Below are 57,671 nucleotides of genomic sequence, written 5' to 3'. Positions count from 1 at the left end.
AAATTCGACTAGCAATGTTTTGGCATTGATTCGCATTACCGCCGATCCATACGATCACAGACCAAGCATTCGTGCTATAGGTCGAGTTGATGGTTAGATCACGTCGTGCCAGCACACGATGCAGATATAGCAACTCTTCACCAATTTCCATACGACCTCCAAGCTCTGAAGGTACATAAAAACGGTTCATGCCGACGGCATTCAGAAAATCAACAGCACGCTGAGGGTATTGCTCCTTCTCATCACGCTCAATGGCAGCGGACCAAGAAAAATCGTTGTTAGTATCATGTACGGAGCCTAAAATTTGCTCCAGACGAGCAGCAGATTGAAACTGCCGCAAATTAGATGTAAGTGACATGAGTTTTTGCTCAAATGATTAAAGGGTAAGGATTAAAACAAAGCACTTTTCAATCGATTAAAAATAAGCGCGCGCACTTCTCGTTCCTTGACCATTGAGTTGAGTAGATTGGAGCTATAACGAATCAGTTGTCCCCTCTGCTCACGATCACGGATGATGTCTAAGCCATTTTTGACATAGTTTCGAGCCATCACCGTTCTACGGTTTGGATGGGTTAAACAGATTAGTTGACCGCGCTCGATCTGCTCTTTAATTTTTCTTCTTCTAATTTTTCCGCTAGTGGTCTTGTTTATCCGACCTTGATGCAGCAAATAAACACCTTCTACAGGCAAACCGATATCAGCCGCGACTTGTTCTTTAACCTGAGTTCTGATGGTTTCAAAATTAAGTGTCTTGTCTATCGACTTCTTTTTGATCTCAAGCACAACCGTGACACCGTCAGAATTATCGAAATTCACTGCTGCGACACAGCCTTTACGGACAGCAGGATGTGCTGTTTCAACAGAACACTCGATATCTTGTGGGTAATAGTTTTTGCCACGGATGATGATCACATCCTTAAGGCGACCAGTCACATACAGGTCTCCGTTTTTAACAAAGCCCATATCACCAGTTCTCAAGTAGTGCACTTGACTAGGCTTATCTGCCTTATCGAGGATGGTTGCAGCAAAGGTTTCCTGATTGACCTCTGGCTTCTGCCAGTAACCCGCAGTGACACTCTCACCTGCTAGCCAGATTTCACCGACTTCATCAGCCCCTACCTCTTTGCGGGTATGTGGATTAACAATACGACAATCAATATGTGCGGAAATCTTGCCACAGCTTACTATTTGTACGGCTGCCTGATCTTGACTGGTCTGCACCAAATTGGCATTCAACTTTTCACGATCAATTGAAATAGCATTGAGTGGACCAGTCACACCACTGACTAAGAGCGTAACTTCTGCCAAGCCATAGCACGGCAAGAAAGTATCCATTCTCAATTTCGACTGAGTATTGAACTTCTCCATAAAGCGTTGCATAACATGAGCTTTGATTGGCTCGGCACCGTTAAACATCACACGCACACGGCTCAGATCAAGCGCTGCTGCGTCCTCATCCGAAATGCGATGCAGACACAATTCATAGGCAAAGTTTGGTCCGCCACTAATCGTGACACCTTTTTCACTAATGAATTGCAGCCACTTAAGAGGTTTACGAATAAAATCCAGCGGTGACATTACATAGCAGGTCAGACCTACATACACGGTCTGCAAAACTGAGCCGATCAATCCCATGTCATGATAAACAGGTAGCCATGTAAGACCGATATCATCCGCTTGTGTGCCAAAAGCTTCAGCAATCATGACTTCATTTGCCATGATGTTTTTATGGGTGACGATTACCCCTTTAGGCCAACCAGTTGACCCTGAGGTGTATTGAAGGAAGCAGATATCGTCTTCAGCAATATGTGGAAAATCCTTTTCCACTAAGTCACGCTGCAATTGGGCATCAACAGCATGCAATATTAAACTTTCGTTTTGGGCTTTTAATGTGATAAGACCCGATAGCTCAAGAATCTTTTTGGTTGTGAGTACTATCTTTGGCTCACAGTCATTCATAATATTCAAAATATTAGAAAAACCATTGCGGTTAAAAGGCAAGCTGACAGGTACTGCGATAATTTTAGCTTTTAAACAGGCAAAGAACGATACGATAAAGTCCAATCCTGGCTCAAACAGCAACACGGCGCGATCACCGCTATCTACAAGATTCATTAAGATTTGGGCCTGACGTTGAACTTGCTCGTTCAGCTCTGCATACGTCAGAGATTGAATTCCACCGGATTGGCGCCCTAAATACTCGAAAGCAATCCTAGCTCCATTTGAATTTGCGTGGGATTCCAAAGTTGCAAGGATATTATCCGTACCCATTACAGCCATAACTTACTCCGATTAATTATAATTCACCCTTTAAACTCGCTAATTCAGAAATGACGCTTCTAGCTGGGGCTTTTAATAAAAAATAAATATATTTTTTGTTTAAAATATAAATTCACATTATATTTTATGTGCGAGTGTTTTTTATTACACCTGTAAGGTTTTACAGGTTGGCCTGTTTTTATTAAGAATTAAGAAATTAGATATCTTTCATAAATTAATTTTTATTCAGTTCAATATTGTGAAGGCTGGCAATTAAATTAAACCTCTAACTCAATTTTTGCCCTTATTGGGTTAATATTTAATAGTGTTACGCAAGGTTTTAGCATGCCAACTATATGGCCTGTTCGTATTCTTATTTTGTAAGTCTCTTGATTAGATATCTTGTATTTACAATCTAACGTACTGATTATTTGCTTTTCTTAAGGGCAATAAATAATTCAGGTAAGGTCTCCTCACAGCCTTTATTTATAAGGATAAAGTTCCTAAAGAAATCTGCTTTAATTTGTACTTGAATAGCATGAAGCTATGTACAGCGCCTTGACTGATATACAACTCTATAAATTAATAAATTTTATCTTCTAAGAACCGATAAAATGCCAATACCAAATTTTAAAACAATAATATTAATAAAATATTTTTAACTATAAATTTCATTTATTCTTTATTTTATCATTAAGTGAAAATATTATTAAACAACCCCATCAAATCAATTTTAAAAACTTTTATAAATAAGATTATCCATATAAATTCGACTTCAATTAAAATTTTATTAAATTAAACAATTCTCAATTAACCCCATTTTAAACAAACATCTAACAATAATTTATTTTATTAAAATTAATTATTATATTTCTATATATCTAACTTTATAAAATCCCTAACATTACAGCTCTAATCGCTGCTGAAATTTTATTATTCACATTTAACTTCTGCATTGAATTTCCGAGATGAAAATTTACTGTTCTTTCAGTTACACCGAGAATCTGAGCAATCTCTGCTGACGTTTTTCCTTCCGCAGTCCAACGTAGAACCTCTTTTTCCCGATTCGTTAAATAAAGATTAAATTGAGCAAATTCTGTTTCATTCACAATTTTAGCAATACTGGAATGTACTGTCTGAGATAGCCAAAACATATTGGTATATTGAGCTTTCTGCTCTTTTTCTGATAATTGGTCAGTGGATCTTGCGAGTGTTAGCATTCCCCTTGTACCAATAAAATCACGGCTTGACTGTGCCCAACCGACATTTAAACCATAAGAACGTGCCTCCTCCCAAAAATCTTTTTGAGATTGTGTGTTCGCAGATTGGCTCGACCAGACAAGAGGTTGAAGTGATAGCATACAATGCTGTACGGTTGGATCTACCCTCACATATTGCTGTTTAACATAACGCTTCTGCCATGCTTCGGGATAATTATTCAACATAATTGTTTTTGGTTCAGCAATAGATAATGGCGACTGCATACCATAAGCACAATAATCAAATCCAAGCTTTGAAGCTGTAGATTTGACTACCTCAAATAGCTGATATTGATTTTTTACCATCAGGGATGCTGATAGTAGATCTTCTTGCCAATTTTCCATTTACTCTCATTAAACCTCATGCATAAATCATTTTTATTTAGTTGCATATAGTGAATTCATAATCCAATTAACAACATTTTTGAGCCTGAGAGGGTGGTAAATTTTTCGGATAAACTGGTTCAGAAAGCTTTTTAAGGTTGTTATATTGCACATGCGAATTATGCTTGAAAGCCTCAAATTTACAGGATGCATTTTATTCCAAAAATGAGTATTTTTTATTTTTAAAAAGAGCCTATTATTCCTTCTTATTTGTATATTTCTATTAATTTAACTAAAGAATAACATCTACTAGTGATACTAGAAGTATAAATTTTTATTTATTATTTAATGAAACGCATAATCATGATAATGATTTCTAAAATATTATTTTAATAATAGGATAGATATTATCTACAATACATATGAAAAACTTAAACTGTTGATGGCCTTGAAACAAGCAACTCTCATATTGAAGCTATAGATGGGTCAATTTCTGCGTAAGTAAAACTTCCTGCCTGAAGTACTTTCTAAAGAACAGCTTAACGTTGTGTACCGCTGGATTAAGGCTAACCTGTAAAACTTAACAGTATTTTGTTGGCAATAATTTATGTTATTTATCTATAGAACTGTAATTCAAGTCACTTGAATAGGTAGCATGGTCACAATCCCCCCTGATTTTTCAATCTCAACAGATGGTTTTATTCGGATGAATGAAATCCAGCTTATGAATTACCCCCTCCAACACCTCATATCTATTGTTGAAACTACACAAATTGAAGACTCTCAAATTCTATATTGTGGGTTTACTGAATGGGCAACATCACGGAGCCCAGCTTTAAGTACTGGATGGGACTGGGAATTTATTGAGAACAATGGAATTGCTAGCTTAAAACGAATTGGGCTACCTCGAAGCAATATCATGATTGTTGATTTATCTGGTACAGATATTGGATTTGATGTTACTGAAACATTAATCGAAAAAAAAATAGATTCTTTATTTTGGGAACAGTTCATTTATGCTCAAATCAATACAACGCAAACAAAGACTAAATTAAGTCCAAATTTCTCTTAGAAACCTGTAAATTCTTACAGTTACCACCTTTTCAGCTGTCGAGTAAAGTCGCCTGAAAAATAAGTGGAAGCACTTGTAATGAATGTTATTGCTGGATTCCAAAATAATTTTTCAGAAGTCCTATATACCAAATTTAAAAGTTACCGCTACAAGGTATTTGTTGAACATTTGGGTTGGGAGTTGAACTGTCCAAATAATGAAGAATTAGATCAATTTGATAAAATCGATACAGCTTACGTCGTCGCTCAAGATAGAGAATCCAATATTATTGGCTGTGCCAGACTACTACCCACGACTCAACCCTATTTACTGGGTGAAATATTTCCTCAATTAATGAATGGAATGCCTATTCCTTGCTCACCAGAAATTTGGGAATTATCAAGATTTTCAGCCGTAGATTTCTCGAATCCACCGACCTCTGCTAATCAAGCAGTGTCATCCCCAGTCTCTATTGCTATTCTGCAAGAAGCGATCAACTTTGCAAGAAAACAAGGTGCAAAACAACTCATTACGACCTCACCTCTTGGGGTAGAGCGGTTATTACGTGCCGCGGGTTTTCGCGCCCATCGTGCAGGACCGCCAATGGTTATCGATGGATATGCCATGTTTGCATGCTTGATTGAAGTGTAGTTTGTTAAATCAAAGTCTTAGATATTGGTGACATAGCAAAGATGAGGATCTTAAGCCCGAATCTCGTTTCATTCGCTAAATTTCAAAAGCCCTAGTCAAAAGATTAGGGCTTTCCTTTATTTGAAGAATCAAACTTAATATTAAGACTGCTCAGTAATTTTGGTTTTCAAATTTAATTCTGATTTCTTATGGTAAGCCTCATCAGTTTTAGTCTGCCAATCACTTGGCATAAATGAAGTCGATATGATCGCAACGATAGCCATAGATCCAATATAAATCATAATTAAGTAAGGATTACCCTGCCCGATACTTAAAAGTTTGGTCGCAATTAACGGTGCTAAACCACCCCCAAGTACCCCAGCCAACTGTACCGAAATTGAGATTCCGCTATATCGAATTTCTGCCGGAAATTGACGGGCAAAAAGCTGAGCTTGTGGTGCGTACATAATTGGAAAGACCACGCCAATTGCTAAAACAATTGCTGTCCAGACTAATACTGGGTCTTTTGTGTTGAGCATGGTAAAAAATGGATAGCAGTAAAGTGCCAATATGCATAAACCAAACATGAACATATTGCGTTGACCCACTTTATCTGACAAATGCCCACATAACGGTGTCATAAATAGAATGACTATTGCACCGCAAATGGTAGCAAACAAAATGTCTTGGCGTGCGATCCCAAGTTGTGCAGTGGTATAAGCCAATGTAAAAGTTGAAGCGATATAAAACCATGCATTCTCGGCAGCGCGGGCCAAAATAATGGTGATGAGTTGCTTCGGATGGTTTTTAAAAACCTGTAAAGCAGGAACTTTAACTTCTTCGGACTGCTGTTTTATTTTTTCAAAATCTGGTGATTCAGGCACTTTCACTCGAATGTACCAACCTACTGCCAGCAAAATAATGCTGGCAAGAAATGGTAAACGCCAACCCCAGCTAAACAGTGCTTGTTCAGGTAATAACGACACCAGTCCTAATGCAATTGAGGCTAGCATTAAACCGCCACCTGTACTGGCTTGAGGCAAACTTCCCCAAAACCCTTTACCGCCTTCGGGTGCATGTTCAACGGCCATGAGCACAGCACCGCCCCATTCACCGCCCATTGCCATCCCTTGAATAAATCGCAAGACAACTAAACAAATTGCAGCCCAATAACCAATTGATTCGTAAGTTGGTAATAAGCCAATGAGTACCGTTGGGATCCCCATGAGCATCAGAGTCAGCAGCAACATCGATTTACGGCCAATCTTGTCACCAAAATGACCAAAGACTAAACCACCTAACGGTCGTCCAATAAACCCAACGGCATAGGTGGCAAATGCAGCAAGCACACCCGTTAGGGCATCCAGATTTGGGAAAAATAATTTATTAAAAATCAATGCCGCCGCCGCACCGTAAATAAAAAAGTCATACCACTCAATGGTGGTGCCGACCATGCTTGAGATACCTGCTAATCGATGAGACGACTTTTTAGTATTTGAAACGTTTCCATGTACTGTTTGCATCGTAATATCCTTTTTAGATTTTTTTGTTTTATCTTTTTATGCTTATGACCAGCCCTGACCATAAGCATTTTCAGGTCACGCTTTATCTCCTTAAGCTTTTTATGTTTTTGTAATGCGGTTTAGCTCAATTTTTCTAAAATTGGCTCAAATTTCGAATTACGTTCTTGCCACTGGGGTTGTTTGTCTTTATCGACAATGAGAGCACGGACACCTTCAATAAAGTCACCATGTTCAAACCAGATATCCTGTAAATCACGTTCAAGCTGCATACACTGCGGTAAAGAAAGCCCACGGCCTAAATGTTGCAGTTTCAAACTGGTTTGTTTGGCTATAAATGAGCGCTGCTGCAAAATACTGAGCATCTTACTTGCCCAAGCTTTTAAGCTTTCATCTTGTTCATTTTCAAGACTTTGCTCGATTTCATCTAAATGCTGATATCCGAAATGTTTACGGATGCCTTCCGTCAATTGTTTTAACTCACTTTCAGCAGGACGAGTAATAAATCGGGTAATGATCTGTTCAATTCCCTCTTTATTTAAACTTGGCGCTTCAACGAGAGCATCTTGCAAAGCTTGTAACTGCTCGCTTGGCACATGGTAGTCAATTAAATCGAGGTAAAGCGCATCACTACTGCTGATCTGCTCACCCGTAATTGCCATATAAACACCAATATCATCAAGGCGAGACAAGAAATGCGTTGCACCAACGTCTGGGAAAAAGCCAATCGCTGTTTCGGGCATAGCAAATCTAGACTTTTCGCTGCTCACCACAATATGACAAGCCTGAGCCAAGCCAAAACCACCACCTAAAACATAGCCATCAAGCACAACAATTACTGGCTTTGCATATTCACGCAGTATATCTAGCATTTTATATTCGGCACTAAAGTAGCCTTTGTAGTCAGCCGTGCCATTTTTATAACTGTCATAGAGATAGCGAATATCACCACCTGCACAGAAGGCTTTTGGACTATTTGATTTGATTAAAACGGCCTGAATAGCAGTATCATTTCGCCACAGTTCCAATTGGGCACCAATACTTTTGATCATATCTAGCGACAATGCATTGAGATGAGTCACACGGTCTAAGGTAATCACGCCAAGCTTACCTTGTCGCTCAATCATTAAGTGATTTTCTGTATTCATTTTATTGATCTCTTATTGATTTTTAAAATTTGGCTTTCGTTTTTCAACGAATGCCTGCATTCCTTCTTTTTGGTCAAATGTTGCAAATATTGAATGGAACATACGTCTTTCAAAACGCAAGCCTTCAGTAAGGTTTACTTCAAAAGCTCGGTTGATGGTTTCTTTAAGCATCATGTTTGCAGTTAAAGAGCGTGCCGCAATTTTTTCAGCTGCTTGTAAGGTTTGTTCAAGTAATTCTTCTTTGCTAAACACACGTGCGACTAAACCACTTTGCTCTGCTTCTATAGCGCCCATTTGACGAGCGGTAAAACACATTTCCATTGCTTTGGCCTTACCAATGGCATGGGTTAAGCGTTGTGTGCCACCAATACCTGGAATTACACCTAAGGTGACTTCAGGTAAGCCAAACTTGGCGTTGTCAGCACAATAAATAAAATCACACATAAGCGCCAATTCACAGCCACCACCTAACGCATAGCCACTCACCGCTGCAATTAGAGGTTTACGGCGCTGTGCAATACGGTCTGCAAGATGGAAAAAGTCATCAAAATAAATATCAGGAAATGCTAAATCAGCCATTTCTTTAATGTCTGCACCTGCGGCAAAAGCTTTTTCAGAACCTGCCAATACGATGCAACCAATTTCACGGTCTTTTTCGAGCTGATCTAATGCCTGATTAATTTCACTAATTAATTCACTGTTTAAAGCATTGAGCGCTTGAGGGCGATTTAATGTAATCAACCCAACCCCATTACGCTTTTCTAATAAAATACTTTGCCACTGCATTATTTATTCCTTGTTCTGGTTTTATAGACTACGTGCAATCACTAAACGTTGGATATCACTCGTGCCTTCGTAAATTTGACAAATACGCGCATCACGATAAATACGTTCAATTGGGAAATCTCTGAGATAGCCATAGCCACCAAACACTTGTAGCGCACTCGAGCACACACGCTCAGTCATTTCTGAAGCAAATAACTTAGCCATTGAAGCTTCGTTGAGACACGGTTGACCTGCTTCTTTTAAACGCGCAGCGTAGTGAACCAGTTGTCTCGCTGCTTCAATTTCAGTTGCCATGCTAGCAAGGCGAAAAGCGATGGTTTGATGCTCAAAAATTGGTTTTCCAAAAGTAATACGCTCTTTGGCATAACGAGTCGCTTCTTCGAGTGCCGCACGTGCTAGACCGACTGCTTGCGCCGCAATACCAATACGGCCACCTTCTAAATTGGCAAGAGCGATTTTTAAGCCTTCGCCCTCTTTGCCTAGCATGAGACTTTTGTGAATGCGTACATCGGTCAGTGCAATCTGGCAAGTATCTGAAGCATGCAGACCAAGTTTTTCTTCAACACGAATTACTTCATAACCCGGTGTCTCGCGTGGGACTAAAAATGCACTAATGCCCTTTTTGCCAGCGCTCGGATCGGTCACTGCAAACACAATAATGACCCCTGCATTATCACCCGAGGTAATAAACTGCTTGGCACCATTTAAAATGTAATCATCGCCATCTTTCACCGCTCGGGTTTTAAGAGCTGCCGCATCTGAGCCAGTATGTGGTTCGGTTAAAGCAAAAGCACCGATCATTTCACCTTGTGCCAAAGGTTTTAAAAAACGCTCTTTTTGCTCATCAGTACCAAATTTTAAAATAGGCACACAGCCAACCGAGTTGTGTACGCTCATAATGGTTGAGGTTGCGCCATCTGCTGCCGCAACTTCTTCGAGGGCTAGTACATAGGCTAAGTTACCCGTGTCAGAACCACCCCATTGCTCTGAAACAAGCATCCCCATAAAACCGAGTTGTCCCATTTGAGCTAAGGTATCTTTCGGGAATGTCCCGTCTCGATCCCAATCGCTGGCATTAGGCTTAATTTGTTCTTGGGCGAAACTTTTCGCCATATCACGAATGAGTAATTGTTCTTCGGTAAATTGCATTGTTATTTCCTTTACCCTGCTTTAGCTTGTTGTTTAGCAATTTCTTGATTACGCAATAAAAAGCGCTGAATTTTACCACTTGGAGTTTTAGGTAATTCACTCACAAATTCAACTAAACGTGGGTACGCATGTGCAGAAAGTCGTCTTTTAACAAATTGGCTGAGTTGTTCAGCAAGTGCATCTGAAGGTTGAGCATCTCCAGCTAAAATTACAAATGCCTTAACCACTTCGGTACGGTCGGGGTCAGGCACACCAATCACTGCGGCCTCAACTACTGCATCATGTTCAAGCAAAGCACTTTCTACATCGAATGGCCCAATCCGATAGCCCGATGTGGTGATCACATCATCACTGCGTCCAACAAAGCTCATGCTGCCATCAGCATGAAGCTCGGCAGTGTCGCCAGTTAAATAGTAATGACCAACAAAAGGTGATTTTCGACTTTCTTTATAGCCGCCGAACCACATCATTGGAGACTGGCTAATATCGACCGCTAAAATTCCTGGTGTGTCTGGCGGAAGCTCTTCACCTTGTTCATTGACAATGGCAACACGGTAGCCCGGACTTGGGAAACCTGCTGAACCAGCATGAATTTCATGTTTTAAACCATGATGATTACACACCACCATGCCCACTTCGGTTTGCCCATAGTGGTCATAAATCGGAGCATCAAGCACTTGTTTAAACCAGCGAATTACTTCTGGGTTGAGTGGCTCGCCTGCACTACTCACCACACGGAACTGACCTTTTAACGGCGCCATTTGTGCTGGGTCAGCTGCCATCATCATGCGGTAAGCTGTTGGCGCACCTGCCAAGTTGTTAATTTTATAATCTTTCACAATTTGGCATAGGCTATCTGTGCTGAAACCACCTTCATAGAACAAGGTAGCGTGACCCAAGAATAACGGCCCAGTAATCGCATAGTACAAACCATACGCCCAACCCGGATCGGCAATATTCCAAAACGAATCTTTTTCGGTTAAACCAATGGCATCTTGCATATATCGACCAAAGGCAATCAGTGCTTTTAAAGGCACTTCTAAGGGTTTAGCAGGACCTGTAGTGCCTGAAGTAAACATGAGCAAGAAAGGATCTTGGATGCTACGCATCACCAAATCACATTGGTCGGACTGCTGCTTCACCTCATTCCAGAAATTAAAATCACCTGCTTTAAGTGGAGTACCTTGTGCGTCGGCCACCGTCACAATTGCAGGGCAATTTTCAATTTCATCAAGCTTGCTACGGTTGCCCATGTCGGTCACTACTAGCTTACTTTGTGCAAGCTGAATACGGTGCTCAATCGCCTTTGGACCAAACGCAGTAAAGAGTGGTTGATAAACTGCACCAATTCGCCAAGCTGCAAAAATAGTCACGATCAATTCAGGTGTTCTTGGTAATAGCCCTGAAATACGGTCGCCTGCTTTTACACCTTGTGATTTTAAAAAGTTGGCAAACTGACTTGACCATTCTTTTAGTTCACGGAAGGTATATTGCTCTTTTCGTCCGTCTTTTCCTTGCCAATACAGTGCAATTTTGTCGCCATCTGCGTGTCGATCACAGCATTCATAACAAGCATTTAAGGCATCAAGTGAACCTGATAACATGTGTTTTGCAGTGCTTTCCAAATCGAAAGTCTGTGCAGCATTTTGATAATCCATCATATCTTTTCCCTCAGTCCGGATTTGTTGTTATTCACGACAGGGTTTAATGTGTTTAAAGCCATCCTTTGGCTTTACCGTTACGCCTCTTGTGGCAGGTATTGCTGAATAATGCTCGAAAAGTCGAGATTGGCATTCCCGCGCATGCACATTTGCTGATAGAGCTGCTGTACCATACCACCTAATACAACTGGCTGTTTGACTTGGCCCGCGGCCTCTACAGCGAGTCCTAAATCTTTCAGCATTAGCTGAGTCGCAAAGCCGTCTTGGTAACCTCGAGATGCTGGCGCATTTTCATTAATATGTGGCCATGGGTTACACACATCCGAGCTCCAGCAACGACCGCTTGAGGTGTTAATGACGCCTGCCAATGCTTGTGGGTCGATACCGAGTTTCACACCGAGTGCCATACCTTCAGCAACAGCAGCCATTGAAATACCTAAAATCAGGTTGTTACAGATTTTAGCAATTTGACCTGCACCGACATCACCACAGTGAACAATGTTTTTGCCCATGTGGCTAAGTACAGGTTTCACTTCGTTAAAGGTGTGCTCATCGGCACCTACCATGAAGGTTAGAGTTCCTGCTTGAGCTCCAATGGTTCCGCCAGAGACGGGCGCATCACAGATTTTAATATTTTTGCTCTCTGCAACAGCGGCAATGTCTTTAATAGTTTGTGGGTCAATGGTACTGCTATCAATGCATAAGCTACCTGCTTTTAGCACTTCCAATACACCATTTTCACCCAAGTAAACTTCTTTAACGTGCTTGGCTGCAGGCAGCATGCTAATAACCACATCAGCTTGTTTTGCTGCTGCCTGTGGGCTGTCACATACCACACCACCTGCCTCGGCAAAGTGCTGAATCGCGACTTCACTGAGGTCATATCCATAAACATTGAGTCCGGCTTTGAGTAGGTTATGGGCCATTCTGCCGCCCATATTGCCTAGACCGATAAAGGCGATATTCATCCGTGATCCCCTTAACGTAAACTAATGGTTGTATTTACACTGCCAACTTCATGGCTATCTTCAAACCAGCGACTGGTAATGGTTTTAGTTTGTGTATAGAACTGCACAGCTTGTTTGCCGTATGGTCCCAAATCACCAAGTTTTGAGCCTCTTGAACCGGTAAAACTAAAGAAAGGCACTGGCACAGGAATTGGAATGTTGATACCAACTTGACCTACATCAATTAAGTTTTGGAAAGTACGTGCAATCGCGCCACTTTGTGTGAATAGACCTACACCGTTACCAAATGGGTTGCCATTGATAAGAGCAATCGCTTCATCAAGGGTGTCTACACAAATAATGGAAAGTACAGGGCCAAAGACTTCTTCTTTATAAATACGCATGTCGGTATTTACGCCGCTAAAAATCGTTGCACCTACAAAGTTGCCCGATTCATAGCCTTGGACTTGAACATCACGGCCATCGAGTAGCAACTCTGCCCCTTGCTCAACACCGCTATTAATTAAATCAAGCACACGCGCTTTAGCACGTTTTGAAATGACTGGGCCAATGTCAGTATTTGGCTCATGGCCTGCGTTTACTTTTAAGGTTTTCGCTTTTTCAACTAACTCTTGAATCCACTGTTTACTTTCACCCACCATGACCGCAACCGACAATGCCATACAGCGTTGTCCCGCTGCACCAAATGCTGCACCGACCAAGGCATTTAAGGTTTGCTCTTTATTGGCATCTGGCATAACAGCCACATGGTTTTTTGCACCCATCATCGACTGCACACGTTTGCCATGTTGCCCTGCAAGGTTATAAACATGCGTTCCAACAGCAGTTGAACCCACAAATGAAATCGCTTTAATATCTTTATGGGTACACAAACGGTCAACCACTTCTTTACCGCCATGCACAACGTTCAGCACACCTGCCGGAATACCTGCTTGAATCGCAAGCTCAACCAGCATCATGGTTGATAACGGATCTTGTTCTGATGGTTTTAAAACAAATGTATTGCCACACACGATTGCCATTGGGAACATCCAAAGTGGAATCATGGCAGGGAAGTTAAACGGCGTAATACCCGCACAAACACCCAAAGGTTGTTGCAAGGTATAAGTGTCTACACCACGCGCAACACCTTCAACATATTCACCCATTTGCAAAGTGCCGATCGAACAAGCATGTTCAACCACTTCTAAACCACGTTGAATATCGCCTTCCGCGTCGGCCAAGGTTTTGCCTTGTTCAGCCGTTAGTACTTGTGCAATTTCTTTCATGTTGGCACGGATCAAGTCTTGTAACTTAAGCATGATGCGCATACGTGCCTGAATTGGGGTCTGACGCCAAGAAGCAAAAGCATCTTGTGCGGCTTGAATAGCAGCGTCAACTTCTTTAACCGTTGCAAATGGCACACGACCAATTACTTCCTGAGTTGCAGGGTTAACAATGTCTTGCCATTCCTGTGTTTCAGATTCGATAAAATTTCCGTTAATGAGTAATTTAGCGGTTTCCAATTCGATTTTTTGGATTGTGTTCATAACCTCTCCGTAGGCCATATTTTTATTGTGTTCAATTATTAGAAAATACTTTTTGATCGTATTTTCTTTATTCCAGTTTCAATTGAGACTAACAAAGAAAACTTTGACCACCAACGGAAATTCATGCACGATTGTTGTGCAAATATGCACAAGGATTACAACAAAAATGAAAGTGGATTGGGATCATCTACATTTTTTTCTGGTTTTAGCGCGGACTAAAACCTTGACCAACGCTGCGCGGATTATTGGTGTCGAACACAGTACAGTGGCTAGACGGATTCAAGCCCTAGAACTTGCTTTGGGTACCACGCTGTTTAAGCGTGAAGCGACTGGTTATGAGTTGACACTTGAAGGGATGGCACTTGTTCCTCGAGTTGAGCAAATGGAACAAGCTTTCTTACAAATTGAGAAACCACATCAACCTTTGCAAGGTCGTGTGCGAATTGGCACACCTGAAGGTTTTGGCACTGCATTTTTAGCCCGTTTATTGGCTGAGTTCTCTATTCAATATCCACTGCTCACCATCGACCTGATTCCAGTACCGAAAATGATTAAGCTCTCCCACCGTGAAGCAGACATTGTGGTGTCGATTGATCGTCCAACATCTGGACCCTACATCATTACGCGGTTATCAGACTACTGCTTAAAAATTTATGGCAGCCAAAACTATCTGGCGCAGAACCCACCCATTCGTGGTTTAGAAGATTTAACCCAACACCGCTTTGTGAACTATATTGATGATCTGGTTTATAGCCCGGAGTTGTACTGTTTAGAACGATTACCCTTAAAGCTTAACGCGAACTTCCGTAGCAGCAGTATTTTAGCCCAACAAATTGCTGTGAGTGCTGGTGCAGGACTTGCGATTTTGCCCAAGTTTTTAGCAGATGATAAACCAGAACTTGGGGTCGTTTTAGAGCAGCAAGTTCGCTTTACTCATACCTTCTGGATGCTGACTTTTGTTGATTTACAACATGAACCACGCATTAAGTTAGTTTGGGACTATTTGCGTAAGCAAGCCGATAAATATCAGCATTTGTTAGTTGATTAAAGAGTGTAAATAAAAAAGCCAATCACGGATGATTGGCTTTTTTGAAATTAATAATAATTAATCAAAAGTTTCTTGGCCTAGTTTTTTCATGCGTGGTTTATAAAACACATGATAGCTAACGCCTAAAACAACTAGCCATAATGGACTAACATAGAGTGCTTTTAATGTATCTGGCTCTAGTGCCAAAATCACTAAAGTGAACAAGAAAAATGCAATGACCACATACGCCATTAACACGCCACCCGGCATTTTAAAGGTCGATTTAGCATGTAACTCTGGACTCAACTTACGGTAACGTAAATAGCATGCCATGATCAAAAGCCATACACTAATAAAGAGAATCACACAGAGTGAACTTGCCAAAGTAAATGCTTCCATGGTGTTTGGAACAAAGTACTGAAGCACTGCCCCACCCATAATGAAAATACATGAGAAGATTAAACCATTTGAAGGTACGGCACGTTTTGATAAACGCCCCAAGGCACTTGGTGCCTGACCATCTTTCGATAAACCGAACAGCATACGACTGGTTGAAAACACACCGCTGTTCATTGAAGACATCACTGAAGAAAGTACGACCAAGTTCATAATGATGGCTGAAACAGGAATACCCGCATTTAAGAACAACTCAACAAATGGACTTTTGTCTGCACGAATATGATCCCAAGGTGTTACTGACATCACAATAAACAGTGCCAACACATAGAACAAAATAATACGTACAGGAATCGCGTTAATTGCCTTCGGTAGATTTTTCTCTGGATCTTTCGTTTCAGCGGCTGTTGTACCAATCAATTCAACGCCAATAAAAGCAAACACGGCAATCTGGAAACCTGCCAAAAATCCGCTTACGCCTTTTGGAAATATGCCGCCATGCGACCACACATTACTTACACTCACAGCCTCACCATGCGGAGCTTGAAAATGAGTGAGGATCATGTAACCACCGACTCCAATCAAGCCAATAATTGCCAAAATCTTAATGAGTGCAAACCAGAATTCAACTTCACCAAACAACTTCACCGTAAGCAGGTTAAGCCCTAAAATAAATAGTACACAGCCTGCACTAATCATGGCCTGTTGCATTGGTGAGAAACTGGCGCCTTCGGGCAGCCAGAAACTTAAATAGTTAATGACCGCAGACAAATCAGCAATACCGACCAGTACCCAGCCTAACCAGTAAGTCCAGCCTATATAATAACCAGCCCATGGGCCAATCAAATCATATGCCATATCGACAAATGACTTGTAATGTAAGTTAGCGAGTAGTAATTCACCTAATGCACGCATCAGAAAAAAGAACATCCCACCAATTAACATGTAAATCACGAGAATTGAAGGACCTGCGAGGGAGATGGTTTTGCCCGAGCCCATAAATAGACCGGTTCCAATTGCACCGCCAATTGCAATCATTTGTAGATGGCGATTATTTAATTTCCGTTGTAAATGATCAGGGGAGCTTGCCTCATCTGGATGATGAACCATTGTCATATTAGAAGTCCTTTTTATATTTTGCTTAAGTTAAAATCAGCAACCTATAGGGAGAAAAACGAACCGTATATCGTGGGTTGCTGAGTCTATACCTCAGGACAAGATGTTCAAGTATATTTTTTCCTTAATTGATAAATCGTTTGTCCTGTTTTTTTTAAGTCACATTATTTATGTACTGCCTTCACGGCAATTTTAATTAATCGATCTGGGTACTCCAGATTAGCCGAAGTTTAGCATGTGATCATGCTAGATGTACTTTGCCAACAGCCTCCAATTTGCACTGATGATTTAAAAATAAACAATATTATTCCGATAAAAAATCCAATAAAAATAAAAAAAGCCAATCATGATTGATTGGCTTTTTAATAAAACTTAATGATCGTTGACGAGTTCACGTCCTAGTTTTTTCATGCGTGGTTTATACAACACATGATAGGTAACACCTAAGATAACTAACCATACTGGACTGACATAGAGTGCTTTTAATGTATCTGGCTCAAGTGCCAAGATGACTAAAGTGAAAAGCATAAATGCCAAAACGATATAACTCATCCAAATGCCACCCGGCATTTTGAAAGTTGATTTTTCATGTAATTCAGGACGTAATTTACGATAGCGTAAATAGCACACCATAATGAGACTCCACACACTAATGAATAGAATCACACAGAGGGAACTTGCCAAAGTAAATGCTTCCATGGTGTTTGGAACAAAGTACTGAAGGACTGCCCCGCCCATAATGAAAATACATGAGAAAATCAAACCATTTGAAGGTACGGCACGTTTTGATAAACGACCAAATGCACCCGGAGCCTGACCGTCTTTAGATAAACCAAACAGCATACGGCTAGTTGAAAACACACCGCTGTTCATTGAAGACATCACCGAAGATAGCACCACCAAGTTCATGATGATGGCTGAAACAGGAATACCGGCATTTAAGAACAACTCAACAAACGGACTTTTGTCTGCACGAATATGGTCCCAAGGCGTTACTGACATTACAATAAAGAGTGCTAGTACATAGAACAAAATAATACGTACCGGAATCGCGTTAATTGCTTTCGGTAAATTCTTCTCTGGATCTTTGGTTTCAGCAGCCGTTGTACCAACTAGTTCAACCCCGACAAAAGCAAACACAGCTATCTGGAATCCTGCCAAGAAGCCTTCTGTACCTTTCGGGAATAAACCGCCATGCGACCAAACATTACTAATGCTTGCAACAGCGCCTTGCGGAGCTTGGAAATGGCTAAAAATCATGTAGCCCCCCACTCCGATCAGGCCAATAATTGCCAAAATCTTAATGAGTGCAAACCAGAATTCAATTTCACCAAATAGGCGTACTGTCAGTAGGTTAAGACCCATCACAAACAACACACAGCCTGCGCTAATCATGGCCTGCTGTATTGGTGAGAAGCTTGTCCCATCTGGCAACCAGAAGCTCAAATAGTTAATGACCGCTGAAAGGTCCGCAATACCCACCAGCACCCAGCCTAACCAATAGGTCCAGCCCAAATAATAACCAGCCCAAGGACCGATCAGGTCATGAGCCATATCAACAAAAGATTTGTAATGCAGATTTGCAAGAAGCAACTCGCCCATTGCACGCATTAAGAAAAAGAACATGCCTCCAATAATCATATAGATTAAAAGAATTGAAGGACCTGCGAGGGAGATAGTTTTGCCCGAACCCATAAATAGGCCGGTTCCAATTGCACCGCCAATAGCAATCAGTTGTAAATGACGGTTAGACAGTTTTCGTTGCAGATGATCAGGAGAATTTTCTGTATCTGAATGACGAGCCGTTGTCATATTAAAATTCCTTTTTGAATTCCTTTGTTAAGATCAGCAACCTACGGCGAAAATTGAACCGTATACCATAGGTCACTGAATCTGTTCACCAAAAATGACTGGTTAAACCGTATCTATCTTCCTTCTGTTAGATACATCATCATTTTTGGAGTAAAAACGAATTACTTTTGTGCTGCCGTCACGGCAATTTCAATGAGCCAGTTCGGATTGACCAAATCGGCCTGAATTGTGGCACGCGATGGAGCAACACACCCTTTTAACCAGTCAACCCAAATTGCATTTACGGTTGAAAAGTCAGAAAGATTTTTTAAATAGAGCTGTGCAGAGAGCAAGCGAGATTTATCGGTATCGGCTAATGCCAAAAGTTCATCAATCGTTGCAAGAATTTCACGAGTTTGGCCTGCCACGTCTTGCTCGGTATTTTTAGGTACCTGACCTGACAGATAAACCACTTTGTTAAAAACAGTCACGGCGCTCATGACTTCGTTAGTGTTAATCTTTTGTATATCTGAATTAGACATTCGGATTTCCTTATACCTGATTAATAAATTGAACACGGGCGGTGACAGCACACATCAGTTCATAGCCCACCGTACCGGATGAAACTGCGACATCATCAATAGGCAAAACGACGCCTGTACTAGATTGGCCCCAAAGCACGACTTCACTACCGACTTTGGCATTTTCAATATGTGTTAAATCGACTGCCAACATATCCATGCTGACTCGACCAATTGTACGAGTGCGTACCGAGTCCACTAAAACTGGCGTACCTGTCGGTGAAATACGCTGATAACCATCGGCATAGCCGCAAGCCACAATTCCAATCGTCATGGGTTGCTCTGAGACAAAGTTTGAGCCATAACCCACGCTTTCATTCGGTTCTAAATGCTGAACGGAAATAATTTCACTGCGTAAGCTCATGGTCGGTTGTAAGCCCCAGTCCGCAATACTATGCGTCGGGTAGTCTGGTGAGCTGCCATAGAGCATGATGCCGCTACGTGCATAGTCTGATTTGAGCTGGTCTTGATAGCGCAGAATTGCCGCGCTGTTACTTACAGATCTTTCACCCGGTAAATCTTTAATAATTTCTTCAAATGCAGTGATTTGATAATCAATGCCTTGCTGGCCAAAACGATCGCCATCTGCATCTGAAAAATGCATCATGTGGGTAATCTTGGACACGTTCGTCAAATTGTTTAAACGTTCCCAAGCCTGAACATAGTGCTGTGGTTTAAAACCGAGACGGTTCATACCACTGTTCATTTTTAGGCAAACATCAAATTGAGCAGGATAAGGATGCTTTTTAACCCACTCGATTTGTGCTTCACTATGAATGGTGAAACTGAGTTGATATTGCACACAATCAAATAAATCTTGAGGAGAGAAAATCCCTTCGAGCAACAAGATCGGACCTGTCCAACCTAGAGTGCGAATTCGTTTTGCTTCATCAAGATCAAGTAAGGCAAAGCCATCTGCTGCTTTAAATGCTTCATAGACACGTTCAATTCCGTGTCCATAAGCATTGGCTTTTACAACGGCAAAGACCTTACTGTTTGGCATAGCCTTGCGTACCACCGCCAAGTTATTTTGTAAGGCCTGACGGTGGATGACTGCGGTAATAGGACGAGGCATAATTACTTTCCTAACGTCCGTTATGCCGCATGCATATGTGAATAACGATGAATTGAAAGACCATCAGTGCTAATTTCAGTCTTATGATTCAATACGATGTCACTGATTAATTTTCCTGAACCACATGCCATGGTCCAGCCTAAAGTACCGTGGCCTGTATTCAAGAACAGATTTTTAAAGCGAGTCGCACCAATAATTGGGGTACTGTCTGGAGTCATTGGACGTAGACCCGTCCAGAAAGACGCCTGTGCCATATCACCGCCCGGGAATAAGTCTTGAGTGACCATTTGCAAGGTTGCACGGCGGTCTTCGTTCAGACCTAAGTTAAAACCGCTTAGCTCTGCCATTCCACCTACACGAATACGTTGGTCGAAACGAGTAATCGCAATTTTGTAGGTTTCATCAAGCACTGTAGATTGCGGAGCAAAAGCAGGGTCAACAATAGGAATCGTCAACGAGTAACCTTTCACAGGATATACAGGTAACTGTAGATCAAGTGGTTTCAAGAAATCACGTGAATAGCTACCAAACGCTAGGACATAACGATCTGCAGTTAAGACCTTACCATTGACCTGAACGCCCTTAATTTCATCGCCTTCAACAATCAATTTTTCTACGTTTTGGTTGAACTGGAAGTTAACACCCAATTCTTTGGCAATTTGAGCTAAAGCATTGGTAAATAAATAACAGTCACCTGTCTCGTCATTTGGTAAGTGTAAACCACCAACCAGTTTATCTTGCGCATTTGCCAAAGCTGGTTCTACACGACCAAGTTCATTGCCATTTAATAATTCGTAGCTTACGCCGCACTCTTGTAGCACGCTAATGTCGCGTTGAACCGCTTCCATTTGTGCTTCTTTACGAAATAGCTGCAAAGTACCTTTAGCACGGTTTTCGTAATTAATGCCTGTATCTTTTCTAAGTTCACGTAAGCAATCACGGCTGTATTCAGCCACACGCATCATACGTTCTTTGTTCACAGCATAACTTTGTGGATTACAGTTTTTTAGCATTTGCGCCATCCACTGTAACTGCCACATGCTGCCATCTAAATTAATCGCAAGCGGTGCGTGATGTTGGAACATCCACTTCACAGCTTTAAAAGGAATTCCTGGTGCTGCCCAAGGGGTCGAATACCCTGGCGAAATTTGACCTGCATTACCAAAGCTTGTTTCTTCAGCAGGGCCTGCCTGACGGTCAAGAACAGTGACCTCAGCTCCTTGTTGAGCTAGATAATAGGCACTTGCCACTCCGATAACGCCGCTACCTAATACAATTACGCGCATTTCCATTCCCTCACGCACACCAGTTTATTTAACTAGTATATTTCTGCTTCAATAGTTTATTTCACTGTTTTTCAGGGTATAATCTAGGTAAATTTATGTTTTTCTCGCGAGAATTTTAAAAAAAGAGGAAATATCTATGCGCCCCTTAGATCGTATAGATCGCATGATTCTGGACATTTTGCAGCGCGAAGGACGAATTGCGATTAGTGAATTGGCATCGAGAGTCAACCTCTCTACCACCCCCTGTTCAGAGCGTGTAAAACGCCTTGAGCGCGATGGCATTATCATGGGTTATTACGCCCGTCTAAACCCAGCTTACGTAGACCGTAATCTTCTCGTCTTTTTAGAAATTAAGTTATCTGCCAAATCAGGCGATGTATTTGATCAAGTCGCTAGAGACTTAGTTGAGATTCCTGAAGTGCTCGAATGTCACCTTATTTCAGGTGAATTTGACTACCTTGTAAAAGCGCGTTTAAAAGAAATGAGCGCATACCGCCGCTTATTAGGCGATCTATTAAAGAAACTCCCCGCATCGGCATCGTCACACAGTTATGTGGTCATGGAAGAAGTCAAAGAAACTTTATACCTAGATGTAAGCAAGTAAAGCGAGCATTATTGAACTCGCTTTACTCACGTTTTGAAAATTAGAAATATTTTAAAATCGAAATATGTTTATTTTGATGTTTGAACTTTGAGAACCACTTAACCGCTGGGTAGAGTGTAAAAGACAGCACGATTGTGATTAACCACAACATCCACACATGGCTAACCGACAAATAATTCCCGTAGTTGGCTCCCCATACGTTTAGCGCAAACACATAGATCAGTTTCAGCACATATAAATGCAATAAATAGAAGAACATAGGCACCGAGCCAAATACCACTAATGGTTTTAAAAACGAGTACTGCTGCATACGTTCAAAAGCAACGAGTACAATCAAACCGATCCCAACATTTAGCAAAATAAACAGTAAAGATGGTGGATACTTGGTGAGGTTAAAAAAGCTCATAAGGCTCAGTTGTAATGACTCAAAATGTTGCCACGGCTGGTCCCCATAGACGTTGATAAAACGCAGTAAAACAAATAACCCAATACTTACTAAACCAAGGCTGAGTAAAGCGCGGCCCCTTTGCTTTGCTGTATATTTTGAACTAAAGAACTGACCTAAAACGTAGCCTAATAAAATTACCCCAATCCAAGGTAAAACAGGGTAACTTGTACGAAGCTTAATACCCGCAAACTCAAGCCAGCCACGTTCATGTAAAACAAACCATATATTCTGTAGGATGCCTTGTGAGAAGTGCACAGAATCTAGCAAGTTGTGCCCAAAAATAATGACCAACGCTACACCAGCAAGAACTGGCAAAGGCAAACTTACACAGCACGCTAGCACCACCATGCTAATACCTATCGCCCAAATCACCTGTAAATAAATGACTTCGGGTGGAAAAGTTGCTGTCCATGCAAAATTCACAAGGGTAAGCTCTAACACAATTAAAAATAAGCCACGTTTTAATAGAAAAGCACGTGTTTGCTGTAAGTCTTGTTTTTTTGATTGAAATAAAAATGCAGAAATACCCGTTAAAAGTACAAAAACCGGAGCGCAAATATGTGCCAATAATCGACTACCAAATAATGCTGGTTCTGTTACTGTTACGTCCATTGGATCGGTAACCTGTTTATGTAAATAGAAAGTTTCTCTTACATGGTCGAGCAACATAATGATGATCACCAAACCACGCAATGCATCAATCGACTGTAAACGTTCAATATTCTTTTCTAAAGACATAGCAGTAATCAACAAAATAATGTAACGTTATACTATTACATTATAGTTCTTTTGTCTTTCATGGCTGATTATTTATGCAACACAAATTAGGATTGTTGTCTTCGTTGGGTCTATCATTTATATCGACATTCACTTGGGCAGAAGAAACGTCAACGGTACTTGAGACCATACGCGTTCAGGCTGAAAGTACCCAAGAAGGTGTGAGTCAAAATAGCTCGGCGACTAAATTTTCTCACGATGTTTTAGACGTACCTTTTAACCGTGCTTATGTTTCAAAACAAATGATGGAACAACAAGACGTTCAACGGATTGATGACGCATTAAGCTTAGTGAGTGGGGTTTTTCATCAAAATAGTTTTGGTGGCGGCTTTTGGGATAACTACTCTTTCCGTGGTTTTAGTACCGATCCCAATTTAGGTGCATCTATGATCCGTAACGGTTTGAGTGTCAACCGAGGGATTAGCGCTCCAAAAGATGTCGTGAATATTGAATCTTTAGAATTTTTAAAAGGGCCTATGGCGGCTTTATATGGCCGCGGCGAAACAGGTGGTTTGCTTAACCTCAACAGTAAAAAACCACAGTGGGAAAGCGAAAGTGAAGTTAACCTACGTGCCAATACTCAAGAACAATATCGAATTAGTCTAGAGCATACCGCGCCTATAAACGATGAACTGGCTTACCGTTTAGCAGTGGCTCACGAAGATAATCAAAGCTTCCGTGATCATGTCAGCAGTGAACGCTGGTTCTTTTCACCACAGCTCACATGGAAAATTTCAGACCAAACACAACTCGACTTTGATAGTGAATTTACAGAGCACAAAGGAACCTTTGACCGTGGTGTGAGCACCGTCAATCATCAGTTTGTGATGGACCCGAAAACATTTACAGGTGAACCTGACGACGGCGATTTGAAAATAAAAGATTACTTTTACCAATTACGTCTGAGTCACGAATTTAACCCTGACTGGAAACTAAACAGTGCTGTCAGTTATAAAGACGCCAAAATGGTCGGCTTTGCAACCGAACCTCGTCGTATGCAAGCCGATGGACGTACTTTAGAGCGCCAACGCCGCTATCGTGATTATAAGAGTGAAGATGTGCTAGCTCAGACAGAGTTACTTGGCAAGGTTGATACTTCGTGGGCTCGTCATGAAATTTTACTTTCAACCGAGCTTGGTCAACTCGACTACAAACAAAACCAACTTCGTCGCAACCATAGCACAGGCTCACCAAACACAATTGATATTTACCAACCTGAATATGGTAAATATTTACCAAACTTAGCACCGTTTACCAACACCAAAGAACAGCAGCGTTACTTTGCACTTAATCTACAAGATCAGATCTTTTTCAATGATCAGTGGAGTGTGCTTTTCGGCAACCGTTTTGATCAGGTCGAACAAGATTTTAAGAATCACCTGACCCAGACTGAAAGCAACCAGACCCTTCATCAAAATAGTCCGCGTTTCGGAGTAAATTTTAAAGCTTCTGAGCAATGGGCTTTTTATACAAACTATGGCCGCTCATTTGCCATGAATAGTGGTATGAACCGAAATGGTCAGACTTTTGCCCCTGAAAAAGGCGAAAGCTATGAAGTCGGCACCAAATATAAAGTGAATGACCAAAGTGTGCTGAGTCTCGCTTTGTTTAAAATGAAAAAACAAAATGTACTCACGACAGACCCAATCGATAGTAACTTTCAAACCGCAGCAGGTGAAGTCAGTAGTAAAGGGCTTGAGTTTGACTTAAATAGTCAGATCAATGATCGCTGGTTCGCCAATGCCAACTATAGTTATACCGATGCTCAAATCGAAAAAGACCAAGACTTGGCAAAAGGCGCTCGTCTGAGCAATGTTCCAAAACACCAAGGCTCCGTAAGCACCAATTATGAATTTCTACAAGAAGGCCCACGAAAAGCAGGTGTAGGCGCTAACCTCACCTATGTGGGCGAGCGTAGCGGACATAATCTGGATAATGGCTTTAATTTACCGAGTTATACATTGGTCAATTTAAATGGCTACTATGCCCCATCTGACCGCTTACGTTATCAGCTCAATGTGAACAACCTGTTTGATAAAACTTACTATGTTTCAAGCTATAGCGATTTATGGATTCAACCGGGTGAACCACTAAACGCCTCAATTTCGGCACAGTGGAAGTTTTAATTCATACATAAACAAAAAGCCCGAATTATTTCGGGCTTTTTTATTAGAACATGCCATTTTCATTGACGAGCGGGTCAGGCTGTACTTGGCCAATATCCCAAAACTCAGCAATTTTTCCATTTTCAAAACGACAAATATGGACCACAGCCAACGTGGTTAACCCATTCATTTGCATTTCAAGTTTAGAATGCACAGCAACCAAATCGCCCTCTTCAATGACATGTTGAACGTCAAAGACTTTGTTTGGCGTTTCAGCTGCGCTTTTACGCATCCCTTCCTTCAAAGAAGTTGCATCACCCGCATAATAAGGGTTGTGATGCTTGAAGTTCGGTGCGGTGTAATTGCTATAGGCTTCATCGACTTCGCCAGCTGCAGCAAGCTCTAAAAACCGTACTGCAATTTGTTTTTGAGATAAGTTCATGATTATCTCCTACTCTTTTTTAGACCTTACTGTAACAGGTCATCTTCGTCGTCGCCTTCCTCGAAGACATAGGCCATACAGCCCCATCCATCATATTCGCCTTGAAATTTTTCAGCGATGCTAGCAAACCATTGTTCCAAATCAACAATATCTGAATACTCAGGTTCCATGTTGACAAAGATGGTAATCACCCACTCGTTTGGCTCAACAGAGTCATCTTGGAAAAGTGAAACTTTTTGTTCTTGATAAAGTAAATACAGCGCACATTGCTCTGCATTTTTTTGATCTTGAAAAGCAATAGAAAATTCAATTTCATGCAGCTCGGTTAAATCATCCCCATCTTCAGCCATTTGCCAAAGTACATTGCCGTTATCGTCATCTGGAAATTGTTCGTAGTCACGAGTCATAAAGTGATCCTTGTTGTTGTCGCGGTATTAATATTATTCGACATCAAGAATACCCGACTTTTATTGCAATTTGGGTATATATTGCGTTCCCAATTGCACCAAATGGAATTTTTAATTGTATATAAATTTTAAAAAGGCACTTGCGATTCAATGACCACATCTGTGCCTTTCAATGGATGCTGAAAAGCCAAATATGCAGCATGTAAAGCCATTCTGTTTAAATGAAAACGTTTCGGTTCAGGGTGATATAACTTATCGCCCATAATAGGATGGCCAATATGCATCATGTGCACACGTAGCTGATGCGAACGTCCTGTTACTGGTTCAAGTAAAACTCGACTTTGATCTGTTTTTTCATCATAAACCAAAGGTTGAAATAAGGTTTTGGCATGTTTGCCTAGTTCAAAATGTACAATTTGTCTTGGGCGATTTTCCCAGTCGGTAATGAGTGGAACTTCTACACTACCCTCTTCTTCGACTTGGCCTTGCACCAAAGCAATATAATGTTTTTTGACTGTTCTGGCCTGAAACATTTTACTTACCGCAACTTCTGCATCACGATGCTTGGCAAACATAAGTAAGCCCGATGTCGCCATATCTAAACGATGAGTGACCTTAGCCAAAGGGAACTTTTCTAACACCCGCAAATAAGCACTGTCATGATGCTCAGGTAAACGACCCATCACCGACAACAAGCCCGCAGGTTTATCAACCACAATTAAATCGTCATCTTCAAATAGAATTGAAAGTGGATCTTGCGGTGGAGCGTAAACAAAGTTGTCGTTTAAAGGCATGGTCGTAGAAACAGCAATGGAGCATGGCGGCAGATCATAAAGAAATTTCTGACCTACCGCAAAATAATCTATAACGCTCTACTTATGTTCCACGTGAAACTCAGAAAATCTTTATCGTTTTTTATTCATTTCTGCTAAAAGATCGAGCTGAATTTCTTGAATGTGTGCAAGCCTTTCCCATTGATGCGATAAAAGATGGTCCATTTTTTCATGTAAATGGCGAATTTCAAGCTCAGCTTTTAAATTAATTTGATAATCATGTTGGGAACGTAAGCGATCTTTGGCTTCTTGGCGATTTTGACTCATCATAATAATAGGTGCCTGAATTGCAGCTAAACATGACAGAACCAGATTCAGCAAAATAAAAGGATAAGGGTCGACTGGACGTACAACCATCACAACCGTATTTAAAATAATCCACGCGACCAGAAATAGCCCGAAACAAATTAAAAACGCCCAACTTCCCCCAAAAGTAGCTATTTTATCTGCTAGTTTTTCTCCAAGCGTCCATTTTTGATCAAAATCGGTTTCTGTATTTCGACTGATCAGCTCATGCCGTTGCATACTGCCAATCACTTCATTTTCTAAATTAGATAATTCGCCTTTCTCCGAGCGTAATAGCGACTGAACATATTTAATTCGATAATCTGCCAGATCGGCTCGACAAATAAAGCTTGAGTACGTCCAGTCTGGATGATCTTTTAAAATTTCATCACTGATTACATTCCGAATGACTTCACCAGACACAAGATCTTTTAAGGGAAAACTTTTTCCACAAACGGCGCATTGGCGACAATGGTTTTTATTTTCCATATTATTGAACTCGTTATTATGATAATAAGATTAGTATATAAACGATTTTTGCTGATCGCATCGTAAATAAAAATAGTACTCTAACCTAATATCTGTAAAGTCGCTGGCACTATTTTTCGATGAGCAGGAATTACAGGTACCATGTACAATCGCCCAAGCAGATTTTTAATATGTACCACTGTAGTCACTGTAAGCACTTGAGTATCTTCATTTTTATAAATAGATAAAGTCACATTTAAATGTTTATCATCATCTCCAATGACTAACTCATTTTCGGTACTTTGTCGTAAGGTGAAAATTCCAATTCGGTCACCTGCGACATACTCATTTTCTTTTTTATTCGAATCAATCTGCTTAAAACTTCCTAAATCTTTAAGTCCAATCTTTGAAGTAATTTTATTGCGTAGATTCATACTCCACTCTATCCACTGCGGAGTATGCTGGAACAGTTTAATAAGCTGCTCAAATACATTCAGGTCGGGCTGACCCAGCACAATACTCCACGAGTCGTGGAAGTAAGCATTGTTCAATTGAGATGAGATTTGGCTGTCATGCGGCAAGGTAGAAAGATAAGGCTTATTCATGAATTATATTCTTGTAAAGTATCGTTTTTATTATAGAGAATTTTTTAGGGTGTCAAGGGAAACCATCTATGGTTTACTTCAACAATTATAACTTTGTAAGTTAGAACCTTTTGCCTATAAACTTTTGATCTATAGCGTCCTAAGCCGAATCGAGACCTTTTGGGTGAGTACACACTAACGTTATACGTTTTGGTGCATGCTACTCTTTTCGATCCCTATCACACCCTTGAGATATAGTTTAGCCAGCACCCTACGGGATTGTTTTTCTAAGAACAGCTAATTTTAAATATTTTTGGTAATTTTTACGCAAAAAATCAAATTAAAAAGAATATGTTTCCACTTCATAATAATTAGTCAAATTTAAATTCCAATTTATTTGTTTTTTACGGTTTATTTTACCAAATCATTAATTATTTTGAGTGACAGTACATCAGACTATAAAAAGTAAATCACCCTTCACTTTTTAACCATGAAGGGCAAAAATCTTTTATGAAGAAATAAAACCATGTTTACGGGCATGGTAAACAGTAGATAACGCGATCAGGGCAAAAACCAGCATAAACCATGGAAAATAGGCTGCCCCAAAACTTTCAAGCAATCCACCACCAACCATTCCACCAAAAGCTATAGCAAGGTTAAATACCGTGACCAACATAGACTGCGCCACATCTGCTTCGTGACCCGCAGTATTTGCCAATGCTGTTTGCAATAGTGTTGGAGCACCACCAAAAGTTACTCCCCATAACACTACACCCACCAGTACGACAAAACTTGAAGAACTATAAACACCTAAGAGCGCTGTTACGATAGCAAAGATAAATAAGCTTAAAAGCGTTATTTTTCTTAATGAACGGTCGATAAACATCCCTGTCATGAGAATGCCTACAATTGAAGAAATGCCGAATATAAAAAGGATGGTCTCAACGTTGTATGGCTGCCCTGTTGAGGCCAAAAATGGTGAAATATAAGTATAAAGAATGCTATGAGCCAATATCCAAAGGAAGACAACTGCTAAAATAGCTCTGATGCCCGGCATTAAAAGAACTTTTAAAATGGGCAATCTTTTTTGTGCTGACTGTCCTGCAAAATCGGGAATACTAAAACGAATCCAGACAAATAAAATCAATGCCAGTAAAGACATAATCCAAAATACGCCACGCCACTCAAACAATGTTCCCAACCACGCACCCAAAGGAACGCCAATTGATAAAGCAATAGGCTGCCCAACCCCAGCGATTGCTAAAGCTCGTCCTTGATACGATGTAGACACCATGCGTCTTACATAACCTGCTAAAAGCCCCCAAATAACACCCGCTGCCATCCCTGCAATAAAACGAGCAATCAAAGTCAGAATATAGTCATTTGATAAGGCAGTAATCGCGTTAAATAAAAGTAACCCTGCAATAGCACTGAGTAATAAAGGTCTCCGATTCCAACTACGGGTGAGGCTAATAAGCGGTATTGCCGCTAAAACAGAACCTAAGGCATACACTGCTATAAGCTGCCCTGCATAAGCCTCCGAAATATGTAAGCCTTGACTGATTTGGGGCAAAAGTCCTGCTGGCATGGTTTCTGTCATGATGGTCAGAAAGCCTGCAACTGTAAAAGCCAACAGTTTCCAAATTGGTAATTGAGTAGAGAATTCATCAGTTAACTGATGAGATGTTTCATTACTCTTAATATTCATAAAGCTTTACTCTCAAATTCTTTTCAGGGTACTTGCTCTGCTCTATATCGCTATAAGCTTGTTTTATCAGGTTAGGATGAGAAGACATTTGTTCTCAATGTGAACTAAAATCATCATTTTGGAATGACCATTCCAATTTAAGTTAAATAAAAACCTTAACTATTCAGCTCAACAATAGTTAAGGTTTAAATGAGTTTTATAAAACGTTTAAAGCAACCTCGACCACATCCATTAAACATTGCTTTCTTTGTTCAAGCGGGCTGCCTTTTCCCAAAACACGTAATCCTTGAATAGTATTTACAAAAAAACTCGCTAACGCGCGTGGATTTTGGGTAGAAGAAATTTCACCAGACTGTTGAGCTTTAATTAACAAACTCTCTAAAGCATGTTGTATTTTCTGTAGGTTACTTACAACAAATTGAGCGACATCTTCGTCATGGCCAGCCAGCTCTAAACACGCATTTGCGACAAGACATCCTTTGTGTTCTGAATCATTCAGCTCATCTTCAACTACATTTATCAGTAATTGCCGAATAAGGGCTTTCGGTGAACCTGAACCAGACAACAGCTTCACATTGTTAAGTGTGGTTAAAATCTCATAACGCTGTAACGCTTTTTGATAAAGACCCTGTTTGTTTTGAAAGGTACTGTAAAGGCTACTTCTAGATAGCCCCGTACCATCAACTAAGTCTTGAACTGAAGTTGCAGCATAACCACGACGCCAAAAAACCTGCATTGCAGCATCAGCAATTTCATCAGTTTCAAATTCTTTGGTTCGCATAAAATACACTTATCAGGAACGATCATTCCAATTAATTTATGACAGACAGATAGAGAAGTCAAATTAAAAAATTAATCTAGGTGATTTATTTAGAATGTTTTGATTAAGATCATTATTACTTATAAAACTACTTCACTAGCAACCGTTTAGCTGATTCAATAATAATCGCTCTACGTTTTTCATGATTATCAACATCTTCTAAAGGGGTTAACATTCTTGCTACCTGAGGCAGCATAAACCAACTATTCGCAAGAGCTAAAATCAGGAAGGCCATATAGCTCGCTTCAATTTCATCGGTTACCCTGCCTTCCTCTTGCTCTTTTTTAATTGCTTGAATTTTATAATTATAGTTTTCACGACGGCTACTTTCATTTGGTACTTCTTGTGAAGAATAAATCAAACCTTCCCAAAGTAATAAGCGGCTAAGTTCAGGATGAGCACGATGATAGTCATAAGCACGACCTGCGTACTCAGCAATATCTTCTTCTTCAAAAGATTTAAGCGGTACAGCTTTTGCAACTTTAATTAACTCATTACTTAAAACAACAGCAAAAAGATCTTTTTTAGGACCAAAATAATTGTAGACACGCTCTTTATTAACACCTGCAATCTTTGCAATTTTATCAATAGTCGTGCCATCAGGACCTTGCCGAGCAAATTCACCAACTGCCGCATCCAGAATCTTTTGTTTCGTCCCTTCAGTATCCCAAGACATAATTTTTCCTCTTGCATATATTATAAAAAAATATTATAAGGTGTATCCAACCAATTAGTTGGATTTTTTGGAACTTCATAATGCGCAACAATATTATAATTTTTGGTTATGGAACAGGAATTTCTAGAGCTCTTGCATACCGCTTTGGTAGAGAGGGTTACTCAGTTGGTTTAGTTGCACGAAATGCAGAAAAACTTAAGCATGCTATTTTAGAACTCAATGCACATAATATTGAAGCTTATGCATTTTCAAATGATCTAAGTGATATTGAAAATATCCCTGAACTCATCAAAAAAATTAAAAATCAATTTGGAGAGATTAAAAATATTCACTGGAATGCTTTCCATGAAATTGAAGGGAATTTATTAGAAGCTAATCCACTCGATCTGACTAAAAGTTTTCACATTCGGGTTTCAAGCTATATTGCAACCATACAAGCTTGTTTAAATGATCTAAAAAGAAATCAAGGAAGTATCTTGTCAACAAATGGAATATTTGCGCTCGATTTAGTCGGTGTAGACTTAGTTGCCAAAGAATACTCATCTTTGGCAATTGCTGCCGCAGCCCAATATAAAACAACTAATTTGCTTGCTCATAGTCTCGCTGACTCAAATGTTTACGTGAGCCAAGTAATTGTGAATGGCTTTGTAGATGGAACACCAGGATCCGAAGATAAAGCTTATACAGTACATCCAGAAACGATTGCAGAGCAGTTTTGGTCCTTACAACAACATAAAAAAGAAACCTCTGTATTGTGCGGTAAAACGATTAAAGTCGCTTAAATTTTAGAATTCATTATCAACAACCCATTTAATAAATAAAATATTTATTAAATAACAATATTTTAACAACATCTCTAATATAGAGGAAATTATGAAAGTACTTCATATCAACTCATCAACTCGTGGTGAGAATAGCCAATCACTACTTATTGCTGAACAAGTAATTGCTAAGCTTAAAGCTAAGCATAGTGATTTAGTTATCGATGAGTTCAATCTTTTTGAAGATGATCTACCTGCGTTCGATAAAAATGCTGTTGGTGCAAAAATGGCATTATTTACTGGACAAGATTCAAACTCTAAAGAAAAAGAAGCATGGACGAAAATCAAAGAGGTTTATGACCGCTTTGCATCTGCCGATATCTATGTATTTAACGTTCCTCTTTGGAACAACAACATTCCTTACATCCTAAAACAGCTTATCGACGTTGTAACTCAACCTGGTTGGTCTTTTGGTTTTGACCCATCTACAGGTTACACAGGTTTGTTAAATGGTAAAAAAGCATATTTAGTAGTTGCGAGCGGTGTTTATTACGAAGGTATTTCTAATAACTTTGGCTCTGACTTTGCAACGCCTTACCTTAATGACTGGTTAAAGTTTATTGGCGTAAACGATATTGAAAATATCCGCATTTCACCAACTGTACTTAATACAGATTATGAAAAAACAAAGAAAGAAGTGATGAGTGATCTTGAAAAATTAATCGCTTAATCATAGAAAGAGGTTTATTAATTTTTTTAATAGACCTCGCCTATTTAACTAAATAATAAATTTTGACAATAAGGTCCATAATAATGCGTATTGGCTTAACCGGCACCTATTCATCTGGTAAAACTTTAACTTCTTTAATTATTAGTGATTATTTAAATCTCCCTCGTACAGAAGCAAGAACAATGCGTGAAATCTTGCCTCATGCAGCACCTGGTAAAACACTTGAAGAAGTTAGCTCTCCCGAACTAATTCAAATGATTATTACTAGACACATGGATCGTGTGATTCATGAATACAAACATAAAGAACGCTTTATTTCTGATGGTTGCTCTTTACAAGAGTGGATTTATGGAAGTGTTCGAGTCAAATATGGCATGAACCCAAATCAATCGATCCACTTAAAACAAGGAGAAACAGTTTCTAAGACCACTGAACTTGCCTATTTCGAAAGTATCATGAGCGAGTTAGGTAAAGTATTTAAGCGCCATGTAAAAGAATCATTTGATGCATTCATTCATTTACCGAATGAACTTCCTTTAGCAAAAGATGGACATCGTCCAGTCAATGAATTATTCCGTTCAGCGTCAGATGATCTTTTAAAAGAAACATTTGATGAGTTGGGAATCAAATACCACATTGTCGGCGGTAGTTTAGAAGAACGCGCAAACACTATATCAGAAATTTTAAATATTAAACCTGTGAAAACAATTGAGGAATCAATCGCTTCGGCTAATGAAAAATACAAAACCCTAATTATGTAAATTTCATTTTAAATAAAACAGCCATTCAACATCCAAATATCATAGAGGTGTGAAGTGAACCTATCATTTTTCAAAGAAGTTGATGAATTTTTAGGTGATAAAAATACGCGTTATTTTGGCGCAGGATACATTAACAGTGCTCATGACATCTATAACTTTCAGTATGAGTCCGATGATCTTGAAACTAATAAATTCAGCTGCTTAGGCAAGGTGGTTTTGCCCCAAACATGGTCTATCAAAAACAATGGAAGCCAAAAACCCCATTTAAGTACAATCGATATTATTGAGCTTGCTTTGCTCACGTTTGATCAACTGATTCAGACGATCCACAACCGCACAATTTGTTATAAAAAGCTAATCCATAAGATGGTGATTCGTGCAGGTAAAAGCCCGATTGAATCTGACTTTGATAAGATTGCGATTAGTGGAAGCATGTCTAAAGCAGCTCTTAATAACAATGTAATGAATCTAAATATTTCAAATATGAGTATTGAGATCATTTATAAAAATGACGTAAGTAAAATGGAACCTAGTGAATTTGAGGAATATCTCAAAACTCCACTAGAAATTAACGACGTCATGATTAATGTAGATGAACTTAAAGCTTCTGCATTGGTAAATAACAAACGAATTTTAAATGAGAATGTTGAACCTTGGTCAACATCTTGCTTATTTTCAGTTGGTTTACAGCTTGGTCAAATTTTACTTTACCAGTTAGATTCAATTAGCCGGGCTGAAAGTAATACCTTGTGGATGAAAAAGACAGAAATTCACTTTCTATCTGATCGACCAAATATGGATGCTTCTCACCCTATATTTACTCGTTTAGATAATGTTCGACGCTATAAAGCGGGCGACCATGATTGGCGAAAAGCCGATATCTATTCAATTCTTGGTAATACAAAAATTATTTGTAGTGTTACTCATCAACTCCCTCATATTTCTTAATTCCTATGAATAGCAAAATAAATTATGCAGTTGCTATTTGTGAGCCATTAGAACTTGAACATCCAGATTCATTTCTGGATGTTCAAGTTCCTTACCCACAAGCACTGCCTCACGATGTTATTGTAAAAGTTCAAGCAATTTCAATTAACCCTGCCGATACGCGTGCGCGACGTAGAAAAACTAAAGATAACCAAACTACAGTTTTAGGATGGGATGTTGTTGGAACTATTACTGAAATGGGTTCACATGTTTCTGAAAAATTTAAAATTGGAGATACGGTCTATTATGCAGGTGATATTAGCCGTTCCGGAGGTAATTGTACTTATCATGCAATTGACTCAAGATTAATTGCTCATGCGCCTACCACTATTTCTATAGAAGATGCGGCAGCTCTTCCCTTAGTATCATTAACTGCATGGGAAGCATTAGCTGAAAGACTATCACTTCAGATTAGCTCTGCTCATTCAAACAACCAGCTTCAAAATACCAATAAATCAAGATCTTTATTAGTGATTGGAGGTGCTGGTGGTGTAGGCTCAATGGCAATTCAACTTGCTAAACTTGTACCACAGTTAACAGTTATCGCTACAGCTTCACGGCAAGAAACGGGTAATTGGTGTCGAAAATTAGGTGCCGATCATATTGTAGATCATACTCAAGACATTCCAACTCAATTAGCCAAATTGGGTTACTCTGAGGTCGACTATGTCTTGATCTGTAACTCACCAGATTCATATTTTAATATTCTGCCAAGTATTACTAAGCCATTTGGAAAAATTTGTAATATTGTGCCTTTTTCTCATTTGCAAGATTTCAATCTATTGATGAAAAAAAGCCTGTCATTCCATTGGGAACTTATGTTTACACACTCTAGTTTTCAAACTACAGATATGGCAAAACAATCTGAAATTTTAGATCATATTGCAAAGCTAATTGATCAAAAGATTATTATTTCACCAAGACTTACATCTCTACACCCTATCAACGCTGAAAAAATTAAGCAAGCACATCAGTTGGTTGAATCTAATAAGACAATTGGCAAAATTGTAGTGGTTAATGAAAAGCAAAGTTAAACCAACATAGAAGAAGCGTAATTAATTACGCTTCTTCTACTTTTTTAAAATTTATAATTTTTTAATTATTTTCATACTCTGAAGGATCAATTTTATATTTTTTAAATAAAATAGAGCGTACAGAGTCATTTATACTGTCATCATATTTAATGATTAAATAAATATCTTTCTTAGTTAAAGGAATAGTTTTTAAAATATCACTTAGCTCTGTGCTTCTAATAGAGCGTACTTCACTTGGTTGTTTAGATATTTCTGGATCTTGTTCTTCAAACTTAAAATCAACACCTTGCAAGTTGAAATAAACCATAACTCTTCTATTTAAAGAATCACTATCATCATATAAAACAGTCCCTGCTGGAAGGATTGTATATTCTGAATAATTATCACCATTTGAAGAAATTTTTAGAGGCCTCTCTAAAATATGTATCTTAGGCATTTCTCTAGAGCTCCACAGATAAAAATTTAAAACTAATTGAACTAAAAACAAAATTCCTAATATGATTATTACCAGATTTTTTTTCATATATCCCTACTTTTTAAGATGATATGTATTTTTAATATCTACTTTTACATCAGGAGACTTCATTAAATAATCATTTAAATTATCGGGTAAAAATAGGTATTTTGGCATTTCATATTTACTTGCTTTAAATGCTAGCTTTACTGTAGTAGATAGTACTTTCTCAGCATTTACAAACATATTGCCTGATTTCGCCATACTTGGAATTGCTTTTTTCGTTGCCTCTAAACTTTGAGTAGTGCAATTAGGGGCCAAAGCAAAATAGTCCTGAGATAAAGCATAACTTTTATAGTATTTTTCATTTCGTCTTAATGTGGCTGTTTTCAATAAATTATTATAATAATTTAATACCAACATAGCCTGACTATCAAAAATTCTATAACCATAGGCATGAGTTGTCCTAGTTTTTGAAGTTCCTACCCCTTGGCTGTTTTCATCAGCAATATAAGCGTCAAAGCTACTCCAAATCCTTAATATTCCTTCTCCGCGGGGACTATTAGCCCCCTCTAAAGTAAAAATACCAAAGCTTTCAGGTTTCGTTTTTCCATATCTACCAAAATCATAGATATAATCCTTACCTTTCAACTTAATATAAACAGCAGTATGGCCATAGGGCGACTCTTTATCTCCTTCTCCATAAGCACTCCCTACTAATAGATGTAACTCAGCTTCTGGTTTCAAAGGAACTTTCTGGGTCGGTGGATTAGCTGTATTAGTTGTAGTACTTGTTGTTGAATTATTCGCCATTTACCCTATCTTCCTGTTCGAACCAATTAACAACTAATTCATCATTTTCAGCTGATTTTATGGTTTTCGTCATTCCTTTCTCATTAGTAAAACCATAAGATTTTATTCCCGTTCTTTTATTCAAAATTGAATAAGGTATTCCTTCTAATGGTTCATTCTTAGATGAATCTATAGCTTGGAAATTACGATGCTCAGTTTTCATTCGTAAATCTGGCAACGCAGGAACATTAGCATTCGCACTTCCCCCCCCCATAAACAAATGCTGTCCAGCCTTCACCTCAAACTTACCGCCTGTGGTCATAAAAATGCCCGAACCAGTAATTTTGACTTGAGAGCCGCCTGCGGTGAGTACAATTTCTTTGGCTGCTGTCGCCTCAATTTTGTCTTCTGCTGAAATAATCTGAACAGCTTTACGGGCAATTAAATCTGCTCCATCGCCTTGTGCTTGTATCTCAACTTTACCTTTGCCTGCATAGAATCTTGCCCCTTCTTGCGCCGCAAAAAGGCTAATTTTATTTTGGGCATGCGCGATTAAATTCTTTTGGGTAGACAGATTAATGCTGTCTCCAGCATTTTGGTTTAGCTGCCCATCTGCGCTTAAATGAATATCTTCATTACTGCTTAGCGCGATGCTATTTGGGCTCGCCAACAACATAATCGCCTCTTTAAACGTTTTGGCTTTTGCGTTGTCTTGCTGCTCAAGTTTTTCAATAAACGACTTTAGGTTTTCTAAATTTTCTAACGGGTCAGTTTGCTGATTTTTGGCAACTTCACTAAGTGCCTTGGCATTGTTAAGGCCACCGTCGATTTGTTGTTTAGCCTCATTTGCATCTAGGTGTACACCTTGCGCTTGGTCCTGTTTATGGGTACTAATGAGTAAGCCACTGCCTGCTCTTACCGCTCCCCACTGGTCTGTTCTGAGTTCAAAACCTTCACCTCGGCCATCACTTTCCGCCTTATCTTTTGGATGACTTAAGTTACCCAAGTTTAGTTGGCTGGCTGCATGGCTACTTTGCAGTTGGGCACTGATTTGCCCTGTAGTGTCATCAAAACGTAGCTGGTTAAAGCCTTTGCCGTCGACTTCTTCTGAGCGGATGCCGCTGAGCTTTTTGGTGTCGGGTAGCTGGCCTTTCTGATCGAACTGGGTTGGGTGACGTTCAGCTTCGTGAATGCGTCCGACTACAAATGGGCGGTCAATATTGCCGTCAAAGAAGTCAATCACCACGATCTCACCGACACGTGGTAAGAAGCGTGCGCCATAACCCGCGCCTGCCCATGGGGTCAGCACATCAACCCAAGCCGAGTCGGTGTCATTGTCGCTACTTCCTGCTCCACCGTCATGACTATGGTCATCAGTTCGGGTAAATAGGAAACGGACTTTAATGCGTCCCCACTGGTCAACATGGATGCTTTCGCCCTCCAACCCCACCACTCTAGCGCGCTGCGGGTAAGCCGCTGGTCGGTGCTCTAGTGGGTGATACTCAGGGACAGCTTTAATGTTGCGTCGAACAACATTCAGTTCAGCAAAGTGGCGCTGCTCTGGGTTTTGGCTGTCGAGTTGCGCAGCCTTAAGCTTGTCTTTTGGCAACAGACGCTCAAGTTGCTGTTGTAATTCTTTCGGTAAATTATTTTGGTTATAGTAGTGCTTGCTTAAGATTAAGAACTCTTTATCAGCACTGTCATGTTGGTCGAGTTCAGGATGTTCATTGAGTTCAAACCAGTAACCGACCTGTGCATCACGGACATTACCTGAAACCGTAAACTGTTTAGAACTCAAGTGATGGTAAGCATTGATGTGCTGGTTCAGCTGTTCAATCTGACTATTACCAGAAGCTGTTGCTTGATCTTCACCCTTTAAGTCTTGCATCCAAGCGGGGCTAACATGCCATGCATCTTCAAGGTTTAGACTGGCATTGTCATAGTGTTCGCTGTGTTTCTGCGTGCCTTGTACGCTACCGCTGCCTTCTTCTTGTTGTAGGGCATCAGCTTGCCAGCGTTGCACATGAACAGAAGTTGGTTGTAAGCGGCGCTCTGCCTTGACTTGGGTAATGGTATCGAACTGTTCTGTGGCGCTGCTGCGTTGGTAACGTAGGCTACGGCGCTCAAGGGCTTGATAATTTTGGTTATCATCAATTAAGCGGAGTACTTGTGGCTGAATGGAAGCATTGGGGTCAGCTACAAAAAGTTGCGATTCATCGACTAGCCAGTTAATGCCTTCACTACGCCACAAACGGGTTAAAAAGTCATAGTCACTTTCATTTGACTGCATCACAAATGGACGCACATCGTAGTCTTTCGTTAAACCTGCTGTATCAAGGGTTAAACTTGAGGCAAATAACGGGCTTTTCCCCTGCCATTCTTTAAACAGAATTTCGCTAATATCGCGCACGCTTTTATTCATAAACACGCGGCTATTACGGCGTTTATGCCAGAGTGCAGTTGGGTCTTTTAAGGTGAGGTTATAAATGGTGAGTGAGCCGTCGCTTTGACCTTGGCTTGCTTCGGTAATAATGCCCGTAGTTCTAAAAAACTGACCTGTGTCAGTGACCTGATCGACGGCAACCTGACAGCCAATAAATTGTTTTAATGCAATATGTGCGTTCGTCGACAGACACAGTAACTCAGCAACGCTACCTTGGTTGAGCGTATGCTCGCCTTCAATACGTTGTAAGAAAACTTGCTGATTTAAAGACTGATTTGAGAATTGGATATGAACAGCGCGATTTTGCGAAACAAGGCCTAAACGCTCCAATATACTCGACACACTCATCTGCATTTTTATTATCAATCAAACTTATATTTAGGCCGCATTTTAATTAAAAAAAGACTAATCTGTCTATCTATACTCATTTTCAAAATGTAACTAGTCCAAATATGCGGTTTTACGTTAATTTCTTATTTAATGAAGATTTAATCCGTAAAATTTACTCATTTTAAAGTGCTATAAACCGCACAAATATATTTAATATTTTTCTTTTATATTCAAATAGATATTGAAGAAAGAAAATACACAAATTAATAGAATTCAGGATGAGACATGAAAATAAAAAACTCTGCTTTTTATATATTTATGGTGATTTTCTCGCTTCATTCCCCAGCATTTGCTGAACCAAGTGTGGCCGATATTCAATATCGTGCAGAACAAGGGCAAGCTGTTGCTCAATATCATCTGGGCATGATGCTTTTAAGCGGCGAACAAGGCGTTGTTAAAAATTATGAACAAGCGTTTAAATGGCTAACTGCGGCTGACCAAAATGGAAGCGTGGGGGCAAAATATAGTTTAGGAATGATGTATTACACAGGCACGGGTGTTGAAAAAGATGCCAAGCGCGCTTTTGATTATTTCACTAAGGCTGCGGCCAAGGGCCATGCTAAAGCGCAATATAACTTAGGGGTGTTATATGACAGAGGCGAAGGAACTGCGCAAAATTATGTGCAGGCGTTTGAGTGGTTTAGTCGTGCTGCCGAGCAAGGCTATCCACCCGCAGAATATAATTTAGCTCAGCTATATAAAAAAGGTCACGGCGTCACCCAAAGTAATGAGCAGGCCCTTAAGTGGTACACCAAAGCGGCTGAGCATGGCGAAAGTGATGCCCAGTACAACTTGGCCCAGATGTATTTAAATGGTGAAGGCATACCGAAAAGCACACAACTGGCAAAGAAATGGTTTCAGCAAGCTGCCAATGCAGGAGATGTAGATGCGAAAGAAATGCTTAAAAGTTTAGAATAAAGATAGTTACTCATAATATTTTTATTTATAAGATAATGAATTTCTATTATTAAAAAAACCGCATGCACAATTCTTTTTATTATTTATTTTTTCTAATTAAATATAAACATCAACTCTATTATTTTAAAAATACATTTAGTTTTATTATTAAATCAAAAATATTTTAAATATTAAATTGACGTAATTAAAATCACCGATTATTATCTCGTTGCTGGCCTACATTGCCAGACGGTTTTGACAGACCGTAACTCGTAGCGGATTATAGTTCTACTATAATTCGTTAGACCCTTGCGTCCCCTTTCTTTGCGGTAGGACGGGAGGGGGACGCCCCGTGCGTGCTGGTTCTACGAGTCCAGTCTGTCAACCCCCTTTCGTTCTACCACCATAAATTAATTCGCGGTAATCTGGTGGTAGGACTCCATTTTTTAAGGAGTTGGCCATGACTTTTTTCAAACTTATTTACTCTCTTATTTAACTATTTTATTTATTTAAAATCTGGGTTTTCTGCACCCTATTTTTTAAATTTATAAATTAATTTTATTTTAAAAATTTAATTATTTTATTTTCCTATATTTTCTGGAGGATTAATTATTATCTAAAAATTATTTTAAACTTTAAAATTAATTATATTTTTTCTACTCATAGATATAAATCATTATGAGAATAATATGACAATTTATAAACCTATTTTGGCTTTAAGTTTCGTTCTAGGCAACTTGAGTATTTCGGGCTGTAACTTACACACCCAACAGGATTTTGAAAAAATTTGCCTGTCGGGTGGGCACAGCAAAACCAGTTGTGACTGTATTTATCAGCGACTTGAACACGCTTATTCCCCTAAGCTCATGCAACGCCTAGAACATGTCAGTTTGCAAAGTCCTGTTCTCCCACGGGACTTTGCCCCTACTTTTTTCAGCATCATACAGCGGTGTGACAAAAATGAGATGGGTTAAGCGTTTGGCTTAGCTCCTTTATCTCTGTGCTGCAATGGTTTATTACTTTAAATCAGCGCAAAAGATTAAAGTCTGTTGTGGCGCAGAGGCCTAAAGAAGAATATTTTTAAGAAATTTGAACTCTTATAGTTTAGATATTTCTATACTCAACTCATTTTTAACGATAAGATCATGTTTAATAAGTAGTATTTTTTAACATTAATATCATAGAGCTAATAAAAATGAGTTTTTATACAGAACTACAATTTCGTTATACAGATTTTGACACGATTGACTTATCTACTGAAAAGCAAAAAATTCTAGAAATATTAACGGAGGATTCAATCCACGAAGATGTTTATGGTGCTTTAGTAGATGCCTTTTCTGATGGTCAGGCATCCCTTAATGTCGATCCCGTTTATTGCTTACAACTCATAGAAAAAATTACCCCTCTATTTCCAAATGCAAATTTTGAATGTCGAGGGTTAGGAGAAGAATATTTCTATACGTGGATTCTTTGTGTTGAAAATGGGCAGATCATTTTTAGCAGCAAGCCTTGGGAAACTGAAAATCCTTTTATATAAAGATAACCATACTTTTGTTTTGTACGTTTTAGCCTACAAACTTTTAGGGATTTTGCGGATTGGCTGCACCCCGCTTTTTTCCTATCATGAGTTCATACAGGAACAGGATGTTCCGGAACACAAAACAACAATAATAGGTTCATGCATCAGGACGTGAGATACGACAGGAGTCATATCTAGCAACCAAATACGAAAAAGCCCAACAGGATGTTGGGCTTTTTTTATATCTGAATATTTATGAGTTTTTCTTTAAGTCTTCAATATAAGTGGTTGTGCTGCCATCCCAATAACAATGTATACAACATCCCTCTTTAAAAACATGCTCACAATTTGCATATCCATAAATTATAGAAGCGCATTCAGGACACAACGAAGCCATGCTAGATTTACTTTTTAAATACTGGCTTCCGCATTCATCACATTTTTCACAACCATTCAGCATGAATATATCCCGATTTAAAACAACGCTATGAGAACATAATAATAAATTAAAAGACGATCTTGTACGCTTTAACCTACAAACTTTTAGGGATTTTGCGGATTGGCGACACTCTACTTTTTTCCTATGATGAGTTCATACAGGAACAGGATGTTCCGGAACATAAAACAACAATAATAGGTTCATGCATCAGGACGTGAGATACGACAGGAGTCATATCTAGTACCCAAATACGAAAAAGCCCAACAGGACGTTGGGCTTTTTTTATGCTCATTAAAAAATGATGTTTACGTTAGCCTATAGCGGACTATGTGCCTGTTCTTGTTTTTTTATGACGTATCCAACGTACTGCCAAAATAACAGCAATAACCACCACAATCGCAACCAGCGCAGGAACTAACAAAGCTGAAACCGAAAGTAAGATTGCTCCAATCCACTCCCCTGTAGCAACAACAAAATTCCCTAAGCCGCCTGTGGTTGCAGTTGAAACACCGCGTGCAGCGACTGTACTCATTTGCACCACACCTGCCGTACCACCGCCCACAATAATGGCTGCCGCCCAACCTGCAAACTGTGACATTTCACCACTACTCACAGCCATGGTCGTTAACGTACCCGCAATCATGGCTGCAGGAGTCGCAACCGTGTCTAAAGCATTATCGACCCACGGAATATAGTAAGCCGCAACTTCACAGACTGTTGCCACAGCTAAAGCCAAGCAAACAGATGGCATAGCTAACCACTCAAAGCCTTTTGATGGCTCAAACCATCCCATCATTGTTGCAATGCTCATCACCAACAACGGTACAAACACGCGAAAACCGCAGGCAGCGCTCAGCCCCACGCCAATACATAAACCTAATATAGTTTCCATAACGGTTTCCTTTTTCATGCCCATCGCGGGTCTTGTTATGTAAGTCTTATTTTAAACTAACAAAAAGCCCCATCGGGTGACAGGGCTTTTTGTTAAATGCGAACGCAAATATTATTTTATTCTTAACGTTTAAACTCAGTGCAATAGCATTTAGTGCATGGTGGTAAACGATCTGTATTAATTTCTAAAAACACTCTCTGGCCACATTGAGCGCAGAAATAGAAGCCTGTTCCGGGTTTTTCGCCAGCTGTTACCATGATTGCATTCCTATAATCGTATAGATATTAAACAGGAATATAACCCAGTTAGAGTGATTGTCAATTGTCCATTTCGCCCGATGATGATGGCATAAATGCAAAAAATGTTATTTGTACGATTTATCTTACAAACTTTTAGGGGTTTAGCGGATTGGCGACACCCTGCTTTTTTCCTATGATGAGTTCATACAGGAACAGGATGTTCCGGAACACAAAACAACAATAATAGGTTCATGCACTAGGATCGTGAGATACGACAGGAGTTATATCTAGCAACCAAATATGAAAAAGCCCAACAGGATGTTGGGCTTTTTTTATATTCAATTTAATTCAAATAAAAATACTAAAAGACTATGGCATATCCTAGCCTACGTTTACTTATCTAGTTCCATATTAAAACTAACGTCTAAAACAATCGGCCTGTCCTAGGGATGGTTCTAATTCAACTGAACTGTCCGTACTATCATTTTCTTTGACTAGTTCCAAAAGACATCTATTACCAATAAGGTTCATATCAGTAATATAAGTCTCCCCGTCCTTTGGTGTAAAACCGAGACGAGGATAACAACTAAATGTTGTTTGATATCCGCTATATTGTACTGACTTCAATAATGCTACACGTTTTCCAGCAGGTATTAATGCTTTACCAGTTTCATGGTCTATTTTCAAAGAATAAAGTTTACCATCTCGACACATATTAACCTGCCCATCATTCATCAGAATCTTGACGGCTGCTGTTTTTTCTTCAGGAGAAAAAACATATCGTGGGGTACAACCTACCAACTGAATAAACAATCCTATAAATAATATACTAGGAAAAATATTTTTCATTTTTAGTTCAACTCGTCAAAATACTTAATTATCACTTGTGGATTTCGAAATAGATTTTCCACGCATTTCATTGATTAGTAATAAAATATCATCTGTACGTGTAGCATTAGGTTGTTCTTGATCGAGTAAACGCACATAAGCAAAAGCTGCTGGTTTGTTATCGACACTACCTAAATTAGGAAGTAGTGTTGTTCTATCCAGTGCAGCATCGGTTAAAGTCGCATACATCAAAAACCATGGCTTTCCTTGATCTCGAGCATATTCCGCCGCCCGAAAAAGAGCATACTTCTGCGCAATATCTGGACTAGTAAATCCATTGCCATAAAAAATTACCTTTTGAAGCTTAGGAGTAGCTCTTGTAGCCATAGCTCCACCAGTCAAACCAATTTTTCCTGTTCCATATGTAGTGGCACAACCTGAAATAGAGAAGCAAATCGCCAAAAAAGAACATAAACGTAACGACATAATTTTCCTTATGATTTAATTTAAAATAATATCCAAACAACCAAATTTATTAATGTCCATTTATGCTCATCGTATGATTTTCAAAATGGAATACTAAATTTTATGTAGTACTAAAATATTGTGCTCAGATAAATAATTTATTCACTTACAAGAAAAACCCCATCCTCAAGATAGGGCTTTTTTTATATTCTTATTTTTCTGCTAAGTAGCTTCTTACACGTGCATCATTGAGTAAAGTCATTACCCCTTCTGCAATACATCCATTTAAATCTTGTACTAACACACCACTCGTATGAGGAACTGTAAATGGAATAGTTTGTCCATTTCCTAAAGTCGCTTCGAATTTAATCTTACTGCGCCAGAAAAGCAGATTGGTGTAGGTACTACGTAATGAATTTACTTTAATCGCAATCGATTTCGATCCATTACCCTCAACAGGTTGACCATTTTTCAATAGTTCCTTTTGAGTCTGTTGTACCATCGTTTCTGTAATAGCCTTAATGCTAGAGTCCAGTTTTGTGCCCATATAAGAATATACAATCACTCGTTCATCTGAAGTTTGAGCATTGGTCACATCTGCCTTGCCAATGACCTTCACGGGTTGAATTAAACCTGCACGCAGAGGGTACTCTGTACTTACATAAGGCATCGTCCCACAAGCAGTTAATATAAGAGAGCAAATTGAAATAATGAATAAGTTACGCATTGATATTTTCCAAGAAATCTATTGTGATTTATATTTAAGTGTAAGAGCCGCGTATCTTAATGTAAGTTAAAGAGAATTTGATGACAAAAATAAAATAATTTTAAAAAATATAATATATGCAGTCATTTTTTATAATTAATTATCTACGTATAAACAAATAAAAAACCCCACTCTAAAGCGGGGCTTTTAAAACCGTATCAATTATTTTTAACTCAATATTAAGCCACTTGGCCTTCTAAAAAGTCTTGTGCAAAACGCTGTAATACACCGCCCGCTTCATATACAGAAACTTCTTCTTCTGTATCTAAACGGCAAGTCACAGGCACTTCAAGAATCTCTTCTTTACCATCCGCTGTGGCACGCTCAATCACTAAAGTTAAAGTCGAACGCGGCGCAATATTACCAATCACGCTATAAAGCTCTGTACCATCTAGCTTCAAAGTCTTGCGGTTTACACCCGTTTTAAACTCAAGCGGTAACACACCCATACCCACCAAGTTAGTACGGTGAATACGCTCAAAACCTTCTGCCACAATCGCTTCTACACCTGCAAGGCGTACACCTTTTGCAGCCCAGTCACGGCTTGAACCCTGACCGTAGTCAGCACCCGCGATAATAATTAACGGCTGTTTACGGTTCATGTAGGTTTCAATCGCTTCCCACATACGCATGACTTCGCCTTCTGGCTCTACACGCGCTTTTGAACCTTGCTTAATGGTACCGTCTGAACGAACCACCATTTCGTTATAGAGTTTCGGGTTGGCAAATGTTGCACGTTGTGCAGTCAAATGGTCACCACGGTGCGTTGCGTATGAGTTGAAGTCTTCTTCTGGTACACCCATTTTGTGAAGATATTCACCCGCAGCCGAGTCCATCAAAATCGCATTTGAAGGCGACAAGTGGTCGGTGGTGATGTTGTCACCCAAAATTGCAAGAGGACGCATGTTCGCTAAAGTACGTGGTGCAGCCAACGCCCCTTCCCAATATGGTGGACGGCGGATGTAAGTACTTTGTGGACGCCAGTCATAAAGCGGACTTTCTGCCTCTACGGTTACGCCCAAGTCAAACATTGGAATGTAGACTTTACGGAACTGTTCAGGCTTCACAGCTTCTTTAACTAAGGCATCAATTTCAGCGTCAGATGGCCAGATGTCTTTCAGGTAAATCGGGTTACCTTCTTTGTCATGACCTAAAGCATCTTTTTCGATATCAAAACGAATCGTACCCGCAATTGCATACGCCACAACAAGTGGTGGAGATGCCAAGAACGCTTGTTTTGCATATGGATGGATACGACCATCAAAGTTACGGTTACCAGAGAGTACAGCTGTTGCGTACAAGTCACGGTCAATAATTTCTTGTTGAATGACTGGATCTAACGCGCCTGACATACCATTACAGGTCGTACAAGCGTAAGCCACAATACCAAAACCAAGTTGCTCTAAGTCTTTTAGAACGCCCGCTTCTTCAAGGTAAAGTGCAGCCGCTTTTGAACCCGGTGCAAATGATGATTTCACCCAAGGTTTACGAACCAAACCAAGTTCATTTGCCTTACGTGCCAACAAACCTGCCGCCACAGTGTTACGTGGGTTAGAAGTGTTAGTACATGAAGTAATAGCAGCAATAATAATTGCGCCATCAGGCATTAAGCCGTCAGAACGGTTTTCAACAACACCCGCAATACCTTTTTCTTTTAGGTCGGCAGTTGAAACACGTGCATGTGGGTTTGATGGACCAGCAATATTACGTGTTACTTTTGACAGGTCAAAACGTAGTACACGTGGGTACTCTGCTTTGGTCATGTCAGATGCCCAAAGGCCGATTTCTTTTGCGTACTGTTCAACCAATGCCACTTGAGTATCTTCACGGCCTGTGAGGCGTAAGTAGTCAATCGTGTTTTGGTCGATGTAGAACATCGCAGCAGTAGCGCCATACTCTGGTGTCATGTTCGAAATGGTTGCACGGTCGCCTACAGACATGCTGTCAGCACCTTCACCAAAGAACTCAAGATAAGCACCGACTACACGCTCTTTACGCAAGAACTCAGTTAAAGCAAGTACGATATCTGTTGCAGTAATGCCTGCCTGACGCTGCCCTACAAACTCAACACCAATAATGTCTGGCAGACGCATCCAAGATGCACGGCCCAACATCACGTTTTCAGCTTCTAAGCCACCGACACCCACAGAAATTACGCCCAAAGCGTCTGTATGTGGCGTGTGTGAGTCTGTACCTACGCATGTGTCTGGGAATGCTACGCCATCACGCGCCTGAATCACCGGAGACATTTTCTCTAGATTAATCTGGTGCATAATGCCGTTCCCCGCAGGGATTACATCGACATTTTTAAATGCAGTTTTGGTCCACTCAATAAAGTGGAAACGGTCTTCGTTACGACGGTCTTCAACAGCACGGTTTTTTGCAAAAGCGTCTGGGTCAGCACCACCGTATTCCACTGCTAAAGAGTGGTCGACAATGAGTTGTGTTGGTACAACTGGGTTGACTTTAGATGGGTCGCCGCCTTTGTCAGCAATCGCATCACGCAAACCTGCAAGGTCAACCAATGCAGTTTGACCCAAAATATCATGACACACCACGCGTGCAGGATACCAAGGAAAGTCCAAGTCCTGACGGCCTTCAATCAACTGCGTTAAATATGCAGTTAAGTTCTCGGCATCGGCACGACGTACCAATTGCTCTGCGAGTACTTTAGAGGTGTAAGGCAGTTTTTCGTATGCGCCTGGCTGAATATCTTCAACAGCTTGACGCACGTCGTAATATTCAAGCTGGGTACCTGCCAGCGGTTTACGGTATTTTGTGTTCATTAACCACGCTCCGCCAATGGTTTAAATTCGAGGTTTTCAGGGCCTGTGTAGTTCGCGCTTGGACGGATGATTTTGCCGTCTTGACGTTGTTCAATCACGTGCGCTGACCAACCTGCTGTACGTGCAATCACGAACAATGGTGTAAACATTGCAGTTGGAACACCCATTAAGTGATAGCTCACTGCACTGAACCAATCGAGGTTCGGGAACATGTTTTTCACTTCTTTCATCACTGCTTCTAAACGCTCAGCGATGAGGTACATTTTGGTGTTCTCTTGTGCTTGTGCTAAGTCGTGCGCCACTTTCTTGATCACTTCGTTACGTGGGTCAGAAACTGTATAGACAGGGTGACCAAAACCAATCACGACTTCTTTATTTTCAACACGTTTACGAATGTCAGCTTCTGCTTCGTCTGCATTGTCGTAACGTTGTTGAATCACGAATGCAACTTCGTTTGCACCACCATGTTTAGGTCCACGAAGCGCACCAATACCACCTGTAATTGCCGAGTACATGTCAGAACCTGTACCTGCAACCACGCGTGACGTAAATGTAGATGCGTTGAACTCGTGCTCAGCATACAAAATCAGAGAGGTATGCATTGCTTGAATCCATTCTTCAGATGGTTTTTCGCCATGAAGTAAATGTAAGAAATGCGCTGCAATTGAGTCGTCATCTGTTTCAGTTTCAATACGGCGACCGTTGTTGCTGAAGTGGTACCAATAAAGCAGCATTGAGCCTAGGCTTGCCATTAATTTATCAGCAATGTCTTTTGCGCCAGCTTCGTTGTGGTCTTCGTGTTCTGGTGTTAAACAACCTAGCACTGAAACACCTGTACGCATCACGTCCATTGGGTGTGCAGATGGAGGAAGTTGTTCAAGTGCAGTTTTAAGTGCTGCTGGTAAGCCACGAAGTGCTTTTAATTTTGCTTTATAGGCTTTGAGTTCAGCTTTATTTGGTAATTTGCCATGTACGAGCAAGTGAGCAACTTCTTCAAACTGGCTACCTGCTGCAAGATCAAGAATGTCATAGCCACGATAGTGTAAGTCATTACCGCTACGTCCTACGGTACAAAGTGCTGTGTTGCCTGCAACTTGTCCGCTAAGTGCAACTGATTTTTTTGGTTTGAAGCCTATTGTTGTTTCATTTGAGCTCATAGAATCATCCTTTATATCAACCAGAATTTGTTGTTTGTTCAATTTCTACTTAGATAAAAACGCGACAGCGTCTTGCCGAGTTCTCATCCAATTTTTGGATTAACCTGCCGTTCGCCTTACTTTTCACGGATGAAAAGTAAGCAAAAATCCTTGTTGGTCTGACGATATATCCCTATATCGCAGTCCAACGTAGCGGCATCCATGCCGCCCTCACGATAGCCAAGACCATCGTTTCCCCTTCTTTTAAAAGAGGGTTGGTTTATTTCTTTTTAGCAAATGCATTGTCTAAGTAGTCTTCAAACGCATAGTAATTAATGCGTTCATATAACTCTTTACGCGTTTGCATAATATCAACCACGTTCTTTTGCGTACCTTCTTTACGTAAGGTTTCATACACAGTTTCGGCTGCCTTGTTCATAGCACGGAAAGCAGAAAGCGGATAAAGCGCAAGGCTTACATCGGCAGATGCTAACTCTTCAGTGGTAAACAATGGTGTAGAACCGAACTCGGTGATGTTTGCCAAAATTGGTGCGCCAGTTGTCTGAGCAAATTGCTTGTACATATCAAGCTCAGTAATTGCTTCAGGGAACAACATGTCTGCACCCGCCTCGATGTAGGCACCCGCACGGTCAATTGCAGCTTGCAACCCGTCAACAGCCAAGGCATCAGTACGTGCCATAATCACGAAGCTGTCATCACCACGCGCATCGACCGCTGCTTTAATACGGTCAACCATTTCTTCTTGAGTCACAATGGCTTTGTTCGGACGGTGACCACAACGTTTTGCGCCCACTTGGTCTTCAATGTGCATTGCCGCGGCACCAAACTTGATAAGTGCTTTTGTAGTCCGTGCAATGTTAAATGCAGAAGCACCAAAACCTGTGTCGGCATCAACCAATAATGGAAGATCACATACATCGGTAATACGGCGTACGTCTGTCAACACATCATCAAGGTTACTGATTCCCAAATCAGGTAAGCCTAAAGAACCAGCGGCTACACCACCACCTGATAAGTAAATCGCTTTATAACCTGCACGTTTTGCCAAAAGTGCATGATTGGCGTTAATGGTTCCAACCACTTGTAATGGCTTTTCTTGGGCTACTGCATCGCGAAATAGCTGACCTGCGGATTGTTTAGCCATTGTTATGTTCTCCTTGTGCTTGTAGCAGTGTTTGCTCAATAATTTTGTAAGAAGCATTGATATGTCGATGCATCAGCAGCTCGGCAAGTTCACCATCGCCTTCTGCAATTGCATCTAAAATACGGATGTGTTCGTCCCAAGCTTTGCTCGGTCGATCGGGTGTGTTTGAAAACTGAATTCGGTACATGCGAATAAGGTGATAAAGCTCATCACATAGCATTTTTTCTAGGGTTTTATTGCCACTACTTTTGATAATGCAGTAGTGAAAATCGTCCTGTCCTTCTTGCAAGTAATATCCTTTACCTGCTTTAAAGTTTTCATCTTCGGCATGCATACGCAATACATCACGTAGTGCCAAGATTTGCTTTTTATCAATATGCTGCGCAGCAAGATTACAAGCCAAACCTTCTAAAGAAGCTCGAATTTGATAAAGCTCTTTGAACTGTTGCAGTGAGAGCGAAACCACACGCGCACCCACATGCGCAGTGCGCTCAACCAAACGCTGACCTTCAAGGCGATGAATTGCTTCACGCAAAGGCCCACGACTAATGCCATAAGTGCGCGCCAGTTCAGGCTCAGAAATTTTGCTACCTGCCGGAATTTGACCCAAAACAATCGCCGTCTGTATTTGTTTAAATACATTCTCGGTCAGTGTTCTTCCCTGACTCTGTAATGGCTCTGGTGCGAAGGTCAAATCTTGCATATTGTCGACAATTTTTAATCAATTATGGCTTTTATAGCGGTATGAATGAAAAAAATCAAGGTGATTGTTGACACTTTACAGAACGCATCAGGTCAATTTTTATAGTCTGACCTCTTATCTCACCTTATATTTAAACCACTAAACCACTTGCTAATTAGTATTTATAAAACAGATATTTAATATTATTTTACCTATAGATTTATGGCACTTTTTTAGCTGCTTTTCGACCGCTAATCTTTTGTTTCAAACTTTAGTCTACAACCAATGTATTACAGCAAGATTGTAGACAATCTGCTTGAATGAAAGTATGAGTTATAAATTACTATCTATTTACCGTAATTTCTTTTAAAACTTTTTATTATTTTCATCCAGAAAATATCGATATTAGTGAAATTATCAGGTGCTTCACGGTAGCTTTATTGATACATTATTGAACATCGACATAGTTGTGGCGTATTTTTCGAGACAGAAAAAACCGAGCACTATGCATATTGTTGAATGAAAGGACTTTTTTGATGTTTCAACATATCCCCCCATACGCAGGCGACCCAATTTTATCTTTAATGGAACAGTTCAACGCTGATACTCGTTCTGGAAAAGTGAACTTGAGTATTGGTCTTTACTATAACGAAGACAGTATTGTTCCTCAGTTAGAGACCATTATTGAAGCGCAAAAGCGTATCGAGCCTAAGAACGGTAAAACCAAACTTTATTTGCCAATGGAAGGCTTCAAACCTTACCGTGAAGCAATTCAAGCACTTTTATTTGGTGCAAACAGCCCAGCAGTTAAAGCTGGCCGTGCTGTAACCATCCAAACACTTGGTGGTTCAGGTGCATTGAAAGTTGGTGCGGATTTCTTAAAAACTTATTTCCCAAATTCAGACGTTTGGGTAAGCCAACCAACTTGGGACAACCACGTTGCGATCTTCAATGGGGCTGGCATCAAAACTCATTTCTACCCATATTTCGATAACGAAACGCGTGGTGTAGATTTTGACGGTATGCTTTCTACACTTAAAACTTTGCCTGAGCAAAGCATTGTGTTGTTGCACCCATGCTGCCACAACCCAACGGGTGCTGACTTAAACCCAGCGCAATGGGATCAAGTGATTGCAGTATTAAAAGATCGTAACCTTATTCCATTCCTAGATATCGCTTATCAAGGTTTTGGTGACGGTATGGAAGAAGATGCGTATGCAATCCGTGCTTTAGACCAAGCGGGTCTAAACTTCATTGTGAGCAATTCGTTCTCTAAAATCTTCTCTTTATATGGTGAGCGCGTTGGCGGCTTAACTTTCGTTTGTGACGATGCAGAAGCTGCTCAGTGCACATTCGGTCAGTTAAAAGCGACTGTACGCCGTATTTACTCTAGCCCTCCTACAACAGGTGCTTGGTTAGTTGATGAAGTGTTAAATGACGCTGCACTTAACCAGCAATGGCAAGGTGAAGTGAAAGAGATGCGTGAGCGTATTATTAAAATGCGTAGCATCTTGAAAGACGAACTCACTAAAGCATTACCAGACCGTGACTTTAACTACCTTGTAAACCAAAAAGGTATGTTCAGCTACACAGGTCTAACTGCTGAGCAAGTTGATATCTTGCGTGAAGAATATGCAATCTACTTAGTACGTAGTGGTCGTATTTGTGTAGCAGGTTTAAACATGAACAATGTTTACACCGTTGCTAAAGCAGTTGCAGAAGTGCTTGCTAAATCAACAGAAGCTGCATAAGACATTTATTAAAAAAGGCGCTTCGGCGCCTTTTTTTTGTTTCTCGAGATTAAGATTTAGCTTTGCCCCAATACTTCAGTTTTGAGGTGTGTCCAATACCCACATTAAAGCTATTGGTTGGGTCGAGTTTTTGATAGAAGTTCGCTAAGGCAGGTTTGGCAATGTAAAGATGCCCAACATTATGCTCTGCTGGATATTCAGCACGGCGCGTGTCTAGCAACTTCCACATTTGATGTTCCATTTCTAATGGGTCATGGCCTTTTTTAAGAATATAGTCCTGATGGAAAACATGACAAAAGAAATGCCCATAATAGAGTTTATGGAGAATTTTGTTTTCCATCTCGGCTGGCAGTTGCTCTACCCATTCGCGGTCATTACGACGTAACGCAATATCAAGCGCGACAATATCTTCAACTTCACTACGGTGCGTATCGCGGTAACGAATTGCCGCCCCTGCAATCGCAAAACGGTGTAAGAACGCTTTTCGCCCTTCTTCTTCGCTGCATACGAAATAGCTGCCTGACGGATGCACTGCAAAATATTCTTTTAAAAACTGCTCAGTCTGTGCTTTCAAATTATTTTCGACACGTAAAACTAAATGGTGCTCATAACGATCCCGATATTCGGTCATACGCTTAGGTAAATGACTCGGTAAAAAGAAGGTAATGGCCTGCAAAATATGATCTGTTAAGCCTTTAATTTTAAATTTTTCTAAAAAGCCATCGACTTTATCTTTCATCGCAAAAGCTTTTGGAACATTGGCTGTGCCAAATTTTTCAATAAATAAGAACGTGTCTTTTCCGTACTTTTCACCAATTAAATAAGCATCTCGGTGAATATATTCGCCTGCAATCGGCAAGCTTGGTAGTGAGGTGAGTAAATAACGGCGAATCGCTGTTAAATCATCGGCATCATTAGTACCAATATAAAAGACATTACTCTCTACTTTTTCATAAGTATCAAGACGAACCGCAAACACACAGACTTTACCTGCCGAACCCGAAGCCTCAAACAAACGTGACGGGTCTGCATTAAAACGAGCAGGCGTATCTTCATCAACTTGCGTCACATCATGCGCATAACGATGGTCCGATGCCTGCTTTTCATTGTCATCTAAAATATCTACAGCTTGATATTTCTGCTTCTCTAATCGAGTCAAAATTTCTTCAGGAGTCGAACCTAAATTCACCCCTAAATGATTCACTAGTTCTAATTGACCAGCAGCATTCACCTGAGCATATAATGCCAGTTCAGTATACGCAGGACCACGGCGTACCAAGGCACCGCCCGAGTTATTACATACACCACCAAGGACCGATGCACCAATACAAGATGAACCAATCACCGAATGAGGTTCACGGTCATAGCCTTTTAAAATTTGCTCTAAATTATCTAAGGTTGCACCCGGTAAACAAATCACTTGCTTGCCGTCATGAATGACTTGAATACCCTTTATACGGCGCGTACTCATGACTAAAACAGGACGGTCATAGTCATCGCCATACGGAGTTGAACCACCGGTCAATCCCGTATTTGCTGCCTGCATAATCACAATACAGTCTGCGTCAATTGCTGCCTGCAACACTTGCCATTGCTCTAGCAAGGTCCCTGGTACAACCACAGCAAGCACTTTCCCCTCACCAAAACGACGACCTTGGCGGTACTGACGCGTACTTTGATCATCGGTTAAAACATGAGAACGCCCTACAATATTCTGTAAACGTTCGATCACTGCTTGAGGAGAAAATGTTTGCATGATGGTTTCCTTTTGGTCATCCCTACCACATAGTTTTTTTAAATTTAGAGCAACACGACGGAGTTTTTCCGTTTAGAACTAATATTTAAAGTAGCTAATTCCATTACTTTTGTTTTGGCAAAAGTAATCAAAACCATTGTCACTTACAGAACCTGTTCGCTGTATCCATTTTTCAGTTTACATTGCAAAAACAACACCTTGCTCCTACCACGCAGGCTGTAAGTGACGCAGCACCACCAGCTACTTTCTTAACCCAAGTGGCTACGTGGGCGGCAGGGATGCCGCCTTTTCGATGCGGTAGCAAGGACGTACCATCATTGAAACAAAGGTTTTTGGTTACTTTTGACCTTTCAAAAGTGACAAATGCCTATACATAAAACATTAGCAAATCACCACATTTTGAGGCTGTGCTTACTGCTTCACTTAAAAAGTTATTTCTTAAAAACCTTGTTTCATTGCCTGTACTAAACAATCCGCATTAATATCCGAAATCGACTTAGCACCCGTAAGCGTCATCGCAACTCGCATTTCTTTATCAATCAAATCAAGCAAGTTCGACACCCCTTGCCCACCTGCTGCTGCCAAGGCATAAACAAATGCACGGCCAAGTAAAACCGTATCGGCACCAAGAGCTAACATACGCACGACATCTAAACCATTACGAATGCCTGAGTCAGCCAAAATCGCTAAATCACCTTTTACCGCATCAGCAATTGCAGGCAATGCACGAGCAGATGACATCACGCCATCTAACTGACGACCACCGTGATTCGACACTACAATGCCGTCAGCACCAAAACGTACAGCATCTTTGGCATCTTCAGGGTCTAAAATACCTTTAATCACCATTGGGCCATCCCAAAATTCACGAATCCACTCAAGGTCTTTCCATGAAATCGATGGGTCGAAGTTCGAGCCCAACCAGCCAATATAATCTTCAAGACCAGTCGGTTTACCTAAATATTTAGATATATTGCCCAAGTCGTGCGGACGGCCCATTAAGCCGACATTCCACGACCAATGTGGATGAAACATAGACTGCATATAACGGCGCATCGCTGCATTTGGTCCACTCATACCTGAGTGTGCATCACGGTAACGTGCACCTGGCACAGGCATATCTACAGTAAATACCAGTGTTGAGCAGCCTGCCGCTTTTGCACGTTCCAAAGCATTACGCATAAAACCACGGTCACGTAATACATAAAGCTGGAACCACATTGGGCGATTAATTGCAGGTGCAACTTCTTCAATCGGACAAACAGAAACTGTTGAAAGCGTAAATGGAATGCCCTTTTTATCAGCTGCCATCGCGGCCTGAACTTCACCACGGCGTGCATACATGCCTGTTAAACCAACTGGTGCCAACGCAACTGGCATCGACAGCGTTTCATTAAATAGTTTTGTCTCTAAACTTAACGCTGACATGTCATTCAGCACACGTTGACGCAATGCAATTTCTGACAAATCTTGTACGTTACGCTTTAAGGTATATTCCGAATACGCCCCACCATCAATGTAATGAAATAAAAATGGCGGTAAGCGACGTTGTGCCGCCGCACGATAATCATTGCCAGAAGAAATAATCATTTTGAATCAACTCTATTTAAACGATTTGCACGTTTCTGGCGAGCTTCGTCTTCATCCAGAGAACGCACATGATTAATCACAAATTCAATATGACCGCAGACAGCTTGGCGTGCGGCCTCGGGATCTTTACGATCAATAGCATCCATCACCTGAAAATGCTGCTCGCTCAGCAAGTCACCATTTACGGGGTCGTTATAAACTTTTTTACGTCCTAACAAGACGTTGTATTGCAACAAATCAAACAAGCTGCGCATCATCTGAATCAGCACCACATTATGAGATGCTTCAGCAATTGCTAAGTGAAATTCAGCATCCGCCACCGCGGCCTGTGCTGAGTCACCTGCATTTTGATGGCGACTAATTTCATTAAAATAATGATGGATTTTGGCGCGATCTTCAGGCGTTGAGCGCAATGCGGCATACCATGCCGTGCCACCTTCAAGTAATAACCGCGCCTCTTGCACATCAAAACGGTACAGCGGATCTTCTTCAATCAGGTTACTAATTGGGTTCACAATGAGTTGCTGTGGCCACTGTTCAGGTAACTGCTGAATATAAGTCCCATCTCCGCGGCGGCTGATTAGCACACCTTGGCTATTGAGCTGTTGAATCGCTTCACGTAACGACGGACGAGAAACCCCTAAGCTCGTTGCAAGCTGTCGCTCGGCAGGCAAACGGTCACCTTTTTTCATGTG

General features: G+C 40.3%; 52 protein-coding genes and 2 pseudogenes (2 of these 54 cut by a window edge). 15 read left to right on the top strand and 39 right to left on the bottom strand.

All coding sequences use genetic code 11. From position 1 onward, the window contains the following. The 3 genes from ACT53H_RS17225 to abaR form a co-directional block, all read right to left on the bottom strand. Positions 1-340 carry the 5' portion of an acyl-CoA dehydrogenase family protein gene (locus ACT53H_RS17225; protein ID WP_081399718.1) on the bottom strand. Its footprint begins 1,436 nt before the window's first position, so the window shows 340 of its 1,776 coding nt (coding positions 1-340); the start codon lies at positions 338-340; its stop codon lies beyond the left edge, outside the window. A 50-nt stretch (positions 341-390) separates the two neighbouring features. After that, positions 391-2,280: a fatty acyl-AMP ligase gene (locus ACT53H_RS17220; RefSeq protein ID WP_476009742.1), complete on the bottom strand. Its 1,890-nt coding sequence runs from the start codon at positions 2,278-2,280 to the stop codon at positions 391-393. Positions 2,281-3,146: 866 nt separating this feature from the next. Further along, positions 3,147-3,863, bottom strand: coding sequence for a LuxR family transcriptional regulator AbaR (abaR, locus tag ACT53H_RS17215; protein WP_004795347.1), 717 nt, complete (start codon positions 3,861-3,863; stop codon positions 3,147-3,149). Between the two features lie 634 nt (positions 3,864-4,497). On the opposite strand from abaR, the gene ACT53H_RS17210 reads away from it, so the two are divergent. Both ACT53H_RS17210 and abaI read left to right on the top strand, forming a co-directional pair. Then, positions 4,498-4,914 (top strand): DUF4902 domain-containing protein, encoded by a 417-nt coding sequence (locus ACT53H_RS17210; protein ID WP_004795349.1) that lies wholly within the window; start codon positions 4,498-4,500, stop codon positions 4,912-4,914. Positions 4,915-4,977: 63 nt separating this feature from the next. Further along, the gene (abaI, locus tag ACT53H_RS17205; RefSeq protein WP_080632436.1) at positions 4,978-5,544 is read left to right on the top strand and encodes an acyl-homoserine-lactone synthase AbaI; all 567 of its coding nucleotides are present in this window, start codon (positions 4,978-4,980) and stop codon (positions 5,542-5,544) included. Between the two features lie 140 nt (positions 5,545-5,684). On the opposite strand, the gene ACT53H_RS17200 is transcribed toward abaI, so the two are convergent. From ACT53H_RS17200 to ACT53H_RS17170, 7 genes are all read right to left on the bottom strand, one after another. Then, complete coding sequence (locus ACT53H_RS17200; protein WP_476009741.1) at positions 5,685-7,046, bottom strand: MFS transporter; 1,362 nt, start codon at positions 7,044-7,046, stop codon at positions 5,685-5,687. Between the two features lie 119 nt (positions 7,047-7,165). Then, on the bottom strand, positions 7,166-8,191 hold the full coding sequence (locus ACT53H_RS17195) for an enoyl-CoA hydratase/isomerase family protein (protein ID WP_353155422.1): 1,026 nt from the start codon (positions 8,189-8,191) through the stop codon (positions 7,166-7,168). A 12-nt stretch (positions 8,192-8,203) separates the two neighbouring features. Further along, complete coding sequence (locus ACT53H_RS17190) at positions 8,204-8,977, bottom strand: enoyl-CoA hydratase (RefSeq protein ID WP_004795361.1); 774 nt, start codon at positions 8,975-8,977, stop codon at positions 8,204-8,206. A 21-nt stretch (positions 8,978-8,998) separates the two neighbouring features. Further along, entirely contained in the window at positions 8,999-10,126 is a 1,128-nt protein-coding gene (locus ACT53H_RS17185) for an acyl-CoA dehydrogenase family protein (RefSeq protein ID WP_004795362.1), read from the bottom strand. An 11-nt stretch (positions 10,127-10,137) separates the two neighbouring features. Beyond that, positions 10,138-11,787, bottom strand: coding sequence for an AMP-binding protein (locus ACT53H_RS17180; RefSeq protein WP_353155425.1), 1,650 nt, complete (start codon positions 11,785-11,787; stop codon positions 10,138-10,140). 77 nt (positions 11,788-11,864) lie between these two features. Next, entirely contained in the window at positions 11,865-12,755 is an 891-nt protein-coding gene (gene mmsB / locus ACT53H_RS17175; RefSeq protein ID WP_174758307.1) for a 3-hydroxyisobutyrate dehydrogenase, read from the bottom strand. 11 nt (positions 12,756-12,766) lie between these two features. Further along, the gene (locus ACT53H_RS17170) at positions 12,767-14,284 is read right to left on the bottom strand and encodes a CoA-acylating methylmalonate-semialdehyde dehydrogenase (RefSeq protein ID WP_174758306.1); all 1,518 of its coding nucleotides are present in this window, start codon (positions 14,282-14,284) and stop codon (positions 12,767-12,769) included. 166 nt (positions 14,285-14,450) lie between these two features. On the opposite strand from ACT53H_RS17170, the gene ACT53H_RS17165 reads away from it, so the two are divergent. Beyond that, positions 14,451-15,332: a LysR family transcriptional regulator gene (locus ACT53H_RS17165; protein WP_004795369.1), complete on the top strand. Its 882-nt coding sequence runs from the start codon at positions 14,451-14,453 to the stop codon at positions 15,330-15,332. Between the two features lie 57 nt (positions 15,333-15,389). Here ACT53H_RS17165 and ACT53H_RS17160 read toward each other — a convergent pair whose 3' ends face one another. The 5 genes from ACT53H_RS17160 to ACT53H_RS17140 all read right to left on the bottom strand — a co-directional run bounded on the left by ACT53H_RS17160 (position 15,390) and on the right by ACT53H_RS17140 (position 21,556). Beyond that, positions 15,390-16,817 carry an amino acid permease gene (locus ACT53H_RS17160; protein WP_353155557.1) on the bottom strand — a complete coding sequence of 476 codons (1,428 nt, stop codon included), beginning with the start codon at positions 16,815-16,817 and terminating at the stop codon, positions 15,390-15,392. Between the two features lie 378 nt (positions 16,818-17,195). Next, complete coding sequence (locus ACT53H_RS17155; RefSeq protein ID WP_151964475.1) at positions 17,196-18,635, bottom strand: amino acid permease; 1,440 nt, start codon at positions 18,633-18,635, stop codon at positions 17,196-17,198. Between the two features lie 161 nt (positions 18,636-18,796). After that, entirely contained in the window at positions 18,797-19,156 is a 360-nt protein-coding gene (locus tag ACT53H_RS17150) for a RidA family protein (protein ID WP_049064657.1), read from the bottom strand. 10 nt (positions 19,157-19,166) lie between these two features. Further along, positions 19,167-20,270: an alanine racemase gene (gene alr / locus ACT53H_RS17145; protein ID WP_476009740.1), complete on the bottom strand. Its 1,104-nt coding sequence runs from the start codon at positions 20,268-20,270 to the stop codon at positions 19,167-19,169. Between the two features lie 20 nt (positions 20,271-20,290). Further along, positions 20,291-21,556: a D-amino acid dehydrogenase gene (locus tag ACT53H_RS17140; RefSeq protein WP_476009739.1), complete on the bottom strand. Its 1,266-nt coding sequence runs from the start codon at positions 21,554-21,556 to the stop codon at positions 20,291-20,293. 136 nt (positions 21,557-21,692) lie between these two features. Here ACT53H_RS17140 and ACT53H_RS17135 point away from each other — a divergent pair, with 136 nt between their 5' ends. Next, positions 21,693-22,160, top strand: a complete 468-nt coding sequence (locus ACT53H_RS17135; protein WP_001247568.1) for an Lrp/AsnC ligand binding domain-containing protein — start codon at positions 21,693-21,695, stop codon at positions 22,158-22,160. A gap of 40 nt (positions 22,161-22,200) precedes the next feature. Here ACT53H_RS17135 and ACT53H_RS17130 read toward each other — a convergent pair whose 3' ends face one another. Then, complete coding sequence (locus ACT53H_RS17130; RefSeq protein ID WP_476009738.1) at positions 22,201-23,346, bottom strand: acetyltransferase domain-containing protein; 1,146 nt, start codon at positions 23,344-23,346, stop codon at positions 22,201-22,203. 74 nt (positions 23,347-23,420) lie between these two features. Between ACT53H_RS17130 and ACT53H_RS17125 the strand changes: the two genes are divergently transcribed. Continuing rightward, the gene (locus ACT53H_RS17125) at positions 23,421-25,511 is read left to right on the top strand and encodes a TonB-dependent receptor (RefSeq protein ID WP_476009737.1); all 2,091 of its coding nucleotides are present in this window, start codon (positions 23,421-23,423) and stop codon (positions 25,509-25,511) included. A 43-nt stretch (positions 25,512-25,554) separates the two neighbouring features. On the opposite strand, the gene ACT53H_RS17120 is transcribed toward ACT53H_RS17125, so the two are convergent. The 8 genes from ACT53H_RS17120 to ACT53H_RS17085 form a co-directional block, all read right to left on the bottom strand. Beyond that, positions 25,555-25,932, bottom strand: coding sequence for a nuclear transport factor 2 family protein (locus ACT53H_RS17120; RefSeq protein WP_476009736.1), 378 nt, complete (start codon positions 25,930-25,932; stop codon positions 25,555-25,557). 26 nt (positions 25,933-25,958) lie between these two features. Further along, the gene (locus tag ACT53H_RS17115; protein ID WP_004795383.1) at positions 25,959-26,339 is read right to left on the bottom strand and encodes a ribonuclease E inhibitor RraB; all 381 of its coding nucleotides are present in this window, start codon (positions 26,337-26,339) and stop codon (positions 25,959-25,961) included. A gap of 128 nt (positions 26,340-26,467) precedes the next feature. After that, complete coding sequence (locus tag ACT53H_RS17110; protein ID WP_476009735.1) at positions 26,468-27,133, bottom strand: RluA family pseudouridine synthase; 666 nt, start codon at positions 27,131-27,133, stop codon at positions 26,468-26,470. Between the two features lie 111 nt (positions 27,134-27,244). Beyond that, positions 27,245-27,946, bottom strand: a complete 702-nt coding sequence (locus ACT53H_RS17105) for a DUF1003 domain-containing protein (RefSeq protein WP_004795386.1) — start codon at positions 27,944-27,946, stop codon at positions 27,245-27,247. 80 nt (positions 27,947-28,026) lie between these two features. Next, positions 28,027-28,530, bottom strand: a complete 504-nt coding sequence (locus tag ACT53H_RS17100; protein WP_353155438.1) for a DUF2867 domain-containing protein — start codon at positions 28,528-28,530, stop codon at positions 28,027-28,029. Between the two features lie 487 nt (positions 28,531-29,017). Then, positions 29,018-30,217: an MFS transporter gene (locus ACT53H_RS17095; protein WP_476009734.1), complete on the bottom strand. Its 1,200-nt coding sequence runs from the start codon at positions 30,215-30,217 to the stop codon at positions 29,018-29,020. Between the two features lie 196 nt (positions 30,218-30,413). Further along, positions 30,414-30,998, bottom strand: a complete 585-nt coding sequence (locus ACT53H_RS17090) for a TetR/AcrR family transcriptional regulator (protein WP_476009733.1) — start codon at positions 30,996-30,998, stop codon at positions 30,414-30,416. 127 nt (positions 30,999-31,125) lie between these two features. Beyond that, positions 31,126-31,713, bottom strand: coding sequence for a TetR family transcriptional regulator (locus ACT53H_RS17085; protein ID WP_144735333.1), 588 nt, complete (start codon positions 31,711-31,713; stop codon positions 31,126-31,128). Between the two features lie 80 nt (positions 31,714-31,793). Between ACT53H_RS17085 and ACT53H_RS17080 the strand changes: the two genes are divergently transcribed. The 5 genes from ACT53H_RS17080 to ACT53H_RS17060 all read left to right on the top strand — a co-directional run bounded on the left by ACT53H_RS17080 (position 31,794) and on the right by ACT53H_RS17060 (position 35,986). Next, positions 31,794-32,495 carry an SDR family NAD(P)-dependent oxidoreductase gene (locus ACT53H_RS17080; protein WP_476009732.1) on the top strand — a complete coding sequence of 234 codons (702 nt, stop codon included), beginning with the start codon at positions 31,794-31,796 and terminating at the stop codon, positions 32,493-32,495. Positions 32,496-32,586: 91 nt separating this feature from the next. Further along, positions 32,587-33,204, top strand: coding sequence for an FMN-dependent NADH-azoreductase (locus ACT53H_RS17075; protein WP_144735329.1), 618 nt, complete (start codon positions 32,587-32,589; stop codon positions 33,202-33,204). Between the two features lie 83 nt (positions 33,205-33,287). Next, on the top strand, positions 33,288-33,965 hold the full coding sequence (locus ACT53H_RS17070; protein WP_144735327.1) for an AAA family ATPase: 678 nt from the start codon (positions 33,288-33,290) through the stop codon (positions 33,963-33,965). Positions 33,966-34,019: 54 nt separating this feature from the next. Next, entirely contained in the window at positions 34,020-34,913 is an 894-nt protein-coding gene (locus ACT53H_RS17065) for an AvrD family protein (RefSeq protein ID WP_144735325.1), read from the top strand. A gap of 5 nt (positions 34,914-34,918) precedes the next feature. Then, complete coding sequence (locus ACT53H_RS17060) at positions 34,919-35,986, top strand: zinc-binding alcohol dehydrogenase family protein (RefSeq protein WP_353155446.1); 1,068 nt, start codon at positions 34,919-34,921, stop codon at positions 35,984-35,986. A gap of 61 nt (positions 35,987-36,047) precedes the next feature. Here ACT53H_RS17060 and ACT53H_RS17055 read toward each other — a convergent pair whose 3' ends face one another. From ACT53H_RS17055 to ACT53H_RS17045, 3 genes are read right to left on the bottom strand one after another with little or no spacing between them, the layout of a single operon-like run. Continuing rightward, on the bottom strand, positions 36,048-36,509 hold the full coding sequence (locus ACT53H_RS17055) for a hypothetical protein (RefSeq protein ID WP_322904996.1): 462 nt from the start codon (positions 36,507-36,509) through the stop codon (positions 36,048-36,050). Positions 36,510-36,515: 6 nt separating this feature from the next. Further along, on the bottom strand, positions 36,516-37,253 hold the full coding sequence (locus tag ACT53H_RS17050) for a hypothetical protein (protein ID WP_144735318.1): 738 nt from the start codon (positions 37,251-37,253) through the stop codon (positions 36,516-36,518). Further along, positions 37,243-40,029 carry a type VI secretion system Vgr family protein gene (locus ACT53H_RS17045; RefSeq protein ID WP_476009731.1) on the bottom strand — a complete coding sequence of 929 codons (2,787 nt, stop codon included), beginning with the start codon at positions 40,027-40,029 and terminating at the stop codon, positions 37,243-37,245. The genes ACT53H_RS17050 and ACT53H_RS17045 overlap by 11 nt, the downstream gene beginning before the upstream one ends. Positions 40,030-40,290: 261 nt before the next feature. On the opposite strand from ACT53H_RS17045, the gene ACT53H_RS17040 reads away from it, so the two are divergent. From ACT53H_RS17040 to ACT53H_RS17030, 3 genes are all read left to right on the top strand, one after another. Beyond that, a complete protein-coding gene (locus ACT53H_RS17040; protein ID WP_476009730.1) occupies positions 40,291-40,983 on the top strand; it encodes a tetratricopeptide repeat protein in 693 nt (230 codons plus the stop codon). 668 nt (positions 40,984-41,651) lie between these two features. After that, positions 41,652-41,936, top strand: coding sequence for a hypothetical protein (locus tag ACT53H_RS17035; RefSeq protein ID WP_312822090.1), 285 nt, complete (start codon positions 41,652-41,654; stop codon positions 41,934-41,936). 221 nt (positions 41,937-42,157) lie between these two features. Next, positions 42,158-42,499, top strand: coding sequence for a hypothetical protein (locus ACT53H_RS17030; RefSeq protein WP_476009729.1), 342 nt, complete (start codon positions 42,158-42,160; stop codon positions 42,497-42,499). Positions 42,500-43,235: 736 nt separating this feature from the next. Here ACT53H_RS17030 and ACT53H_RS17025 read toward each other — a convergent pair. The 9 genes and pseudogenes from ACT53H_RS17025 to ACT53H_RS16985 all read right to left on the bottom strand — a co-directional run bounded on the left by ACT53H_RS17025 (position 43,236) and on the right by ACT53H_RS16985 (position 51,900). Then, positions 43,236-43,812, bottom strand: a pseudogene (locus ACT53H_RS17025) (DUF4126 domain-containing protein). A 122-nt stretch (positions 43,813-43,934) separates the two neighbouring features. Continuing rightward, positions 43,935-44,069, bottom strand: a complete 135-nt coding sequence (locus tag ACT53H_RS17020; protein WP_004640417.1) for a zinc ribbon-containing protein — start codon at positions 44,067-44,069, stop codon at positions 43,935-43,937. Between the two features lie 399 nt (positions 44,070-44,468). Next, entirely contained in the window at positions 44,469-44,900 is a 432-nt protein-coding gene (locus ACT53H_RS17015; RefSeq protein WP_192455714.1) for a hypothetical protein, read from the bottom strand. 24 nt (positions 44,901-44,924) lie between these two features. Further along, the gene (locus tag ACT53H_RS17010; protein WP_476009728.1) at positions 44,925-45,365 is read right to left on the bottom strand and encodes a CC0125/CC1285 family lipoprotein; all 441 of its coding nucleotides are present in this window, start codon (positions 45,363-45,365) and stop codon (positions 44,925-44,927) included. A 190-nt stretch (positions 45,366-45,555) separates the two neighbouring features. After that, on the bottom strand, positions 45,556-46,071 hold the full coding sequence (locus ACT53H_RS17005; RefSeq protein ID WP_476009727.1) for a hypothetical protein: 516 nt from the start codon (positions 46,069-46,071) through the stop codon (positions 45,556-45,558). Positions 46,072-46,289: 218 nt separating this feature from the next. Further along, on the bottom strand, positions 46,290-48,896 hold the full coding sequence (gene acnD / locus ACT53H_RS17000) for a Fe/S-dependent 2-methylisocitrate dehydratase AcnD (RefSeq protein WP_174759146.1): 2,607 nt from the start codon (positions 48,894-48,896) through the stop codon (positions 46,290-46,292). Then, positions 48,896-50,053 carry a bifunctional 2-methylcitrate synthase/citrate synthase gene (prpC, locus tag ACT53H_RS16995; RefSeq protein ID WP_476009726.1) on the bottom strand — a complete coding sequence of 386 codons (1,158 nt, stop codon included), beginning with the start codon at positions 50,051-50,053 and terminating at the stop codon, positions 48,896-48,898. The genes acnD and prpC overlap by 1 nt, the downstream gene beginning before the upstream one ends. 259 nt (positions 50,054-50,312) lie before the next feature. Then, positions 50,313-51,197 (bottom strand): methylisocitrate lyase, encoded by an 885-nt coding sequence (gene prpB, locus ACT53H_RS16990; RefSeq protein ID WP_003655707.1) that lies wholly within the window; start codon positions 51,195-51,197, stop codon positions 50,313-50,315. Beyond that, positions 51,190-51,900, bottom strand: a complete 711-nt coding sequence (locus ACT53H_RS16985; protein WP_016139645.1) for a GntR family transcriptional regulator — start codon at positions 51,898-51,900, stop codon at positions 51,190-51,192. The genes prpB and ACT53H_RS16985 overlap by 8 nt, the downstream gene beginning before the upstream one ends. Positions 51,901-51,945: 45 nt before the next feature. On the opposite strand from ACT53H_RS16985, the pseudogene ACT53H_RS16980 reads away from it, so the two are divergent. Continuing rightward, positions 51,946-52,080 (top strand): annotated as a pseudogene (locus ACT53H_RS16980) (hypothetical protein). 335 nt (positions 52,081-52,415) lie between these two features. Next, on the top strand, positions 52,416-53,630 hold the full coding sequence (locus ACT53H_RS16975) for an amino acid aminotransferase (RefSeq protein WP_476009725.1): 1,215 nt from the start codon (positions 52,416-52,418) through the stop codon (positions 53,628-53,630). Between the two features lie 49 nt (positions 53,631-53,679). On the opposite strand, the gene dld is transcribed toward ACT53H_RS16975, so the two are convergent. From dld to lldR, 3 genes are all read right to left on the bottom strand, one after another. Then, positions 53,680-55,386 carry a D-lactate dehydrogenase gene (gene dld / locus ACT53H_RS16970; protein ID WP_476009724.1) on the bottom strand — a complete coding sequence of 569 codons (1,707 nt, stop codon included), beginning with the start codon at positions 55,384-55,386 and terminating at the stop codon, positions 53,680-53,682. 438 nt (positions 55,387-55,824) lie between these two features. Then, on the bottom strand, positions 55,825-56,976 hold the full coding sequence (lldD, locus tag ACT53H_RS16965; protein ID WP_004706043.1) for an FMN-dependent L-lactate dehydrogenase LldD: 1,152 nt from the start codon (positions 56,974-56,976) through the stop codon (positions 55,825-55,827). Then, on the bottom strand, positions 56,973-57,671 hold the 3' portion of the coding sequence (gene lldR / locus ACT53H_RS16960) for a transcriptional regulator LldR (RefSeq protein ID WP_004711163.1). The gene runs 54 nt beyond the window's last position; 699 of the gene's 753 nt are visible here — the last part of the coding sequence; the start codon falls outside the window, past its right edge — the gene reads right to left on this strand; the stop codon is at positions 56,973-56,975. The genes lldD and lldR overlap by 4 nt, the downstream gene beginning before the upstream one ends.

This window comes from Acinetobacter sp. DMC2 (assembly GCF_056314305.1).
Note: the sequence above shows the minus strand (reverse complement) of the source record. Positions and strands in the feature narration are given on the sequence as shown.

What these genes read in the sequence shown, in the direction of transcription:
- ACT53H_RS17010 (WP_476009728.1), bottom strand. Translation starts at nt 45,365, where the DNA reads ATGTCGTTACGTTTATGTTCTTTTTTGGCGATTTGCTTCTCTATTTCA.
- ACT53H_RS17120 (WP_476009736.1), bottom strand. Translation starts at nt 25,932, where the DNA reads ATGAACTTATCTCAAAAACAAATTGCAGTACGGTTTTTAGAGCTTGCT.
- ACT53H_RS17200 (WP_476009741.1), bottom strand. Translation starts at nt 7,046, where the DNA reads ATGCAAACAGTACATGGAAACGTTTCAAATACTAAAAAGTCGTCTCAT.
- ACT53H_RS17165 (WP_004795369.1), top strand. Translation starts at nt 14,451, where the DNA reads ATGAAAGTGGATTGGGATCATCTACATTTTTTTCTGGTTTTAGCGCGG.
- lldD (WP_004706043.1), bottom strand. Translation starts at nt 56,976, where the DNA reads ATGATTATTTCTTCTGGCAATGATTATCGTGCGGCGGCACAACGTCGC.
- ACT53H_RS17185 (WP_004795362.1), bottom strand. Translation starts at nt 10,126, where the DNA reads ATGCAATTTACCGAAGAACAATTACTCATTCGTGATATGGCGAAAAGT.
- ACT53H_RS17060 (WP_353155446.1), top strand. Translation starts at nt 34,919, where the DNA reads ATGAATAGCAAAATAAATTATGCAGTTGCTATTTGTGAGCCATTAGAA.
- ACT53H_RS17150 (WP_049064657.1), bottom strand. Translation starts at nt 19,156, where the DNA reads ATGTCTAATTCAGATATACAAAAGATTAACACTAACGAAGTCATGAGC.
- ACT53H_RS17110 (WP_476009735.1), bottom strand. Translation starts at nt 27,133, where the DNA reads ATGCCTTTAAACGACAACTTTGTTTACGCTCCACCGCAAGATCCACTT.
- alr (WP_476009740.1), bottom strand. Translation starts at nt 20,270, where the DNA reads ATGCCTCGTCCTATTACCGCAGTCATCCACCGTCAGGCCTTACAAAAT.
- prpB (WP_003655707.1), bottom strand. Translation starts at nt 51,197, where the DNA reads ATGGCTAAACAATCCGCAGGTCAGCTATTTCGCGATGCAGTAGCCCAA.
- ACT53H_RS17125 (WP_476009737.1), top strand. Translation starts at nt 23,421, where the DNA reads ATGCAACACAAATTAGGATTGTTGTCTTCGTTGGGTCTATCATTTATA.
- ACT53H_RS16985 (WP_016139645.1), bottom strand. Translation starts at nt 51,900, where the DNA reads ATGCAAGATTTGACCTTCGCACCAGAGCCATTACAGAGTCAGGGAAGA.
- ACT53H_RS17210 (WP_004795349.1), top strand. Translation starts at nt 4,498, where the DNA reads ATGGTCACAATCCCCCCTGATTTTTCAATCTCAACAGATGGTTTTATT.
- ACT53H_RS17100 (WP_353155438.1), bottom strand. Translation starts at nt 28,530, where the DNA reads ATGAATAAGCCTTATCTTTCTACCTTGCCGCATGACAGCCAAATCTCA.
- dld (WP_476009724.1), bottom strand. Translation starts at nt 55,386, where the DNA reads ATGCAAACATTTTCTCCTCAAGCAGTGATCGAACGTTTACAGAATATT.
- ACT53H_RS17070 (WP_144735327.1), top strand. Translation starts at nt 33,288, where the DNA reads ATGCGTATTGGCTTAACCGGCACCTATTCATCTGGTAAAACTTTAACT.
- ACT53H_RS17190 (WP_004795361.1), bottom strand. Translation starts at nt 8,977, where the DNA reads ATGCAGTGGCAAAGTATTTTATTAGAAAAGCGTAATGGGGTTGGGTTG.
- ACT53H_RS17050 (WP_144735318.1), bottom strand. Translation starts at nt 37,253, where the DNA reads ATGGCGAATAATTCAACAACAAGTACTACAACTAATACAGCTAATCCA.
- ACT53H_RS17115 (WP_004795383.1), bottom strand. Translation starts at nt 26,339, where the DNA reads ATGACTCGTGACTACGAACAATTTCCAGATGACGATAACGGCAATGTA.
- ACT53H_RS17045 (WP_476009731.1), bottom strand. Translation starts at nt 40,029, where the DNA reads ATGCAGATGAGTGTGTCGAGTATATTGGAGCGTTTAGGCCTTGTTTCG.
- ACT53H_RS17020 (WP_004640417.1), bottom strand. Translation starts at nt 44,069, where the DNA reads ATGGTAACAGCTGGCGAAAAACCCGGAACAGGCTTCTATTTCTGCGCT.
- ACT53H_RS17140 (WP_476009739.1), bottom strand. Translation starts at nt 21,556, where the DNA reads ATGCGCGTAATTGTATTAGGTAGCGGCGTTATCGGAGTGGCAAGTGCC.
- ACT53H_RS17155 (WP_151964475.1), bottom strand. Translation starts at nt 18,635, where the DNA reads ATGACAACGGCTCGTCATTCAGATACAGAAAATTCTCCTGATCATCTG.
- ACT53H_RS17195 (WP_353155422.1), bottom strand. Translation starts at nt 8,191, where the DNA reads ATGAATACAGAAAATCACTTAATGATTGAGCGACAAGGTAAGCTTGGC.
- mmsB (WP_174758307.1), bottom strand. Translation starts at nt 12,755, where the DNA reads ATGAATATCGCCTTTATCGGTCTAGGCAATATGGGCGGCAGAATGGCC.
- ACT53H_RS17085 (WP_144735333.1), bottom strand. Translation starts at nt 31,713, where the DNA reads ATGTCTTGGGATACTGAAGGGACGAAACAAAAGATTCTGGATGCGGCA.
- ACT53H_RS17015 (WP_192455714.1), bottom strand. Translation starts at nt 44,900, where the DNA reads ATGAAAAATATTTTTCCTAGTATATTATTTATAGGATTGTTTATTCAG.
- ACT53H_RS17040 (WP_476009730.1), top strand. Translation starts at nt 40,291, where the DNA reads ATGAAAATAAAAAACTCTGCTTTTTATATATTTATGGTGATTTTCTCG.
- ACT53H_RS17055 (WP_322904996.1), bottom strand. Translation starts at nt 36,509, where the DNA reads ATGAAAAAAAATCTGGTAATAATCATATTAGGAATTTTGTTTTTAGTT.
- ACT53H_RS17075 (WP_144735329.1), top strand. Translation starts at nt 32,587, where the DNA reads ATGAAAGTACTTCATATCAACTCATCAACTCGTGGTGAGAATAGCCAA.
- ACT53H_RS16975 (WP_476009725.1), top strand. Translation starts at nt 52,416, where the DNA reads ATGTTTCAACATATCCCCCCATACGCAGGCGACCCAATTTTATCTTTA.
- prpC (WP_476009726.1), bottom strand. Translation starts at nt 50,053, where the DNA reads ATGAGCTCAAATGAAACAACAATAGGCTTCAAACCAAAAAAATCAGTT.
- ACT53H_RS17170 (WP_174758306.1), bottom strand. Translation starts at nt 14,284, where the DNA reads ATGAACACAATCCAAAAAATCGAATTGGAAACCGCTAAATTACTCATT.
- ACT53H_RS17090 (WP_476009733.1), bottom strand. Translation starts at nt 30,998, where the DNA reads ATGCGAACCAAAGAATTTGAAACTGATGAAATTGCTGATGCTGCAATG.
- ACT53H_RS17180 (WP_353155425.1), bottom strand. Translation starts at nt 11,787, where the DNA reads ATGATGGATTATCAAAATGCTGCACAGACTTTCGATTTGGAAAGCACT.
- ACT53H_RS17160 (WP_353155557.1), bottom strand. Translation starts at nt 16,817, where the DNA reads ATGGTTCATCATCCAGATGAGGCAAGCTCCCCTGATCATTTACAACGG.
- ACT53H_RS17135 (WP_001247568.1), top strand. Translation starts at nt 21,693, where the DNA reads ATGCGCCCCTTAGATCGTATAGATCGCATGATTCTGGACATTTTGCAG.
- ACT53H_RS17080 (WP_476009732.1), top strand. Translation starts at nt 31,794, where the DNA reads ATGCGCAACAATATTATAATTTTTGGTTATGGAACAGGAATTTCTAGA.
- acnD (WP_174759146.1), bottom strand. Translation starts at nt 48,896, where the DNA reads ATGAACACAAAATACCGTAAACCGCTGGCAGGTACCCAGCTTGAATAT.
- ACT53H_RS17105 (WP_004795386.1), bottom strand. Translation starts at nt 27,946, where the DNA reads ATGGAAAATAAAAACCATTGTCGCCAATGCGCCGTTTGTGGAAAAAGT.
- ACT53H_RS17220 (WP_476009742.1), bottom strand. Translation starts at nt 2,280, where the DNA reads ATGGCTGTAATGGGTACGGATAATATCCTTGCAACTTTGGAATCCCAC.
- ACT53H_RS17030 (WP_476009729.1), top strand. Translation starts at nt 42,158, where the DNA reads ATGAGTTTTTATACAGAACTACAATTTCGTTATACAGATTTTGACACG.
- abaR (WP_004795347.1), bottom strand. Translation starts at nt 3,863, where the DNA reads ATGGAAAATTGGCAAGAAGATCTACTATCAGCATCCCTGATGGTAAAA.
- ACT53H_RS17005 (WP_476009727.1), bottom strand. Translation starts at nt 46,071, where the DNA reads ATGCGTAACTTATTCATTATTTCAATTTGCTCTCTTATATTAACTGCT.
- ACT53H_RS17130 (WP_476009738.1), bottom strand. Translation starts at nt 23,346, where the DNA reads ATGTCTTTAGAAAAGAATATTGAACGTTTACAGTCGATTGATGCATTG.
- ACT53H_RS17095 (WP_476009734.1), bottom strand. Translation starts at nt 30,217, where the DNA reads ATGAATATTAAGAGTAATGAAACATCTCATCAGTTAACTGATGAATTC.
- ACT53H_RS17035 (WP_312822090.1), top strand. Translation starts at nt 41,652, where the DNA reads ATGACAATTTATAAACCTATTTTGGCTTTAAGTTTCGTTCTAGGCAAC.